Source organism: Massilia phyllostachyos, from assembly GCF_021044825.1.
Classification (GTDB): domain Bacteria; phylum Pseudomonadota; class Gammaproteobacteria; order Burkholderiales; family Burkholderiaceae_D; genus Telluria; species Telluria phyllostachyos.
In genome coordinates this window covers 1-41,210 of sequence record NZ_JAJNOC010000014.1, presented here as the reverse complement: position 1 = coordinate 41,210, position 41,210 = coordinate 1, and the positions used below count along the sequence as shown (strand labels likewise).

Annotated in this window: 29 protein-coding genes and 1 pseudogene; 12 read left to right on the top strand and 18 right to left on the bottom strand. The window is 67.4% G+C overall.

Annotation, left to right across the window (positions count from 1 at the left end; translation table 11 throughout):
* Positions 1 to 211 precede the first annotated feature (211 nt).
* Entirely contained in the window at positions 212 to 988 is a 777-nt protein-coding gene (locus tag LQ564_RS24935; RefSeq protein ID WP_231060823.1) for an SDR family oxidoreductase, read from the bottom strand.
* A 153-nt stretch (positions 989 to 1,141) separates the two neighbouring features.
* Between LQ564_RS24935 and LQ564_RS24930 the strand changes: the two genes are divergently transcribed.
* The 4 genes from LQ564_RS24930 to LQ564_RS24915 all read left to right on the top strand — a co-directional run bounded on the left by LQ564_RS24930 (position 1,142) and on the right by LQ564_RS24915 (position 4,791).
* Positions 1,142 to 2,818 carry an electron transfer flavoprotein-ubiquinone oxidoreductase gene (locus tag LQ564_RS24930; protein WP_231060822.1) on the top strand — a complete coding sequence of 559 codons (1,677 nt, stop codon included), beginning with the start codon at positions 1,142 to 1,144 and terminating at the stop codon, positions 2,816 to 2,818.
* Positions 2,819 to 2,826: 8 nt separating this feature from the next.
* Entirely contained in the window at positions 2,827 to 3,768 is a 942-nt protein-coding gene (locus tag LQ564_RS24925; protein ID WP_231060821.1) for an alpha/beta hydrolase, read from the top strand.
* A gap of 121 nt (positions 3,769 to 3,889) precedes the next feature.
* Positions 3,890 to 4,216, top strand: a complete 327-nt coding sequence (locus tag LQ564_RS24920) for a hypothetical protein (RefSeq protein ID WP_231060820.1) — start codon at positions 3,890 to 3,892, stop codon at positions 4,214 to 4,216.
* 191 nt (positions 4,217 to 4,407) lie between these two features.
* Positions 4,408 to 4,791, top strand: a complete 384-nt coding sequence (locus LQ564_RS24915; protein WP_231060819.1) for a hypothetical protein — start codon at positions 4,408 to 4,410, stop codon at positions 4,789 to 4,791.
* A 69-nt stretch (positions 4,792 to 4,860) separates the two neighbouring features.
* Here LQ564_RS24915 and LQ564_RS24910 read toward each other — a convergent pair whose 3' ends face one another.
* The 3 genes from LQ564_RS24910 to LQ564_RS24900 form a co-directional block, all read right to left on the bottom strand.
* Entirely contained in the window at positions 4,861 to 5,484 is a 624-nt protein-coding gene (locus LQ564_RS24910) for an amino acid ABC transporter permease (protein WP_231060825.1), read from the bottom strand.
* 61 nt (positions 5,485 to 5,545) lie between these two features.
* A complete protein-coding gene (locus LQ564_RS24905; RefSeq protein WP_231060818.1) occupies positions 5,546 to 6,355 on the bottom strand; it encodes a transporter substrate-binding domain-containing protein in 810 nt (269 codons plus the stop codon).
* A 186-nt stretch (positions 6,356 to 6,541) separates the two neighbouring features.
* Positions 6,542 to 6,955 (bottom strand): hypothetical protein, encoded by a 414-nt coding sequence (locus LQ564_RS24900; protein ID WP_231060817.1) that lies wholly within the window; start codon positions 6,953 to 6,955, stop codon positions 6,542 to 6,544.
* Between the two features lie 306 nt (positions 6,956 to 7,261).
* Here LQ564_RS24900 and LQ564_RS24895 point away from each other — a divergent pair, with 306 nt between their 5' ends.
* Positions 7,262 to 9,040: a glycoside hydrolase family 16 protein gene (locus LQ564_RS24895; RefSeq protein ID WP_231060816.1), complete on the top strand. Its 1,779-nt coding sequence runs from the start codon at positions 7,262 to 7,264 to the stop codon at positions 9,038 to 9,040.
* Between the two features lie 69 nt (positions 9,041 to 9,109).
* Here LQ564_RS24895 and LQ564_RS24890 read toward each other — a convergent pair whose 3' ends face one another.
* The 6 genes and pseudogenes from LQ564_RS24890 to LQ564_RS24865 all read right to left on the bottom strand — a co-directional run.
* Complete coding sequence (locus LQ564_RS24890) at positions 9,110 to 9,571, bottom strand: metallophosphoesterase family protein (RefSeq protein WP_231060815.1); 462 nt, start codon at positions 9,569 to 9,571, stop codon at positions 9,110 to 9,112.
* A 5-nt stretch (positions 9,572 to 9,576) separates the two neighbouring features.
* On the bottom strand, positions 9,577 to 9,867 hold the full coding sequence (locus LQ564_RS24885; RefSeq protein ID WP_231060814.1) for a DUF378 domain-containing protein: 291 nt from the start codon (positions 9,865 to 9,867) through the stop codon (positions 9,577 to 9,579).
* Positions 9,868 to 9,978: 111 nt separating this feature from the next.
* A complete protein-coding gene (locus LQ564_RS24880) occupies positions 9,979 to 10,599 on the bottom strand; it encodes a YcbK family protein (RefSeq protein WP_231060813.1) in 621 nt (206 codons plus the stop codon).
* Positions 10,600 to 10,717: 118 nt separating this feature from the next.
* Positions 10,718 to 11,266 (bottom strand): GNAT family N-acetyltransferase, encoded by a 549-nt coding sequence (locus tag LQ564_RS24875; RefSeq protein ID WP_231060812.1) that lies wholly within the window; start codon positions 11,264 to 11,266, stop codon positions 10,718 to 10,720.
* Positions 11,267 to 11,399: 133 nt separating this feature from the next.
* Entirely contained in the window at positions 11,400 to 11,927 is a 528-nt protein-coding gene (locus LQ564_RS24870; RefSeq protein WP_231060811.1) for a helix-turn-helix domain-containing protein, read from the bottom strand.
* 19 nt (positions 11,928 to 11,946) lie between these two features.
* Positions 11,947 to 12,429, bottom strand: a pseudogene (locus LQ564_RS24865) (IS607 family transposase); the annotation flags it as partial.
* A 172-nt stretch (positions 12,430 to 12,601) separates the two neighbouring features.
* Here LQ564_RS24865 and LQ564_RS24860 point away from each other — a divergent pair.
* The gene (locus tag LQ564_RS24860; protein WP_231060809.1) at positions 12,602 to 13,609 is read left to right on the top strand and encodes a sulfate ABC transporter substrate-binding protein; all 1,008 of its coding nucleotides are present in this window, start codon (positions 12,602 to 12,604) and stop codon (positions 13,607 to 13,609) included.
* A gap of 326 nt (positions 13,610 to 13,935) precedes the next feature.
* Entirely contained in the window at positions 13,936 to 14,907 is a 972-nt protein-coding gene (locus tag LQ564_RS24855; RefSeq protein ID WP_231060808.1) for a serine hydrolase, read from the top strand.
* A gap of 77 nt (positions 14,908 to 14,984) precedes the next feature.
* Here the strand turns inward: LQ564_RS24855 and LQ564_RS24850 are convergent, their stop codons facing one another.
* The 5 genes from LQ564_RS24850 to LQ564_RS24830 all read right to left on the bottom strand — a co-directional run bounded on the left by LQ564_RS24850 (position 14,985) and on the right by LQ564_RS24830 (position 28,350).
* Positions 14,985 to 16,082 carry an RDD family protein gene (locus LQ564_RS24850; RefSeq protein WP_231060807.1) on the bottom strand — a complete coding sequence of 366 codons (1,098 nt, stop codon included), beginning with the start codon at positions 16,080 to 16,082 and terminating at the stop codon, positions 14,985 to 14,987.
* 221 nt (positions 16,083 to 16,303) lie between these two features.
* Positions 16,304 to 18,244, bottom strand: a complete 1,941-nt coding sequence (gene recD, locus LQ564_RS24845) for an exodeoxyribonuclease V subunit alpha (RefSeq protein ID WP_231060806.1) — start codon at positions 18,242 to 18,244, stop codon at positions 16,304 to 16,306.
* Positions 18,231 to 21,866 (bottom strand): exodeoxyribonuclease V subunit beta, encoded by a 3,636-nt coding sequence (gene recB / locus LQ564_RS24840; protein ID WP_231060805.1) that lies wholly within the window; start codon positions 21,864 to 21,866, stop codon positions 18,231 to 18,233. The genes recD and recB overlap by 14 nt, the downstream gene beginning before the upstream one ends.
* Positions 21,863 to 25,258: an exodeoxyribonuclease V subunit gamma gene (gene recC, locus LQ564_RS24835; RefSeq protein ID WP_231060804.1), complete on the bottom strand. Its 3,396-nt coding sequence runs from the start codon at positions 25,256 to 25,258 to the stop codon at positions 21,863 to 21,865. Before recC ends, recB begins: the two co-directional genes overlap by 4 nt.
* An 89-nt stretch (positions 25,259 to 25,347) precedes the next feature.
* Positions 25,348 to 28,350 (bottom strand): CHASE domain-containing hybrid sensor histidine kinase/response regulator family protein, encoded by a 3,003-nt coding sequence (locus LQ564_RS24830; protein WP_231060803.1) that lies wholly within the window; start codon positions 28,348 to 28,350, stop codon positions 25,348 to 25,350.
* Between the two features lie 96 nt (positions 28,351 to 28,446).
* Between LQ564_RS24830 and LQ564_RS24825 the strand changes: the two genes are divergently transcribed.
* Both LQ564_RS24825 and LQ564_RS24820 read left to right on the top strand, forming a co-directional pair.
* The gene (locus tag LQ564_RS24825) at positions 28,447 to 30,498 is read left to right on the top strand and encodes a prolyl oligopeptidase family serine peptidase (protein WP_231060802.1); all 2,052 of its coding nucleotides are present in this window, start codon (positions 28,447 to 28,449) and stop codon (positions 30,496 to 30,498) included.
* Positions 30,499 to 30,693: 195 nt separating this feature from the next.
* The gene (locus LQ564_RS24820; RefSeq protein ID WP_231060824.1) at positions 30,694 to 30,903 is read left to right on the top strand and encodes a helix-turn-helix domain-containing protein; all 210 of its coding nucleotides are present in this window, start codon (positions 30,694 to 30,696) and stop codon (positions 30,901 to 30,903) included.
* On the opposite strand, the gene LQ564_RS24815 is transcribed toward LQ564_RS24820, so the two are convergent.
* The gene (locus tag LQ564_RS24815; RefSeq protein WP_231060801.1) at positions 30,878 to 31,612 is read right to left on the bottom strand and encodes a helix-turn-helix transcriptional regulator; all 735 of its coding nucleotides are present in this window, start codon (positions 31,610 to 31,612) and stop codon (positions 30,878 to 30,880) included. The genes LQ564_RS24820 and LQ564_RS24815 overlap by 26 nt on opposite strands.
* Before the next feature lie 362 nt (positions 31,613 to 31,974).
* Here LQ564_RS24815 and LQ564_RS24810 point away from each other — a divergent pair, with 362 nt between their 5' ends.
* Positions 31,975 to 36,876: a response regulator gene (locus LQ564_RS24810; RefSeq protein ID WP_231060800.1), complete on the top strand. Its 4,902-nt coding sequence runs from the start codon at positions 31,975 to 31,977 to the stop codon at positions 36,874 to 36,876.
* Between the two features lie 49 nt (positions 36,877 to 36,925).
* Positions 36,926 to 37,768 carry a protein-glutamate O-methyltransferase CheR gene (locus LQ564_RS24805; protein WP_231060799.1) on the top strand — a complete coding sequence of 281 codons (843 nt, stop codon included), beginning with the start codon at positions 36,926 to 36,928 and terminating at the stop codon, positions 37,766 to 37,768.
* A gap of 108 nt (positions 37,769 to 37,876) precedes the next feature.
* Here the strand turns inward: LQ564_RS24805 and LQ564_RS24800 are convergent, their stop codons facing one another.
* Together LQ564_RS24800 and glpD are read right to left on the bottom strand one after the other, a co-directional pair.
* Positions 37,877 to 38,476 carry a glutathione S-transferase family protein gene (locus LQ564_RS24800; protein WP_231060798.1) on the bottom strand — a complete coding sequence of 200 codons (600 nt, stop codon included), beginning with the start codon at positions 38,474 to 38,476 and terminating at the stop codon, positions 37,877 to 37,879.
* Between the two features lie 65 nt (positions 38,477 to 38,541).
* Positions 38,542 to 40,104, bottom strand: a complete 1,563-nt coding sequence (gene glpD, locus LQ564_RS24795; protein WP_231060797.1) for a glycerol-3-phosphate dehydrogenase — start codon at positions 40,102 to 40,104, stop codon at positions 38,542 to 38,544.
* 137 nt (positions 40,105 to 40,241) lie between these two features.
* On the opposite strand from glpD, the gene LQ564_RS24790 reads away from it, so the two are divergent.
* Entirely contained in the window at positions 40,242 to 40,886 is a 645-nt protein-coding gene (locus LQ564_RS24790; protein ID WP_231060796.1) for a phosphohydrolase, read from the top strand.
* Positions 40,887 to 41,210: the final 324 nt, after the last annotated feature.

Genomic DNA, 41,210 nt, shown 5'->3' with positions numbered 1-41,210 from the left:
AGGGTAATGATCTCGGCGCCGTGCGAACGACCCATCGCCGTGCAACCGATACGCATCTACCCAGCGTCGAATCGTGAACGCAGGGATGCCGACCTCCGCGGACAGCCGGTGATATCCAATCTGTCCAAAGTCGTAGGCGCCAGTGGCGCGTACGACGGTTTTACTGCCAACGAATCTGGAGACGAACGTCTGGGCGCGCAGATGAAGATAACTACTGCGCCGTCATCCCATCATCCGCCGTGATGATCGCCCCATTGATGAAATGCGCCTCCTCCGCCGCCAGCAGCAGCAGGAGCCCGTCCAGGTCCTCCGGCTTGCCCGGGCGTTTGCGCGGCAGCATGTCGATCAGCTTGCGTCCCTGTTCGGTGTCGAAGTAATCCTCGTTCATCTCGGTGGCGATGTAGCCCGGGCAGATGGCGTTGACGTTGATGCCGTACTTGCCCCACTCGACCGCCATCGCCTTGGTCATCTGCACCACGCCGGCCTTGCTCATGCAGTAGACGCCGATCTGCGGCAGCACGCGCAGGCCGGCGACCGAAGCGATGTTGACGATGCGGTGCTGCTTGCGCGGGTCGCCCTTGGCGCGCTGGATCATGCGCTTGGCGGTCTGCTGCGCCACGAAGAATGCGCCGCGCAGGTTGGTGTCCATGATGTAGTTGTAGTCGTCCTCGGTGACGTCCAGCAGGCGCTGGGTGCTCGACACGCCCGAGTTGTTGACCAGGATGTCGATCGGCCCGGCCTCGGTCTCGGCGTGCGCGATCGCCGCCTTGATCGAGCCGAGATCCGTCACGTCCAGGCGCACCACGTGGGCGGCGCCGCCGTCGGCCTCGATCTCGGCGCGCAGTTCCTTCAGGCGCTCGACCCGGCGCGAGGCCAGCACCACCTGGGCGCCGGCGCCGGCCAGCGCCTTGGCGAAGCGCGCCCCGAGGCCGCTCGAGGCGCCGGTGACCATCGCGATCTTTCCTTCGTAATTGACTTCGATACCCACGCTCGGCCCTCCTTCACAGAAGGCACCATCTTACACAAATCATCAGTATTAGATTGCCCCATCTAATAATGTCCGTAAAATGGCGCGCAAAGTTGCAAACGTCGATAAAAACCCGCACACTCGTGCTTAAATTTTTTAACACCCATAAAAGACATGACTGAGCCAACCAATCTCCTCGAACAATACGGACCGCGCGAAGCGATGGAATACGACGTGGTCGTCGTCGGCGGCGGCCCCGCGGGCCTGTCGGCCGCGATCCGCCTGAAGCAGCTGGCGGCCGAAAAAGGACAAGAGGTCTCGGTCTGCGTGCTGGAAAAAGGCGGCGAACTCGGCGCCCACATCCTGTCGGGCGCGGTGATGGACCCGATCGCCCTGAACGAGCTGATCCCCGACTGGAAGGAAAAAGGCGCGCCGCTGAACACCCCGGTGACCGAGGACCAGGTGCTGTTCCTGACCGAGACCAAGGCGATCGCGACGCCGCACTTCATGATCCCGAAGATGCTGACCAACCACGGCAATTACGTGATCTCGCTGGCCAATGTGGTGCGCTGGCTCGGCCAGCAGGCGGAAAGCCTGGGCGTCGAGATCTTCCCGGGCTTCCCGGCCGCCGAGATCCTGTACAACGAGGACGGTTCCGTGAAGGGTGTCGCCACCGGCAATATGGGCGTCAAGCGCGACGGCGAACCGGGCCCGGACTTCCAGCTCGGCATGGAGCTGCACGCCAAATACACCTTCTTCGCCGAGGGTTCGCGCGGCCACCTGGGCCGCCAGCTGATGGCCAAATATGACCTGAACAAGGGCAAGGATCCGCAGACCTACGGCATCGGCATCAAGGAGCTGTGGGAGATCGATCCAAGCAAGCACAAGCCGGGCCTGGTAGTGCACACCGCCGGCTGGCCGCTGGACAACGACACCTACGGCGGCTCCTTCCTCTACCACCTGGAAAATAACCAGGTCGTGGTCGGCTTCGTGGTGGGCCTGGCCTACCAGAACCCCTATCTGTCGCCGTACGAGGAATTCCAGCGCTATAAAACCCACCCGGCGATCCGCCACTACTTCGAGGGCGCCAAGCGCATCTCGTATGGCGCGCGTGCGATCACGGCAGGTGGCCTGCAATCCTTGCCGAAGACGGTGTTCCCGGGCGGTTGCCTGGTGGGCTGCGACGCGGGCTTCCTGAACACCAGCCGCATCAAGGGCAGCCACGGCGCCATCAAGACCGGCATGCTGGCCGCGGAAGCGGCGTTCGCGGCGCTGGGTGAAGGGCGCCAGCACGACGAACTGGTGTCCTACCCGGCCGCCTTCGAGCAATCGTGGCTGAAGGAAGAGCTGCACGTGGCGCGTAACTTCAAGCCGTGGATGAGCAAGGGCCTGTACATCGGCACCATCATGACCGGCATCGACCAGATGATTTTCCGTGGCAAGGCGCCCTGGACCCTGCACCACAAGCACGCCGACCACGAATGTCTGAAGCCGGCCTCGCAGTTCAAGCCGATCGTGTATCCGAAGCCGGACGGCAAGCTGACCTTCGATCGCCTGTCCTCGGTGTTCATCTCGAACACCAACCACAGCGAAGACCAGCCGGTGCACCTGACCCTGAAAAATCCGGCGGTGCCGGTGGAAGTCAACCTGGCCACCTACGCGGGCCCGGAACAGCGCTACTGTCCGGCCGGCGTCTACGAGTACGTGAAGACCGACGAAGGCAAGGACCGCCTGCAGATCAACGCCCAGAACTGCGTGCACTGCAAGACCTGCGACATCAAGGACCCGACCCAGAACATCGTCTGGGTGACGCCGGAAGGCGGCGGCGGTCCGAACTACCCGAACATGTAAGGGTGGCGATGCGCGCATACTTTCTGCTGGCGGTGCTGGGCGCCGCCCAGCCGGCATTCGGCGCCGAAGCCCCGCTCGACCCGGCGCGCGCGCTGGTGCGCAAGCAGGGCTTCGCGATCCAGAAGGACATCACCTACCTGACCGCGAGCGGCAAGGACATCAAGCTCGACGTCTACCGTCCGCCCGGACGCGAGGCGCAGGCGCTGCCGGTGGTGCTGTACATCCACGGCGGCGGCTGGGTCGCGGGGTCGCGCGAGCGCGCCTCGCTGTCCGCGCTGACCTTCCTGCACATGGGCTTCGCGGTGGTGAACGTCAGCTACCGCCTGGCGAATACGGCGCTTGCGCCGGCCGCGGTCGAGGATACGCTGTGCGCGCTGCAGTGGATCGGCCTGAACGCGAAGAAGTACGGACTGGACGCGAGCAAGGTCGTGACCTCGGGCGATTCGGCCGGCGGCCACCTGGCCCTGGCGACCGCGATGATCCCTTCGGATTCGCCCTTCACCAACCAGTGCGCGGCCAACGAGCCGGCCTGGAGCGGCCCGTACGCCAACGCCGCGCCGAAGGTGGGCGCGGTGGTCAACTTCTACGGCATCACCGACGTCGCCGAGATGCTGCAAGGCCCGACCATCCGCTCCTACGCGGTGGCCTGGTTCGGCAGCATGCCGGGCCGCGAAGCGCTGGCGCGCCAGCTTTCGCCCTTGAGCCATGTGCGCCCCGGTGGGCCGCCGGTGTTCACCGTCCACGGCGACGCCGATCCGCTGGTGCCCCACAGCCAGGCGCTGCGCCTGAAGGCGGCGCTGGATGCGGCCGGCGTGAAGAACGTGCTGCACACCATCCCGGGCGGCGGCCACGGCGGCTTCAGCCAGGAGCAGACCCTGGCGTCGCACCGCGCGATCCACGCCTTCCTCGGCAGTCTCGGCCTCGCGCCGGCCCCTGCTTCGAAGCCGTGAGGCGGGAGTTTTACTGCTGACTTTGTACGCACCGTCCTACGGCGGTGCGTCCAACACTCCGATTGATCCCCTGCGCCAGGGCACTATCATGGACCCATCGACACTCTCACAGGAGTACGGCATGGGTGAAAACAAAGGACATGGCATCAAAGGACCGCGTCACGACGACGACGTGGAAGACCTGAACATCAATGCATCCGGCGGCGGCCAGCAGCAGCAACAACAGGGCGGCCTGCAATCGGACCAGCAGCAAGGCAGTCGTCAGTCGGGCCAGGGCCAGCAGCAAGGCAACCAGCAGTCGGGCGGGCAGCGGCAAGGCGGCCAGCATGCGTCCGGCGGCACGCCTCTACTTGACGACCTGGGAAGCCGCCAGGGCGAATCCGCCCAGGACGCTTCGCAGGCCTGGAGCAACGACAACAGCATCGACAAGCAACGCGGCAATCGCTGACGTCTCGCATCGACCTGGAAAAAACCCGCACCGTGACCGGTCTGCAAGACCGTCACGGTGTTTTTACGTGCGCGCCAAGATGTTGCAGGGTATGTGCGCATGGTCCTACTTGCAGGACGCGCCGAGTCCGATTCCGTGCGCCGGCAGCAGGTTTATCATGGTGACTCATACATTCAAGTCAGGAGACGAACATGAATGCGAACCAAGGCAAAGACATGAAGGGCACCCGTCCGGACCAGAACGTGGCCGATCCGAGCAAGGACCTGACCGCAAGCGCGGGCCAGCAGCAAGGCAGCCAGCAGTCGGGCCGACAACAGGGAAGCCAACAGTCGGGCCAGCAGCAGCGCAGCCAGCAACAAGGCAACCTGCAGTCCGGCCAGCAGCAAGGCGGACAGCAATCGGGCCAGCAGCAAGGCAGCCAGCAATCGGGCCTGCAGGGCGACCGCCAGGGCGGCCAGCATGCGTCGGGCGGCACGCCGGCGCTCGACGACCCGGATCAGCGCCAGGGCGAATCGGCCCGCGACGCGTCCCAGGCCTTCAACCAGCAGCAGGACAAGGGCGACCGTAACCGCTAGCCCCCGCGCACCTGCCATGCCGCACCGCGCAGGCCTTCGGGCCTGCCCGGTGCGTTCGTACGTCGGCCGTCAGCGTCCCACGTGGCCGCGGTTCAGGCGCCGCTCGGCGCGCCGCTGCAAGGCTTCGAAGAACAGGCTCAGGGCCCAGTAGATGCAGGCCGCGGCGATGTACAGCGGCAGCGGCTGGAAGGTGGTGGCGATCACCTCCTTCGTCGCCAGCATCAGTTCGGTCAGGGCGATCACCGAGACCAGCGACGTATCCTTGATCAGGCTGATCAGGGTATTGCTCATCGACGGCACCGCGATGCGCAGCGCCTGCGGCATCACGATATGGTGCAGGGTCTGCCAGTAGCCCAGGCCCAGGCTGAAGCTGGCGCGCCACTGCCCGTCGCTGACCGCGCGGATCGCGCCGCGCAGGCTCTCGGACAGGTAGGCGCCGGAATTCAGCGACAGCGCCAGCACGCCCGCCGTGACCGGCGTGAACTCGACACCCACACTCGGCAGGCCGTAGTAGATCACGAAGATCTGCACCAGCAGCGGCGTGCCGCGCATCGCGCTCACGTACAGGCCCGCGGGCCAGCGCACGATGGCCCAGGGCGCGATGCGCATCAGCGCCACCGGCACGCCGATCGCCAGCCCACCGATCATCGCGGCGACCGCGAACAGCAGCGTGTAGCCGGCGCCGGTCAGCATCACCGGCGCGGCCTCCCGCAGCAGCGCGATCAGGTCGGCCACGGTTGCGTGTGGGCGATGATCAAGGCGCGCGGCTGGCGTCGACGCCGAACCACTTGATCGACAGCGCTTTCAGGGTGCCGTCGTTGGCGGCGTCCTGCAGGATCTTGTCGAGCGCCGCCTTGAACTGCGGGCTGCCCTTGCGGAAGGGGATGCCCATGCGCTCGACCGCGCCGACGCGCGCGCCGGGCTTGATCGGCAGCTGCGAATTCTTCAGGAGGTAGGCCACCATCAGGCCATCGTTCAGGGCCGCGTCGATGCGGCCGAAAGCGAGATCCTGCAGGTTTTCCGGCGCCGCCGGATAGCTCTTGACCTCGATCCCCGGCACCGCCTTGGCCTGCTGCTCGAACACGCTGCCCTGCCCCACGCCGACGCGCTTGCCCTTCAGGTCCGCCAGGCTGGCGTAGCTGGCGCGCTCGTTCTTGCGCACGATAAGCTGGGGCTGCGAATAGGTATAGGGGCGCGAGAAATCGAAGGCCTGCGCGCGCCTGGGCGTGATGCCGACCTGGCTGACGATGATGTCGTACTTGCCGCTTGCCAGACCCGCGAGGATGGCGGCCCATTCGGTGGCCACGAACTCCGGACGCATTCCGAGCTTGGTCGCGACGAGCTTCGCGACGTCGACGTCGTAGCCGGTCAGTTGGCCGGTCTTCGGGTCCTTGTAGTTGAAGGGCGGGTAGGTGCCCTCCATCGCGATGCGCAGCACGCCGCGCTTCTTCGCTTCCTGCAGCAGGTCGGCGGCCTGCGCCGGCAGCTGCACGGCCAGCGCGGCAAGCGCAATGCCCGCGCCAAGGACGGCGCGGCGCGCCAGGGTGGTCGGATGCTTGGCCATCGATCCTCGCTGAGTAGCTGGGTGAATGGTCTTTATAACCGAAAACGCAGGCCTGCGGCTAGGGGGTCGATTGTCAAAGGGTGGTCGGCTCCACCCTTCGGCGCGCAAGGCTCGCGGCGTCGACGCCGACCGCGCGTTCGACTCCCCTCCGAACAGGGACGCAGGCTACCCACACCAGGTTTGACTTCAGTAAGCGCCGCGGCGGGCGCGCGCGCCGAAGGGATGGCCGACCACCAGCGTGGTGCTCAGCACCAGGGTCGACAGGCCCAGGATCAGCTGCACCAGGCGGTCGTCCGGCAGCACCCAGACCTGGCCGCGCGGCGGCTCGGCGCCGGTGGCGGCGACGATCAGGGGCGCGATCCAGTCGGCCTCCGGCTCGACGTCGAGCACGACGGCGTCGCCAGTGGTCTGCATGTAGACGTTGCCGCCCTCGGCCAGCGTGAAGCAGATGCCGACGCCGGTCTCGGTCGGTTTCACCAGTTCCTGCAGCGCCCCATTGTGCTCGTCGATCCAGAGCTCGACGTCCTGCGGCGTTTCGAGATGGGTCCAGGGACGGGGGCGGAAGCGCGGCTGCGGCGCGGTATCGGATGGGGAGGTCATGGGGTGCTTCAAAACGTGAGGAGCGCATCTTACGACATTTGACGGCATGTTGGGCGATGCCGGCCCGCCCTGCCCTGCGCATTTGGATCAGGCTGGTGCAATTGCGTTCTGATCTTGATCAAACGCTCCCGCACGATTGCATTTGACGAGCTCGCAAATACGGCATATATTTTCTCTCACGAAATGGAAAGGTTTCCATATACAGTCTCTGCAACATCATTCGAGACCAACGTCCAAGTTGGCAAGCCGTGGAGCGCCGTCCTGGCGCTTCCTATAAAAACACACGGAGTTAGATGAGGAGCCGAAGTGAAACCAACCAACCTTAAGCACGACTTGAAGTGGAAACCTTTCCAGAAAGCGGCTGCGGCCATTCTGCTTGCCTGCAGCGCCACTGCCGGCGCCGGCGTCACCAATCCCGCCATCGGCCAGTTGATCTGGTCCGAGGAATTCAACGGCGCCAGCCTGAACACCGCGGTCTGGACCGCCACCGACGGCAACGGCTGCGCCACCAATTTCTGCGGCTTCGGCAACGCCGAACTGCAGTACTACAGCCCGAACAACCTGTCGATCGTGAACGTGCCCTTCGAATCCGGCACCCGCGCGCTGGCGATCCAGGCGCGCGCCCAGTCGCTGGGCGGGAACTCCTTCACCTCCGGGAAGATCGACACCAAGGGCAAGGTGCAGGTCCAGTACGGCATGATCGAGGTGCGCATGGCCACGCCCAACATCGCCACCGGCCTGTGGCCGGCCGCCTGGATGCTGGGCGTCAGCCCGCAGACCTGGCCGCGCAACGGCGAGATCGACATCATGGAGATGGGTCATAAGGCGTCCGGCCGCACCGCCTCCGGCGCGCCGTCCGCCAACCACTTCGTCGGCGCCAACGTCATCACCTGGCAGCAGGCCGCCTGCGTGCCCGGCAACGAGAGCTGCGCCGCCTCGACCGCCTGGCAGACCAAGAACTGGTACGTGCCCAGCACCTCGCTGGCCAACCGCTTCGTCACCTACCGCCTGTACTGGGACGAGAGCCAGATGCGCTTCACGGTGGTCGACAACGGCGTCGAGCGCAATCTCTACGACGCGCCGCTGGCGGTGAATTCCACCGCCCTGCAGGCGCCCTTCTACCTGCTGCTGAATCTCGCCGTAGGCGGCAACTTCACCGACGCCGCCAATCCGAGCCAGGTGACGGCGCCGCTGCCCGGCACCATGTACGTCGACTACGTGCGCGTCTACCAGATGGACGGCAAGGGCCAGGTCAAGCTCGGCAACCAGACGGTGCCGGAAGTGGCCGGCAAGTTCGGCGTCTTCACCGACACCACCGCCGTCAACAGCAAGCTGGTCGCGGGCAGCAGCTCCGACATCTTCCTGTGGAACGGCGCGTCGAGCGGGGCCGGCAACACCGCGCCGTATGAGGGCGGCAACGTGATCGCCTGGGCCTATACGGCGCCCGGCCAGTGGTTCGGCGGCGGCGTGCAGGCGCGCCAGGCGCGTGACCTGAGCAATTACCGGAACGGCAGCATGAAGTTCCGGATCAAGATCCCGGCCAACGTGTCGTTCAACATCGGCGTCGGCGACACCTACACCAACCAGAACTGGGTCAACTTCCCGGCCAATACCACGACCCACGGCCTGGTGCGCAACGGCCAGTGGGCGCAGGGAAGCATCCCGGTCTCGACCCTGCTCGGGACCAAAGTGGCGGCGCAGTCGCTGCTGGACGTGTTCATGATTTCCAGCGACGCCAACAACCTGCCGGGCTCGACCTTCCAGTTCGCGATCGACGACATCGTCTGGGAGTCGGGCGGCGGCACCACCAACCCGCCGACCAACCCGACCGGGCCGACCTGGGTGACCCAGACCTCGTCCACGACGCTCCAGTTCGGCACCAATACCGGCGGCTGGGCCGACGTGCACTATACGGTCAACAACGGGCCGCAGCAGAACCTGCGGATGCGGCTGGATGGCTCGACCAATACCTACAGCGCGGGCGGCTTGAAGATCGGGGACGTGGTGCGCTACAGCTTTACCTACTGGGATCCTACGCGCAACTTCGCGGTGGATACGGCTTGGCAGAGCTATACCATGAAATAGTTGGGTGGACGGCTTGTGAATTGGTCCACCGGACCAATTCACTTGGTCCACTGGACCAATTCACTCCACCTACTTGTCCTCCAGGGTCACGAGGCTGACGGTGACTTGCCCGCCTTCGATCAGCAACTCGCCGACCGAGACCGGCAAGGTAAATCGGCGCCGCCCCGCACTGCCCGGATTCACATACAGCACCCCATCCCGCTCGCTGCAGGACGGCTTGTGCGAATGCCCCGACACCACCACCCGCACGCCGGCCGCGCGCGGTTCGATCAGCAATTCCTTGAGGTCGTGGATGACGTGGATGGCAACCCCGTCCACCTCGACCGTGACGGCATGCGGCAATCCCTCCGCCCAGGCGCCGCGGTCATTGTTCCCCCGCACGACGGTCAGCGGCGCAAGCGCCTCCAGCGGCCCGAGAATCTCGGGCCCGGTGATGTCGCCGGCATGGATGATATGGTCGCTGCCCCGCAGGAAGTCGAGCGCCTGCGGACGCAGCAACCCGTGCGTGTCGGAGATGAGGCCGACCCGCATCCGGCCTAGCCGCGCTTGCTGCCCGCCATCTTGGCGGTCGTGTAGATCGAGTACAGCGCGGCCAGGCCGACCACGATGTAGGTGATGCGGGTGGCCGGACTGCCCGGGCCGAGGATGGTGGCGACCATGTCGACGTCGAACAGGCCGACCATCGCCCAGTTCAGGCCGCCAATGATCAGGAGCGCCATCGCCAGGTAGTCGAGCGCGGACATCGCCGAGTGCTGGCGGCTGTGTGTGTTGATGCGCCGTTCGCCCGTGGTCCTGCGGTCCATCGTTGGAGCATTCATCGTTGCCATGCTGGCCTCCTTGGGAAAAGTGACATGGAGAACGGGGCGGTGTACCCCGGACTTGACGACTTCATATTAGCCCAAGTGAGAACCCGCGCTCGCACGGCAAGCCGGGAGCGGTCAGCCCTTCCAGGTACGGTTCAGCCCGGTGTCCGCATGGATCCAGCCGCCCTTCGGACCGGCCCGGTAGTAATAACCGACCCCGCCCTGGCGGAAGCTGCGGATCAGGCCGCCCAGCACCTCTTCGCTCAGGTTGGCGATCCGGATGTCGGCCGCCTTGCCGACCATGTGCAGCGATTTGCGCGCGGCTGGCACGCCCTCCTCGACCAGGCGCTTGTTGGAGGCCTCGGTGCGGTAGCCCGACAGGATCTCGAGCGGCTGGTTCATGCCGTAGCGGGCGATGAAGGCCTGGGTGCCCCACAGCACTTCGAACAGTTTCGGATCGATCGGCGCCGATGCGCGGCCGTTGACGTCGCGCAGGATGTGGCACAGTTCCTGGTAGGCCGAATCGATGACTTCGCCGTCCTTCCAGTACAGCACGCGGGCTTTTTCGCCGCTCTGCGGACGGACCACGGACAGGGTGCGCGGCTTGACCCAGAAATCGATGTCGAGCAGCTGGGCGTCGAACAGGTCGGGCGGCGGCGCCATGTCGGTCTGGGCGGCGGCCGGGACGGATGCGCCGAGCGCGCCGAGTGCGCCCAAGGCGGCGCCCCTTTGCAGGAATTCTCTACGTGAAACCATAAGACACTCTTCTAGTTGAGATAGTTACTATAACGTAAGCTTCTCGATCGAAGAAGATGCGCACGCTGTTGTGTTGCGCGACAGTGTCGAGCAAGTGTATCGGGGAATGCCGGCTGGCTCAGCCGTTGCAGTTGCAGAAGCGCTTGCGCGCCGCGCCGCCGGGGCTGCTGGCGCCGACTTCGCAGCTGGCGTCCAGGCTCTTCCACAGCAGATCGCTTTCCATGCCGAAGCAGGATGTGTCCTTGCCGGCGTTCATGAATCCCTGGCGCTCGAAGAAGGCGCTGGCGCTCGGCGGGCTGTGCAGCTGCAGCTTCTTGATGCTCCAGGCGCGCGCCTGCTGTTCGCAGGCATCCAGCAGCGCCCGGCCGACGCCGCCGCGCAGCGCTTCCGGCAGCACATAGCACAGCGCCACTTTGCCGGCCTGGGTCAGCAGGCACAGGCCGAGCAGCGTGCCGTCCGGACTTTGGGCGACGATCGCGTAATTGCTGGACGACGAAAACCAGGTCGCGACATTCGCAGCCGTCTTGTTGCCCAGCCATGCTTCGAGCACGGCCGGCTTGCCGGCGTGGTCGGCCTTGCAGCCGACTTCGATGGAACGGCGCAGCAGCGCGCAGGCGGCGGACGCATCGGCGGGCGTCGCCTGTCGGATTTCAAAACGCGTGGACATCAAGCATCAATCTGGTTCGTTCAATTCGTGCTGGTTCGTTCAATTTCTCTCAGCGCTGAGCCGCCGGCGCATCGCAGGGCCCGACTATACACCGAAACCGCAGGCGCTTGCTGAGCGCGTCCGTGTGCTGCTATCAAAGACGTGAACAAATGTGCTCAGCGTCCTCTTCCTGCCCCGAGCCGTCCTGCTGACCGTACTCGTATCTGACAGGCGTGACTTTCCCGCCTCCCGCCGGCGATATGCCGGCGGCAGTGCCTGACGTCGCCGTCAGACTCGCCACGGGTAGCGCCGTTACCGCCGCGAGGGCGTCGATGGCGAGCCGTTTCAAATTGATCGCTGCATTGACGTCTCGGTCGTGATGCGCACCACACGTGCATTGCCATTCGCGCTCACCGAGTAGCAATGCAGCGTAGCGTTCGCCGCGATGAATTGTGCGCAGCCACGGATTACCTTGTTCGTCGAGCCAGTCTGGATGCGCATACTTGATGGCATTGAACTGCTTTTTCAGCGCCATCGCATTCGGCCGCTGTCCCAGCGCCAGTTGGCGATGCGATTCGGCCAAGCCCCAGTTCCAGACCTTGCGTGTTGTTCCCGCCGCACGGGCGAAGTACGCGCACTGCTCGGGAGTAGCTTCAAGCCTGATGCAATGCGACAGCAGCATCCTTTGCATCCTCGTTCAATGCAGCTTTCAACTTCAGTACCAGCAGCTCACAACCATGCTCGTGCGCCAGGTGTTCAAACCATTCGTAGCCAAAACGCGTCAAGCGATCGCGGTGCGCCAACACCAATATGCGTACCTCGCCCCGGACGATCGCATCGGTCAGTTCGAGCAGGCCACGGCGCTTGAAATCGAGTCCACCGCCGATTTCATCCATATATTCGACATTCGCCAGACCACGGGCTGTGCAGAACTCTTCCAGGATCCTGCGCTGATTCCGCAAATCGGGCTTTTGCGCAGCGCTCGACACTCTGCAGTACGCGATGATTCGGTGTGGTGCCTGGCGCGACTGCAGCCCGATCCTTTCAGAGATCTGCGCTTCGCTGTACAGGCGCAGGCCAGTAGGACGACGTGCAAGTGGAGAAAATGTTCCACAGCGGTCCCAGCGTTGCAGTATCTTGGGCGTGACACCAAGCCTGCGTGCAGCCGCTCCTGTCTTGAGCATGGTGATCTCCCACGCCTGCTTATGTAGATTCAGATACCGGAACTGCCACCAGAGTTCCGCTCCCTCCCCCGCCCAGCCGTACTAAGCATATGACAAAACTGTCGTTCCCAGCTTTGACGAATTTACGGATGATTCAGCTTGTCCAAACAAGTTCAAGAAGAGAGCAAACGACATGACCTCGACCTCCCCGCTGCGCCGCCTGATCCTCGCCCTGGCGCTGGGCGCCGCCCTGCCGCTGTCGGCCAGCGCCGCCGCGCCCGAGTTGCTGAACGTTTCCTACGACGTCGCGCGCGAGCTGTACAAGGACATCAACCCGGCCTTCATCGCGGCGTACAAGCAGCAGACCGGCGAGACGGTGTCCATCAAGCAATCGCACGGCGGCTCCAGCAAGCAGGCGCGCGCCGTCGCCGACGGCCTGGAAGCCTCGGTCGTCACCATGAACCAGGCCAACGACATCGACATGCTGGCCGAGCGTGGTTTGGTGGCAAAGGACTGGGCGAAAAAGTTCCCGAACAATGCTGCACCCTATTACTCGACCATGGTCTACCTGGTGCGCAAGGGCAACCCGAAGAACATCCGTAACTGGGACGACCTGGCGCGTCCGGGCGTGCAGGTGATCATCCCGAATCCGAAGACCGCCGGCAACGGCCGCTACACCTACCTGGCGGCCTGGGGCTCGGTGCTGAAGAAAGGCGGCAACGACGCCCAGGCGCGCGCGCTGGTCGGCCGCATCTTCAAGAACGTGCCGATCCTGGACGCCGGCGGCCGCGCCGCCACCACCACCTTCACCCAGCGCCAGATCGGCGACGTGCTGGTGACCTTCGAAAACGAGGTCAGCATGGTGCGCAAGGAATTCGGCGACAACTTCGAGGTGGTCTATCCGACCGTGTCGATCCTGGCCGAATCGCCGGTCGCCGTGGTCGACAAGGTGGTCGACCGCCGCAAGCAACGCAAGGAAGCGACCGCCTACCTGAACTTCCTGTACACCCCGCTGGGCCAGGAAATCGGCGCCAAGCACTTCCTGCGCGTGCGGTCGGAAGCGGTCATGAAGAAATATGCCGCCAACTACAAGCCGATCCAGCTGTTCACGGTCGATGAACTGTTCGGCGGCTGGAGCAAGGCCCAGGACCGCCACTTCGACGACGGCGGCGAGTTCGACAAGATCTACCAGTCGAAGTAACATCTTCCCAGCCCTGCCTGCGCGCAGGGCTTTTTCTGCTTCCTTGATCCTGTTTCTTCCTTCGTGCAGTATCGGATCGTGCTTGTCGTTCTCGCAGCGGTGTTGGCAGTATGCTGATCATTCTCGTGGACAGCTTGCCAGGGTAGTCGTTATTCTGCATAAAATTCTCGGTTACAAGCCTATTTTTGCCTGTGCGCCATAGACATGCGTCAGGCATGATGCTATCGTTCAAGTCCTGTAGTTGCCCTACAGCTAGATAGTTGACTGCGCACTATGTGTACATACGATGCGCCACTCGCTCAACAACCCTCTTTCCTGACCCGACAATGCTCAAAAAATTGTTTGCCGCCGTTGCGCTGTCCTTTTCGGTTTCCGCATTCGCGGTGCCGTTCGGCTCGCAGTCGGTGCTCGTGGTAGAAGATGACACCGGCAAGATTTTGCTGGAAAAGAATGCCGATCGCGTCGCGCCGATCGCCTCGCTGACCAAGCTGATGACCGCGATGGTCGTGCTGGATGCGAAGCAGGACATGGACGAGCTGATCGAAATCGACCGCAGCGACGTCGACACCGTCAAGCACAGCAGCTCCCGCGTGCCGGTCGGTTCGCTGATCTCGCGCCGCGACGTGCTGCAGCTGGCCCTGATGTCCTCGGACAACCGCGCCGCCGCCGCGCTGGCCCGTACCTATCCGGGCGGTCTCGAGGGCTTCAAGGCGGCGGTGCGCCGCAAGATCGCGGCGCTGGGCATGACCCATACCGTGATCGAAGAGCCGACCGGCCTGAACCCGCATAACCGTTCGACCGCCGGCGACCTGGTCAAGATGGCGAACGCCTCGGCCAAGTATCCGACGATCACCGACATCACGACCCAGTCGAAGGAACTGATCAACATCGACGGCCGCGAAGTCGAATACCGCAATACCAACCGCCTGGTCGGCGCCAAGGGCTGGGACATCGGCCTGTCGAAGACCGGGTACATCCAGGAAGCCGGCCGTTGCCTGATCATGAACATCAAGGCTGGCGGCAAGAACGCGACCATGGTGCTGCTCAATGCCGGCGCCTCCTCGGCCCGCATTCTCGATGCGCTGAACATCCGCCGCTTCATCACCGGCGAAGAAGCGCCGGTGGTGGCGCGTGCCTCGAACCGCGCGCCGCGCTTCAAGGCTTCCTCGAGCCGCGCACGCATCAAGGCGACCGCGAGCGGCCCGCGCATCAAGGCCAGCGCAGGCGGCAAGTCGAAGGTCAAGGCGGTCAAGCCGCGCGCCAAGGCGAAAGTGGTGCCGAAGCGCCGCAAGAAATAATCCGCGTGCGCTCAGAAGCGCAGTGAGTCAGCAGAAGGGGCCGCACGGTCCCTTTTTCTTTGGGTATGCGCCGAACTTCAATCCGAACGGCCCTGGCGCGGCGTGACCGTATCCCACAGGCCCTGTTCCAACGCCTCCACCAGATCGTCGGTGTAGGCGGCGGGCGGCGACTGCATCGCCATGACGCGCCAGGCGTTGCCGTGCACCTCCACCACCCGCAAGCGCACACGCGCCGCGCCCTCCTTTTCCTCGCCCGTCACGACCCACGAGGCTTTGCCGCGGAACTCTTCCAGCTGGCCGCCGGGCAGCGCGGCCTGGTTCGCGAGGCGCTCGGCCAGCGCGCGCGAATACTGGGCGATGGTGGCGTCGCCGTGCGCTTCGCGCGCCAGCAGGACCACGGCATGCTCGGTGTGCTCGGTGAACACGTGCAGCACGGCGCCGTCTTCGTCGGTGAAGGTCTCGTAGCGCCATTGCGGCGGGACCGTTATCTGGCGGCCCGTATCGGGATTGGTCCAGGCATAGGGGGAAGCGGCCAGCACCGCGGCCATCTCGCGGCTGTCCTGGCGGTCCATCGCATCGAGCAGCACCACGACCAGGAACAGGGCGATGAAGGCCAGGGCGAACACGGTCTTGCGGCACCAGCCCACGGGACGCGCGCGTACCAGGAAATAATCGTCGTCGTAGCTGGCCGGCTCGCCCCTGCGCAGGCGCAGGCCCTGGCGCGCCATGGTGAGCAGGGAGACGGCCGGCAGTCCAAACGCGAACCCGGCGCCCCAGACACCCATATTCCTGCCCACGATTTCACGCAGCCCCGGAAAACGCCCGTCGGCCGTCACCACCCGCAGGCCGAGCATGGCCTTGCCCGGCGTATTGCCCGCCACCGCCTGCACGATCGCATCCAGCAGCAGCCCGGCTGGAATGCAAGTGAGGCCGAACAACTTCCAGCCGAATGGCGTCTCGAGCCAGCGCAGGAAACCCGGAGACGTGCGGCAAAGGGTGAACCCAAGAAACGTCGCCACCAGGCCGGTATGCCACCAGACGTCGAAGGTCCGCGCGAACCAGCGCGGCCAGGCCCGCGCCGCCGTCTCGCTGGACAAGCCGAAACGCGCCTTGAGCAGCGCACGGCCGTCGAGGCGGGAAGCGTGAGGCACCGACTTCTGCGCGGGTCGCTCCATGTCGTCTCCGGATTGGCCGGAGCGCAACCGCGGTGCGGCGCCGGCGTCACGTCGGATGTTCGCCTGCCTTCGAAGGCGGCGAATCTCGTTTTCGCAAATGACAGTGAGACCGTGAAGGCGGCGGCCGGGTTCGGCCATGGAAACGCACCCAGCATTGCGTTTTACGCTGGATCAAACTGCCGGCGAGGCGGCAGAACGCAGGCAGCCCTTCCTGCGTTCTGCTATCGCGCGATCATCCCGCGCAAGCCGCTGGTGCGGTGAGTACGCTGGGCGATGGCTTCCGCCAGCACCGCGCCCGCCGGCGACACCAGGGTGAACTGCTCGCTCGCCCGTGTAATGCCGGTATATACCAGCTCGCGCGTGAGGACCGCGCCGCGTTCGCGCGGCAGCGCCAGCACCGTGTGGCGGAATTCCGAGCCCTGCGACTTGTGCACCGTCATGGCGAACGCCGTCTCGACATTGCGCAGGCGGGTGGCGAGCACGCTGCGCACGGTGTCGCCTTCCATGAAGTAGACACGCAGCGCGCCCGGACGGCCCGGGTCCGGCAGGGTCACGCCGATGTCGCCGTTATAGACCGAGGTCGCGTAGTCGTTGCGGGTCACCATCACCGGCCGCCCCACATACCAGTCCCCGCTCGGACGCAGCAGCCCTGCCTGGGCCAGGCGATGCGCGATCGCCTCGTTCAGGCCGGACACGCCCCACTCGCCATCCCTCACCGCGCACAGGATGCGGAAGGATTCGAAGCGCTGCAGCACCTGGCGCACCCATTCTTCACGATTCGTGTTGAATCCCGCCTTCAGGCCCGTATTCAACACGTCCAGATAAGCACCGTAGCCGGATTGCGCCAGTTGCAGCACCTGCTGCTGCTGGGCCTGCTCGATCCAGCGCACGCCCTCCTCGCCGCTCCTGAGCACGGTTTCCGCCCGGGCCGCGTCGCCCGCGTTCACCGCCAGCGCCAGCTGGCCGATCGGACCGCCGAAGCGGCGGCTGTGGCGCAGCATCACGGTCTGCTGGGCCAGCGCGCCGCCGTCGCCCAGGAAGTCGCCCGGAATCTCCTCGCCGCTGGCGGCTTGCACGTAGTCGCGGGTTTGCGCGCTGTAGGCGCCCACCTGGGCGTCGTGGCACAGGTCGCCCAGCACCGCGCCCGCCTCCACCGAGGCAAGCTGATCCTTGTCCCCCAGCAGGATCAAGGTCGCGCCTGGCGGCAGCGCATCGAGCAGCGAAGCCATCATTTCCAGGTGCACCATCGAGGCTTCGTCGACGATCAGGACGTCGACGTCGAGCGGATTGCCGGCGTGGTGGGCAAAGGCGCGGCTGTCCGGACGCGCGCCCAGCAGGCTGTGCAGGGTGCGGGCGGCGCCCATGCGCTGGGTCAGTTCGCGCAGCGGCAGATCCGCGCCGACCCGGTCGGCCAGTTCGCCCAGCGCCTTGTCGATCGACTCTTTCAGGCGCGCGGCCGCCTTGCCGGTGGGGGCGGCCAGGGCGATGCGCTGGCTGCCGGATTCGGGCGCGGTCGCGAACAGCAGCGCCAGCAGGCGCGCCACGGTATAGGTCTTGCCGGTGCCGGGGCCGCCGGTGATGATCGCCACCGAGCCGCGCAGGGCGATGGCGCAGGCCAGCTTCTGCCAGTCCGGGCCCTCCCCTTGCGGCTTGGCGGCGAACAGCACGTCGAGCCAGGCGCGCACCTCCTTTGCATCGACCTCGCGCACCTCGCGCGCGCGCGCGCCGATGGCGTCCGCCACCAGGGTCTCGTCGCGCCAGTAGCGGCGCAGGTAGAGGCGTTCGCCGTCCAGCACCAGCGGCTGGTCGTAGTTGAATGCGTCGCGGTCCCAGACCTGCTCGCAGCCCGCCAGCAGCTGGGCCCAGGCCTTGCCGCTCTTCGGCAGCGGGCCGGCGGCGCGCGCCAGCAGCTTCCACTGGTCTTCGCTCCAGCCCAGCAGCTCGGCCGGGCTGGCGGCCAGGTCGCCCAGCTGCAGGCAGCTGTGGCCGTGGCCTTCGAGTTCCGACAGCAGCGCGGAGGCCAGCACCAACGCAGGCGGCGCCGCGCCCAGCGAGGCGACGAAGCGGGCGAAGGCGCAGGACAGCCGGCGCAGCTCGCCCTCTTCCGCGAGGCGCCCGAGTTCCGCCCACAGGGTCTCGATGTTCGCGTCAAGCCTGGCCATGGCCGTCCTCGTCGAGCAATCCTTCGAGCCCGTCCAGCAGGTCGAAGTTCGGAGACAGCACGCAGCAGCCGCGCGTGTCCTCGTTGGCGATCCCGCGCAGGAACAGGAACAGGGCCCCGCCCAGCTGGCGCCGCGGATCGTAGCCGTCGCCCAGGCGCGCGCGCAACAGGCGGTGCAGGGCCAGCGTGTAGATCGTGGCCTGGATGTCGTAGCGGTGGCCCAGCATGCCCAGCTCCATCGCGGCCCGGGTGTAGGCGGCGTCGCCCGGCCCCAGCGCATTGGTCTTGTAGTCGAGCACCCAATAGCGGCCCTCGTGTTCGAACACCAGGTCGGCGAAGCCCTTGAGCATCCCGTTCAAGACCTTCTCCGGCAGGATCGGGCGCTCCAGGCCGCGCAGGATGTGTTCGCGGCACAGGGCATCGAGCTTCCCGGCGTCGAGGCGTTTGCTGGGGAACCAGAATTCCAGTTCCGGCACCGGGTCGGCCAGAGCGCACAGGGCCGCGCCGATCGGCGGCAGCGGCGTGGTGGCCACCATGTGCAGCCAGGCCAGCGCGTCGTCGAGGCGGTTGCCCCAGCCGGCGCGTTCGATGCGCTGGCCGAGCCGCGCCAGGAACTCCGGCTCGTCGGCCTGGTAAAAGCCGTCCTGCGCCATCCACTCGAGCTGCTCATGCATGAAGTTGCCGGGCACCGAGCCGCGCGGGAAGCGGTGCCAGGGCGTGTCCTCGATGCGCGGCGGCGTGCTCAGTTGCGGGTCTTCTTCCAGCAGCGTCGCTTCCTGCGCCGTCATCGGCGGCGGCGGCGGCGCGATCGCGTGGCGCACGATCGAGGTGAACGAACCGATCGACCAGTTCTTCTCGAAACGCGCCTCGTAGCGCGGCGGCGCCAGCAGGTCGGGACGCACGTCTTCGCGCAGCAGCGGCGTGCGGGCGTCCGGCGCCGACAGGTCGTGCAGCACGATGCCCTCGACATCGCCGCGCAAGGCGTTCAAGCGTTCCGGCAGGCGCTCGGCCTCGATCTTCGCGCCCCCGCCCAGCAGGTAGCCGAGCGCCGAATCGTGCAGCCGGTTCTCGTTCTTGCTGCGGCCGCTGATCGGCGCCGCGCCCAGCCACAGGAAATGGCGGGCGCGCGTCAGCGCCACGTACAGCAGGCGCAGGTCTTCTTCCAGGCGCGCGCGGTCGACCGCCTCCAGCGCCTCGTCGCCCAGCGACAGGTCGAGGCGCCGCGCGCCGTCGTCGTTCACGAATTCGAAGAAGGCGCGGTTGCGCTTGTCCACGCGGCGCGCGGAGACGGCGAACGGCAGGTAGACCAGCGGGTACTCCAGGCCCTTCGACTTGTGCACCGTGACCACCTTCACCAGCTCCGCGTCGCTCTCCAGGCGCAGCACGCGCTCGTCGCCGCCTTCGCCGACACCCTCGATCTCCTCGGCCAGCCAGCGGATCAGCGCCTGCTCGCCCTCGAGCTGGGTGCTGGCTTCCTGCAGCAGCTCGGCCAGGTGCAGCAGGTTGGTGAGCCTGCGCTCGCCGCCCGGCTCGCGCAGCAGGCGCGCCGGCAGGCCGAGTTCGTGGACGAAGCGGCGCAGCATGGCCAGCACGCCCTGGCGCTGCCAGGCGCCGTGCAGGTTCTTGAGCTGCTCGACCCGCGCTTCCCAGGCCGCCTCGTCGCTCGACAGGCTGGCCAGCGCGCCCAGCGGCAGGCCGGCGGTACGGGTGGCGAACGCCGCGCGCGCCAGCACCCCGTCGAGCGGATTGGCGACCGCGTACAGCCAGCGCAGCACGTCGGCCGCCTCTTCGCTATGCACCACCGAATCCTTGTCGGACAGGTAGACGCTGGCCACCTTGCGTTCGACCAGGGCGCGCCGCACCGCGGCGGCTTCCCTACGGTCGCGCACCAGGATCGCGACGTCGGCCGGCATCAGGCGGCGGAAGCGCTCGCCATCCGAGAAACCCACCCGCTCGTCGCCCAGCAGGCCCACGATGTGTTCCGCGCAGTGCTGGGCGAAGAACTCGCGGTACTCTTCCTGGTTCATCGGGCCCGCACAGCACACCGACATCGCCTGTACCGGGCCGTCGGCGCCGACCAGGCGCTCGCGGTGGCCCTTGGCCGCCACCGCCTCGAAGGGCAGCGGATTATCCGGCCCCTTGCGGAAGCGGAAGGCGCCGGCCGGGTAGCCCGCCTCGTCTTCTTCGGCGTGGCGGAACAGCCGGTTCACCGCCTCCACCAGCTGCGCGGTCGAGCGGTAGTTGGTGCCGAGCTGGTAGTGGCGCCCTTCGGTGGCGCGCCGCGCCGCCAGGTAACTGTGGATGTCGGCGCCCCGGAAGCCATAGATCGACTGCTTCGGGTCGCCGATCAGGAACAGGCCGCGCGCCGGGTCGTTGTCCTGCACGCGGTAGAGCAGATCGAAGATGCGGTACTGGTCGGGCGAGGTGTCCTGGAATTCGTCGACCATCGCCACCGGGAACTGCAGCACGATGCGCTGGCGCAGCGCCTCGCCGTTCGGACCTTCCAGCGCGGCCTTCAGGCGGTCGAGCATGTCGGCGAAGCCGAACTGGCGGTTGCGCGCCTTGAGTTCGCGGATGCGGGCGGCGATGTGGTGGGCGGCGTGGCGCAGCAGCGCGTGCGCGAGCGGATCGATGGCGGCCAATGCTTCGCGCAGCGGCTCCGTGGCGTCGAAGCAGCTCGGAACGTCGGCGCTGAAATCCTTGCTGAAGGCGTCCACGATGCCGCCCGGGCACAGGCGCTTCCATGCGGTCTCGTTCAGGTCCGGCAGCACCATCGCCGGGTCCTTGGCCCAGGCGCGCAGCGCCTCGAACCACTTGACCAGCGAATCGGGACGCATCTTGTTCCCGTTGAAGCATTTGGGCTGGCGCTCGCGGTGGCCGGCGATCCAGCGCTCCATCTCGTCGGCGCGTTCGGCCCAGCCGTCCTTGAGGCGCGCCAGTTCCGCGCGCTGGGCCTGCAGCAGGCGCGCGACCAGTCCGCCCAGCGGCTCTTCCTCGCAGGGACCGAGCAGATGGGTGCGCGTCACCAGCTCGCGCACGCCGCTCTTCAGCGCCTCGACGTCGCCCCAGGATTCCAGCACCGCCCCCAGCGCGCTGGCGCCGAGCGGATAGATGTGCTGGCGCCAGTAGTCGTGGGCCGCGTCCTCGAACAGGGCGCGCTCGTCGCTGACCAGCTCTTCGTCGAACAGGCTGCCGGAATCGAAGGCGTGCTCGCGCAGCATGCGCTGGCACCAGGCGTCGATGGTGAAGATCGCCGCCTCGTCCATGGTCTCGGCGGCCAGCACCAGGCGGTGGGCGGCGACGTTGCGTTCGGCCTCGCTCGGGTAGGCCTCCAGCAGCTCTTCCAGATACGGGTCGGTGAGGTCGGCCTGGCCGCGGAAATAGGCCGCCGCCTCGACCAGGCGCTCGCGCACGCGGTTGGCCAGCTCGCGCGTGGCGGCGCGGGTGAAGGTCATCACCAGGATCTCCGCCGGCAGCAGCGGACGCGGGAATGCTGCTTCGCCGCCGTGGCCCAGCACCAGGCGCAGATAGAGGGCGGCGATGGTCCAGGTCTTGCCGGTGCCGGCCGAGGCCTCGATCAGGCGCGTGCCGTGCAGCGGGAAGCGCAAGGGTTCGAGCTTCACTGCGCGCCTCCATCCAGGGGCGCCACCTGCACCCGCGTGTCGATCCAGTCCGCCAGCGGCCCGTAGAGGTCGCGCGCGACATGCGGCCAGTCGCCGGCCGCCACCAGGCTGGAAAAGTCCGGCCACAGGCGCGCCAGGCACAGTTCCGTCACCTCGCCCGAAAGCTCGTAGCCGCCGTCGTAGACCGAGCGCGCATCGGCGTCGGTGGCGCCCTCGCGCAGCAGGGCCAGCGCGGTCTTGCAGGCCACGCCCAGCGGGCGGTCGAGATTCTTGCGCCACAGCGCGGCCAGGTCGTGCAGCATGGCGGCCGCCTCGACCGGCTCGAGCGGCGCCATGGTGAGCACCGCGTCGCGCGCCACCAGGTGGCCGACCACCGGCATGCCGGAGGCACTGGCGGCCAGCTGGCGCAGCCAGGGCTGGAACAGCTTGTCGCCGCGCGGCCGGCCTTCCTTGTCCAGGACTTTCGAGGACACCTGCATCAGCCAGGCGATCTGCGCGCCATCGCTGCGCAGGCGGTCGATCCAGTCGTCCAGCACCAGCCCGTCGTTCAGCGCCAGACTGACCGCGCGCTTGGGCGCCGCATGCGGGAAGCGCGCGCCCAGCGCCAGCCAGGCGCTACGCACCGGCACCAGGCCCTCGACCAGCTCCTGCTGCCACTGGCGGCCCAGCAGACCGATCGGCAGCACGCCTTCGCGCGCCAGGCGCGCGGCGCGCTCGTTCAGGGTGCTGCGCACCGCCTCGATGGCCTCCGGCTGGCCGCTGTCGTCCAGCAGGTGGTCCTCGATGAAGTAGCGTTCCAGCGCGTCGAGCGCGAACGGCTCCTCGTCCTCGCCGACCATGGCGGCGTCGGCGAACACCACGCCCAGGCGGCGGCGGAAGAAGTAGCGCGCCGGCTGGCGCAGGAAGGCGGCCAGCTCGGCGAGCTTGAGCACATAGCCCGGCTCCAGCTCGTAGGGCGGCAGCGCGTCGCCAGGACGTTCACCCTCTTCCAGCCCGTGCGCCGAACGCCATTCGCCGGCATAGGTGAGCAGGCCGCCGCGTTCGAAATAGCGGCGGCTGAAGGGCTGCAGCGCGTGTTCGGTAGTGCGCTCGGACAGGTCGAGGTTCCAGCCGGCCTTCAGGTAGTCGCGCAGCTGGGCCACCAGCACCGAGGCCGGCTGCTCGCTGTTGTCACGCACGTTGCGGCCGACCCAGCTCACGTAGAACTTGTCGCGCGAGGACAGCAGCGCTTCCAGCATCAGGTAGCGGTCGTCGTCGCGGCGCGAGCGGTCGCCGGGGCGCGCCATGCCGGGCAAGGCCAGCAGGTCGAAGTCGGCCTGCTGCGCGCGGCGCGGGAAGTCGCCGTCGTTCATGCCGAGCAGGCAGACCACGCGGAACGGCACGGCGCGCATCGGCATCAGGGTGCAGAAGGTCACGCCGCCGGAGACGAACTGGTGGTTCAGGGTCGGCTGGTCGAGTTCCCCCAGCCAGGCTTCGCGCATCACGGCCAAGGGAACCGGCTCGTCGAATTCCGCGGCATCTACGGTCTCGAGCCAGCATTCCAGCGCCTCGTTCAGCTGGGCCAGCGTGAGGCGGTCGGCTTCGATGTCCGGATGGAAGAAGGCATGCAGCAGCGCGCGCGCCGCCACGCCCCACTCGGCCGGGGTGCGCGGCTTGACGAGTTCCGCGCGCCACTCCAGCAGGGTCTCGATGAACTGGGCCAGCGAGCCGGCCAGCGCCGCATCCAGGCCGCCGACTTCGGCATACGGCTCGATGTCGTTGAAGGTGCCGCCGGCGCCGCTGGCGTAGCCGAGCAGCATGCGGCGCACGCCGAAGATCCAGGCGTTCTGCTCGCCGGCCGAGCCGAGGCCGAGGCCGGCGCGGTGTTCGCGGTCCAGGCCCCAGCGCACGCCCGCGCCTTCGATCCAGCGGCCGAGGATCGGCAGGTCCTCGGCATCGAGGCCGTAGCGCCCGGCCACCGCCGGCACGTCCAGCAGGTCGCGCACCTCGCTCTGGCGGCAGCGCTGCTGCGGCAGGCGCAGCAGCCACTCGAGCGCCACCAGCAGCGGATTGACGCTGCGGTCGCGCACGTCGCCGATTTCAAAGGGAATGTAGCGCGGGTCCGTGCGACGGTGCTGCTCGAACACCGCGTGGATCGCGGCCGAGAAGGTGTCGATGTCCGGCACCATCACCACCACGTCGCGCGGGCGCAGGCTCGGGTCCCGCGCGAACCAGCTCAGGAGCTGGTCGTGCAGCACCTCGACCTCGCGCTGCACGCTGTGGGTGATGTGGAATTCGATCGAGCGGTCGTCGAACGGCGGCACGTGCGGGTGCTCGGACAGGGGCAGAAGGTCGCGGATCGCGGCCTGCACCTGCGAGAGCAGCGAACTGCCCTCCTCGTCGTCGAACAGGTCCACGCGCATGTTCTCGTAGCGCGTGCCTTCGCCACTGTCGAATTCGTCCAGCATGCGCACGAAGTCGCGCCCCTGCCGGCCCCAGCTCGCCAGCAGCGGATGGGTGTGGGCGTGCAGCTCCTCGAGCGGCACGGTGGCCAGGTCGGCGCCGGGACGGGCCGGCTGGCGCCGGCGCGCCGCCTTGAGCAATTCGCGGCCCTCGATGATGTCGCCCCAGTAGAAGCGGCACGGGTTCGGCACCGCGAACAGCACCTGGGTGTGGCGCGACAGCGCGGCGATGGCTTGCAGGGTCTGGTACGGCAGGGTCGACATGCCGAACAGGATCACCCGGCGCGGCAGCTTCGAAGCGGGCTTGCGGCCGGACTCGATCGCGTGCAGGAATTGCTGGTGGATGGTGGCGCGGCCGGTCACGCGGTCTTCCTGCGCCAGGCTGGCGTGGATCTCGCGCCACAGACAGGCTTGCCACTTGAGGTCGGGGCCGAGCGGGACCGGGTCGCCCACCGCGCGGCGCAGCTGGTCGCGGCCGGCTTCCCAGTCTTCCAGCCAGTCGGCGCGGTAGACCTGGTACTGGTCGTAGAGATCGGCCAGGCGCTGGGCCAGCTGCAGGCGGCGCTCGGGGCAGCCGTCGCCGAGGAACTGGGCCAGCGGTTCGTAGTGCGGGTTCTTCAGCAGCGCCGGCAGCAGGCGCATCAGGCGCCAGGTCAGCGGGTCCTTGTCGAAGGGCGCGCGGGTGGGCACGCGGTCGCGGCCCAGCATGCCGCGGTAGGCTTCCCACAGGAAGCGCGCCGGCAGCGCCACCCGGGTGGCGGCGCACACGCCCATGTCCTCGGCCAGGGCGATCTTCAGCCACTCGGCGACCCCGTTCGACTGCACCAGGATGGTCTCCTGCTCGAGCGGCCCCAGCGGGTGGCTGCGGATCCAGTCGAACATGGCGCTGCGCAGCAACTCCATCTGGTTGCCGTGCAAAATTAACAAGCCGGGGGTGATCGGGGAAGACATCGGTATGGTTGGGCTGCTCAGGCGCCAAGGATACTCTTTTTGAGGGGGCAGCGAAAGGGCTGTAGGGTGGACGGGTCCTCCCGACCAGCCTACGATTGATCCTCTACGCGCGCGCCGAGGCGGGCGGTGACTTCGCGCTCGATGCGGGCCAGTTGCGCCCGCAGGCGCGCCGCCAGCGCCCGTGCCTGGGCGGGACGGCCGCCCTGACCCTCCAGGTCTTCGCACACCGCCGCAAACGCCAGTGCCCCGACCGTCCGCGCAGCCGACTTGATGCGGTGCGCCACCGCGGCCGCGCTCGTCACATCGCCGCGGCTGAGGGCGGCATCGATTTCGTCCAGCGCGTCGCGCGTGGTCGAGATGAACATGAAGGCATACTTGCGCATGCGCTCGCGGTCGCCGTCGAAGGTATTTTCCAGCAGCCCCAGGTCGATCGGCCCGGCCCCGGCCAGCGGCGGCGGCGCGACGTCCGGCGCGGGCGCCGTACTGCGGCCGAGGCAGCGCGCGATGGTCGCGGCCAGCAGTTCCGGCACCACCGGCTTGGACAGGAATTCGTTCATGCCCGCCTCCAGGCAGCGCGAGCGGTCGTCGACGCCGGCGTTCGCCGTCATCGCGATCACCAGGGTGTCGGCCAGCGTCGGATCGGCGCGGATGCGGCGGGTCGCCGCCAGGCCGTCCATCACCGGCATCTGCACGTCCATCAGCACGCAGTCGAAGCGGTGGCGCGCCATCTCGTCCAGCGCTTCCTGGCCGTTCCCGGCCACCACCACCGCGGCGCCGGCCTGGGCCAGCAGCTCGCGCCCGACCTGCTGGTTGAAGGGATTGTCCTCGACCAGCAGCACCGCGCAGCCGTCCAGGCGCGGCGCCTGCGGCGAGGGGGCGGCGCCGAGGCCGGTGACGGCGGCGCTGTCTTCCAGGCGCAGGGCGGCGGTGAACCAGAAGGTGCTGCCCCGGCCCGGGCTGCTGTCGACCCCGACCTCGCCGCCCATCAGTTCGGCCAGCTGCTTGCTGATCACCAGTCCCAGGCCGGTGCCGCCGTGGCGCCGCGTGGTCGACTGGTCGGCCTGGTGGAAGGGCGTAAACAGGCCGGCCTGCACCTGCGGGTCGATGCCGATGCCGTTGTCGCGCACCTCGAAGCGCACCAGCAGTTCCGGGCCGAAGGCGCGCGCCAGGCGGGCGCGCAGCACGATGCGGCCGCGTTCGGAGAACTTGATGGCGTTGCCGGCGAAGTTGAGCAGCACCTGTTCCAGGCGCAGCGGATCGCCGCGCACGGGCCGCATCAGTTCCGGCGCGACTTCGACGTCGAAGCCGAGGCCCTTGGCGGCCGCGGTCTGGCCCAGCTGCAGCTCGACGTTGCGCAGCAGGGCGTCGAGCATGAAGCCGACCGCGTCGAGTTCCAGCTTGCCGGCCTCGATCTTGGAAAAGTCGAGGATGTCGTTGATGATGCCCAGCAGGTGCTGGCCGGAGTGGTAGATCTTTTCCAGGTAGCCGCGCTGGGCCGGGTCGGTGCTCGACTGCAGCGCCAGGTGGGTCATGCCGATGATGCTGTTCATCGGGGTGCGGATCTCGTGGCTCATGTTCGACAGAAAGTCGCTCTTGGCCTGGCTGGCGGCGTCGGCGCGCGCCTTCAGTTCGTGCAGGGTCGTGATGTCGCTCGACACGCACAGCACCGCCGGCGGCCCGCCGTCCTGCGGCAGCGGCACCCGCACGCTCCACAGCTGGCGGATGCTGCCGTCGGGCTGCACGTGCTCGATCTGGGTGGCGGTGCGGCGGCCGGTCTCCAGCACTTCGCGGTCGCGCTCCCAGACGATGTCGGCCACTTCGCGCGGCGCCAGGTCGATGTCGCGCCGGCCGGCCGCATAAGCGGCGGGCATCTTGAGCAGGGCCGCGCACTTGGCGTTCACGTAGCGCACGCGCCGCTCGCTGTCCTTCAGGTAGACGTAGGCGTCGAGGTTGTCGAGCACCGAATCGAGCAGCAGGCGCTGGTCGAGCGCCGCGCGGCGCGAGCGCACCAGGTTCAGGAGCAGCGCGAAGGCCAGCAAGGTGCTGCCCAGCCCCGCGCAGAAGGCCAGCAGCGGCAGGAAGCGGTCGTAGCCGACCACCATGTCGGCGCGCGTGGCCGCGAAGTGCGCCTTCCAGCGGGTGCCGGCATAGTCGATCGGCAGCAGGGTCGTGAAGCGCGCGTCGCCGTGCTCCGTTCCACCGCGGACTTCAAGCCCGACCAGCAGCCGGTCGTCGGCCTGCAGGGCGAAGGGACGATCGGCCGGCAGGTCGTGGGCCGGCGCGTTTTCCGTGTACAGGCTGAAGACCACCGGCTGGCCCTGGGCCGGCGCCAGCGCCTGGGCCACCAGCTTCTCGACCGAGAACGCGATGCCGACGCTGCCCAGGTAGCGCGCGCGGCGTTCGGCCACGGTGGCCGGCAGGCCGCCGCCGAGGTAGATCGGCTCGCGCATGCCGAGCACCGTGGCCGGCGCCGGCTGCATGATGCGCACCACCTGGCCGGAGGCGCTGATGCCGCCGCTGTCGCGCGAGCGCTCCAGCACGGCCGCGACGTTGGGCTGGACCGCGATGTCGACGCCGAGCCGTTCGTCCGGCAGGTCGCTCGGCTCGATCCAGGCGATCACCTGGTAATACGGACGGCGGCCGGCGGGCCGGATGTCGAAGCCGGGATAGCCGCCCGGACGCACGCTGCGGTCGGCGCGCACCGCGGCCACGAAGGCGTCGCGCCGCGCATCGGGCACCCAGGCGACGAAGGAGACCGCCTCGATCGCCGGAAACTGGGTCGGCAGGTCGAGCGCCGCGACGTAGCGATGAAAGCGCAGCCGGTCGAGCGGCGCCTCGCCCGCCGTGTGCAGGGCGCTCAGGCCGCGCAACACCCGCGCATAGGAGGCGATGGCGGCGGCGACCCGCTCGCGCGCCACCTGGGCCACGTTGTCGAAGCGGCGCCGCGCATCGTCCTCGACCGCGCCCAGGGCCAGCACGTAGCACAGCGCGCCGGCGCCGATCGACAGCGCCAGGCCACCGAGCCACGGCGCGGCGCGCCTCCAGGGCTGCTGCGGGCCGGCGGGATAGTGATCTAGCGGGCGTGACGGCATGGGGTTCCAGGCGTGCGTGTCGGCGGTGTCGATGTTGCTAGTATAGGGGGTCGCACGCCGCAGTTGTTCACTCAAACTCACATCACGCAGATCCCCATGCAGCCTCCAAGCCACAGCACCCAAGCCGACGACCCTTATCTCTGGCTCGAGGAGGTCGACGGCGACCGCGCGCGCGGCTGGGTGCGCGAACAGAACCTGTCGTCCCAGGGCGAACTCGAAGCCGACCCGGGCTTCCCCGCCCTGCGCACGCGCCTGAAGGGCATCCTCGACTCGACCGACAAGATCCCCTACCCCGGCTGCCACGCCGGCCTGCTCTACAACTTCTGGCGCGACGCCAGCCACGTGCGCGGCATCTGGCGCCGCACCACGCTCGAGGAATACCGCACGGCCGCGCCGCAGTGGGAAACCGTGATCGACCTCGACGCGCTGGCGCGCGAGGAAGACGAGAACTGGGTCTGGGGCGGCGCCGCCTTCCTGGAGCCGGAAGGAGACCGCTGCATGGTGTCGCTGTCGCGCGGCGGCGGCGACGCGCGCGTGCGGCGCGAATTCGACCTCACCGCATGCCGCTTCGTCGAGGATGGCTTCGTGCTGCCGGAAGCGAAGAGCGACGTCGCCTGGATCGACCGCGACACCCTGTTCGTCGGCACCGACTTCGGCCCCGGCTCCATGACCGATTCCGGCTACCCGCGCATCGTCAAGCGCTGGCGCCGCGGCCAGGCCCTGGCCGACGCCGCGACCATCTACGAGGCCCAGGCCGGCGACCTGTCGGCTTCCGCCTGGCGCGACACGACGCCCGGCCACGAGCGCGATTTCGTGCTGCGCCAGATCGGCTTCTACAGCAGCGAACTGTTCCTCCTGCGCGGAGACATGCCGGTGAAGGTGCCCAAGCCGGAAGACGCCAACGCCTTCGCGGTGCGCAGCCAGATCGTCATCGAACTGCGTTCGGACTGGGAAGTCGAGGGGCGTCGCTACCCGCAAGGCGCCCTGCTGGGTTGCGACTTCGATGCCTTCCTCGACGGCGCGCGCGCATTCGAGGTGCTGTTCGAACCGACGCCCACCACCTCGCTCGACGGCCTCACGGTGACGCGCGACACCCTGCTCCTGACGGTGCTGGACAAGGTCAGCAACCGCCTGGCCGAATTGCGCTTCGCCGGCGGCCGCTGGCAGGCGCGCGACGTCGGCCTGCCCGGCTCCCAGGCGATCGAGACCTGGGCGTTCGATGCGATCGGCTCGAACCAGTACTTCCTTACCGTGAACGGTTTCCTGGAACCTGCCACGCTGTACCTGATGGACGCCGGCAGCGACACCCGCCAGGCCCTGAAGTCGCTGCCCGCCTTTTTCGACGCGGCCGGGCTGGTGGTGCGCCAGTTCACCGCGGCCTCAGCGGACGGCACGCGCGTGCCCTACTACGCCGTGATGAAGGACGCTACGCCACTGGACGGCAGCGCACCCACCGTCCTGTACGGCTACGGCGGCTTCGAAGTCTCGCTCAAGCCCTCCTACGGCGCGGTCAGCGGCGCCGCCTGGCTCGAGCGCGGCGGCGTCTACGTGCTGGCCAACATCCGCGGCGGCGGCGAATTCGGGCCGCGCTGGCACCAGGCGGCGCTCAAGGAAAACCGGCAACGGGCATTCGACGACTTCATCGCCGTCGCCGAAGACCTGGTCGCACGCGGCATCACCTCGCCGCGGCGCCTCGGCATCATGGGCGGCAGCAATGGCGGCCTGCTGGTCGGCGCCGTCATGGTCCAGCGCCCGGACCTGTTCGGCGCCGTGGTGTGCCAGGTGCCGCTGCTCGACATGCGCCGCTACCACCGCCTGCTGGCCGGCGCGTCGTGGATGGGCGAATACGGCGACCCCGACGACCCCGCGCAGTGGGAAGCGATCGCACGCTACTCCCCCTACCAGAACGTGCGGCCGCGCGCCGAGGGGCAGGCCTGGCCGCGCGTCCTGTTCACCACCTCGACCCGCGACGACCGCGTGCACCCGGGCCACGCGCGCAAGATGGCGGCGCGCATGCAGGAACATGGCCATGATGTGCTGTACTGGGAAAACACCGAAGGCGGCCACGCCGGCGCCGCCGACAACGCGCAGATCGCGCGCATGTGGGCCCTGACCTGGACCTTCCTGCGCCGCCAGCTCTCGACCTGACCGATTGCGAACCGCATGCGTCGATGTCCTCGCCCGGGGCAGACACTAGCAGACCTGCTAGGTGGCGACCCGGGCATCCAGTGGAATACTTGCATCCTGCATAGCCCTACTGGAAAGGATTCGAATATGGCAAACGACATGGTGTGCGAGGCACTGGCGGCGGAACTGGAAGCCCAGGGCGCGGCGCTGGCGGGAATGGCGCTGTCTCCAAAGGCCCGGCCGCACGAACTGCGGCGCCTGCGCATCGCCAAGCGTGAGAGCCAGGAGAAGTTCTGGAGCCGCTTCGGCGTCACCCAGTCGAGCGGCAGCCGCTTCGAGACCGGCCTGGCGGTGCCGGCCCCGGTCGCCATCCTGCTGCGCCTCTACGTCAACGGCCGTCTCAGCGATGGTGATCTTCAGGCGTGATCAGGCCCAGCGCGATGGCCTTGACCACCGCCTGCTGGCGGGTGTTGACGCCGAACTTCTGGCGCACGTTCGCCAGGTGAAAATTGACGGTCGCCTCGGAGCAGCCGGTGATGCGGGCAACCTCCCATGAGGACTTGCCGGCCATGACCCATTGCAGCACCTCCAGCTCGCGCCGGGTCAGGCGCGGCGCCTCGATCTCCGGCTTGGGCTCGCGAAAGCGCGCCGACGAGGCGAAGGCATAGTCGCGGATCAGGGACAGGCCGGGCAATGCCTCGGCGATGGCGCGCGTCAGTGCGCTGCCGGGCCGCTCGTCGCAGGCGAAACTCATCACCCCGAACTCCCCTTGCGGCCCGTGCACCGGCAGGGTCACGCCGCTGCGGATGCCGTGTGCGCTGGCTTCCTCGTAGAGCGCGTTCGAGGCGCCCTTGCTGAAGGTGGACGGCGCCCAGACGATCGGCAGGGTGCTCGACAGGCAGTGCCCGACCGTCGGGTCGACGTAGGCGAAGCCGTTGGCGTCGTAGCGGCTGCGCCACTCGCTCGAATAATTACTGCGCACGAAGGCGTTCTCGAAGCGCGCATGGCGCGACGCTACCTGCGCGAACAGCACCTGGCCGAAACCCTGGTCGCGCGCCAGCCCGAACAGGCGTTCGCACCAGGTCAGCTCGTTCGGAGCGTCCAGCAAATCCAGCAGCAGCGCGGTGTCGATCATGGCGGTTTTGGTGAAAGGTCGGTGGGACGGCGTCCATGCTAGATGAATCAAACCGTTGAATCCTCACCGATATTCACAACCGGCACGATATTGCTTCCGTGAGAGCGGCAGCGTTGTCGTAACACTACAACAATACCTCCCCAATCGTGCGCTCGTTCCTGCCGACCTGCGCTACCCTCCGCGGGATTGCCATCTGTAATTTTCCTATTTGCAAGACTTTTCCACGGCCGGGCATCTTGACTAGATCTTGTACAAGAGTATCTTTTCATCGTTTGGGATGACACATTCGCCGCCCGGGCGCGTCTTCCCCCCGTTCTAATCTACCCGTATCTCCACCACTTACCGAAACAAGGACCGCGTCGATGAACAACATGACCGACATGGGCGAACAGCTGGACGTCAAACTGCTGCTCACCACCCTGATGGCGCTGAAAAAAGGCGACTTCTCGGTGCGCATGCCCTCGGACTGGACCGGGGTGTCCGGCAAGATCGCCGACACCCTCAACGACATCATCGAGACCAAGCAGAAGATGGTCGAGACGGTCACCGACGTCTCGCGCGTGGTCGGCCGCGAAGGCCACCTGACCCAGCGCGCCGACCTGCCGGGCGTGGTGGGCGGCTGGGCCACCATCATCAGTTCCGTGAACACCCTGATCGACGACCTGGTGCGCCCGACCACCGAGATGGCGCGCGTCATCGGCGCGGTGGCGAAGGGCGACCTGTCGCAGACCATGGCGCTCGAAGTCGACGGCCACCCGCTCAAAGGCCAGTACCTGCGCGCGGCGATGACCGCGAACACCATGGTGGAGCAGCTGTCCTCCTTCTCCTCCGAAGTGACGCGCGTGGCGCGCGAGGTGGGTACGGAAGGTAAGCTCGGCGGCCAGGCGCAGGTGAAGGGCGTCGCGGGCACCTGGAAGGACTTGACCGACTCGGTGAACTCGATGGCGGGTAACCTGACCTCGCAGGTGCGTAACATCGCGGAGGTGACCACCGCGGTGGCGAACGGCGACTTGTCGAAGAAGATCACGGTCGACGTGCGCGGCGAGATCCTCCAGCTGAAGGACACCATCAACGTCATGGTGGACCAGCTGCGCTCCTTCGCCTCCGAGGTGACGCGCGTGGCGCGCGAGGTCGGCACCGAGGGCAAGCTGGGCGGCCAGGCCTATGTGCCGGGCGTGGGCGGCACCTGGAAGGACTTGACCGACAACGTGAACTTCATGGCCTCGAACCTGACAGGCCAGGTGCGTAACATCGCGGCGGTGACGACCGCGGTGGCGAACGGCGACCTGTCCAAGAAGATCACGGTGGACGTGAAGGGCGAGATCCTGGAACTGAAGAACACCATCAACGTGATGGTGGACCAGCTGTCCTCCTTCGCCTCCGAAGTGACCCGTGTGGCGCGCGAGGTGGGTACGGAAGGCAAGCTGGGCGGCCAGGCGCAGGTGAAGGGCGTCGCGGGCACCTGGAAGGACTTGACCGACTCGGTGAACTCGATGGCGGGCAACCTGACGGGCCAGGTGCGTAACATCGCGGACGTGACCACCGCGGTGGCGAACGGCGACTTGTCGAAGAAGATCACGGTCGACGTGAAGGGCGAGATCCTGGAACTGAAGAACACCATCAACGTGATGGTCGACCAGCTGAACTCCTTCGCCTCCGAGGTGACCCGCGTGGCGCGCGAGGTGGGTACCGAAGGTAAGCTGGGCGGCCAGGCGAACGTGCCGGGTGTCGGCGGCACCTGGAAGGACTTGACCGACAACGTGAACTTCATGGCGTCGAACCTGACGGGCCAGGTGCGTAACATCGCGGACGTGACCACCGCGGTGGCGAACGGCGACTTGTCCAAGAAGATCACGGTGGACGTGAAGGGCGAGATTCTCGAGCTGAAGAACACCATCAACGTCATGGTGGACCAGCTGTCTTCCTTCGCCTCCGAAGTGACCCGCGTGGCGCGCGAGGTCGGTACCGAAGGTAAACTCGGCGGCCAGGCTTACGTGCCGGGTGTGGGCGGCACCTGGAAGGACCTGACCGACAACGTGAACTTCATGGCGTCGAACCTGACGGGCCAGGTGCGTAACATCGCGGCGGTGACCACCGCCGTGGCGCGCGGCGACCTGTCCAAGAAGATCACGGTGGACGTGAAGGGCGAAATCCTGGAACTGAAGGACACCATCAACGTGATGGTGGACCAGCTGTCTTCCTTCGCATCCGAGGTGACCCGCGTGGCGCGTGAAGTCGGTACCGAGGGCAAGCTGGGCGGCCAGGCGAACGTGTCCGGCGTCGGCGGCACCTGGAAGGACTTGACGGAAAACGTCAACCAGCTGGCGGCGAACCTGACCAACCAGATGCGCGCGATCGGTGAAGTGGCGACCGCGGTGACCCGTGGTGACTTGTCCCGTTCCATCCAGGTGGAAGCGCGCGGCGAGGTGTCCTACCTGAAGGACAACATCAATGAGATGATCCGCAACCTGAAGGAGACCACGCAGAAGAATGCGCAGCAGGACTGGCTGAAAACGAACTTGGCGCGCTTCACGCGCCTGCTGCAGGGCCAGCGCGACCTGCAGGCCGTGACCAAGCTGATCCTGTCCGAACTGGCGCCGCTGGTCTCGGCCCACCACGGCGTGTTCTACATGATGGACTCGCAGGAGACCGACGCGCGCCTGCGCATGATCGCCTCCTACGGCTACCGTAGCAGCCGCAAGCTGCCGACCTCCTTCCTGCCGGGCGAAGGCCTGGTCGGCCAGTGCGCGCTGGAGAAGACCCGCATCTGGCTGACCGACGTCCCGCGCGACTACATCGTGGTGTCCTCGGGCCTGGGCTCGGCGCCGCCGAACAATATCGTGGTGCTGCCGATCCTGTTCGAGCAGCAGGTCAAGGCCGTCATCGAGATCGCCTCGCTCGACCGCTTCACCGAAACCCACCTGTCCTTCCTCGACCAGCTGATGGAATCGATCGGCGTGGTGCTGAACACGATCGAGGCGAACAGCCGTACCGAGTCGCTCCTGACCCAGTCGCAATCGCTGGCGCAGGAACTGCAGCAGACCAACCAGGAGCTGGCCGAAAAGGCGCGCCTGCTGTCCGAGCAGAACATCGAGGTGGAACGCAAGAACCGCGAGGTGGAGCAGGCCAAGCTGGCGCTGGAAGAAAAGGCGACCCAGCTGGCGCTGTCCTCGAAGTACAAGTCCGAGTTCCTGGCCAATATGTCGCACGAGCTGCGTACGCCGCTGAATTCGCTCCTGATCCTCGCCCAGCAGCTGTCGGATAACCCGGAAGGCAACCTGTCGAGCCGCCAGGTGGAATTCGCGAAGACCATCCACGGCTCGGGTTCCGACCTGCTCACCCTGATCAACGACATCCTGGACCTCTCTAAAATCGAGTCGGGCACCGTCACGCTGGACGTGTCGGAATACCGCTTCTCGAACCTGCGCAACTACGTGGACCGCACCTTCCGCCACATGGCCGAAGCCAAGCACCTCGGCTTCCAGGTCGACCTCGCCGAGAACCTGCCGACCGCCGTGATGACCGACACCACGCGCCTGCAGCAGGTCCTCAAGAACCTGCTGTCGAACGCCTTCAAGTTCACCAGCCACGGCCAGGTGTCCCTGAGCATCAGCCTGGTGGGCAGCGGCTGGACCGCCGACCACCCGAACCTGGTGCATGCCGACGCGGTGCTGGCCTTCTCGGTGCACGATACCGGCGTCGGCATCCCGTCCGACAAGCTGCAGCTGATCTTCGAAGCCTTCCAGCAGGCCGACGGCTCCACCGCCCGCAAATATGGCGGCACGGGCCTGGGCCTGTCGATCTCGCGCGAGCTGGCGCGCCTGCTGGGCGGCGAGATCCGCGTCGAGTCGGTCGTCAACGTCGGTTCGACCTTCACCCTCTACCTGCCGTACAACCGCGCCGGATTCATCAACTACGAGCAGACCCGCCAGCCGCAGCCGGCGCGCCTGGCCCCGCCGCCGGCGCCGAGCCAGGTGGCCTGGCAGCCGGTCGCCCAGGAGCAGATCGACGTCGCCACGCTGGACGCGATCGAATCGTCCTCGCTGGTCGAGTACTCCTCGGTGCTGGACGACCGGGGTCTCGTGACCCCGGGCGACCCGTCGGTCCTGATCGTCGAGGACGACGAGCGCTTCGCCAAGGTGCTGCTCGACTTCGCGCGCGAGAAGAACTTCAAGGCCATCGTCACCCAGCGCGGCGACTCTGCCCTGTCGCTCGCCCGCGACTACCTGCCGTCCGCCATCCTGCTCGACATCGACCTGCCGGACATCGACGGCTTCACGGTGCTCGACCGCCTGAAGCGCGACCCGAATACCCGCCACATCCCGGTGCACGTGATGTCGTCCCTGCGCGAGCGCGAGCGCGCGCTGCGCCAGGGCGCGATCTCGTACATCAACAAGCCGGTCGGGCGCGAGGCGCTGCAGGAAGAATTCAAGCGCATCCAGAAGTTCCTGATGGGCGGCAAACGTTCGCTGCTGGTGGTCGAGGACGACATGGCCCAGCGCGAATCGATCGTGGCCCTGATCGGCAACACCGACATCCACATGGTGACCGCGGAGACCGGCGCCGCCGCGCTGGAAGCGCTGCAGAGCCAGCACTTCGACTGCATGGTGCTGGACCTGACCCTGCCGGACATCTCGGGCTTCGAGCTGATGGATAGAATCACCAAGAACGAGCGCCTGCGCGACCTGCCGATCGTGATCTACACCGCGAAGGAACTCTCGCGCGGCGAAGTCACGAAGCTCAAGCGCTACGCCAAGACCATCGTGATCAAGGACGCCCGCTCGCCGGAGCGTCTGCTGGACGAGACGGCGCTGTTCCTGCACCGTTCGCAGGCCAGCCTGCCCGAGACCCAGCGCCGCATGCTGGAAGAGATCCACGCCCAGGACGGCGGCCTGGCGGGACGCAAGGTGCTGATCGTCGACGACGACCTGCGCAACATCTTCGCCTTGTCGACGCTTCTGGAGCGCCAGCAGATGCAGGTGCTGTTCGCCGAGAACGGCCGCGACGGCATCGAGGTGCTGGAGAAGGACCCGACCATCGAGATCGTCCTGATGGACATCATGATGCCGGAGATGGACGGCTACGACACGATGCGGGCCATCCGCCGCATCCCGAAATTCCGCTCGCTGCCGATCATCACCCTGACCGCGAAAGCGATGAAGGGCGACCGCGACAAGTGCATCGCGGCCGGCGCCTCGGACTACATCACCAAGCCGGTCGACGTGGCGCAGCTGCTGTCGATGATGCGCGTGTGGCTGCACTGATGGGGACCGCGATGTCGATGATCTTGCGCGGTCCGCAGAGGATGACTCCATGACCGAGTGGACGGGGTTCGCCGCCGCACAGGCGACCGAGGAACTGGAAGTGGAGCTGCTGCTGGAAGCGCTGTACCAGCGCTTCGGCATCGATTACCGCGGCTACGGGCGCGAGCGGCTGCGCGAGCGCCTGCTGGCCCAGGTGGCCGAACGCGGCCTGGCCACGCTCACCGGACTGCAGGAGAGCTTGCTGCACCAGGCCGGCGTGGCGCATGGGGTGGTGCGCGCCCTCGGCGTGCCGGCCGCGCCGCTGTTCGACCTGCCCGAGGACACGTGCCGCCTGCGCACGGCGCTGGGCGACTCTCTGCGTCCGACCGCCTTACCCAAGGTCTGGCTGGCGGAACCGGCCGGCGTGGCCGAGGCCTGGACCCTGGCGATCCTGCTGGCCGAGGAAAAGCTGTACGGCCGCACCGAGGTGTTCGCGACCGTGGGCAGCGACGAGCAGCTGGCCGAGATGCGGGCCGCCTCGCTGCCGGTCGCCGAACTGGCCGCGTCGCAGGGACACTACGAGGCCAGCGGCGGCAGCGGACGGCTGGCCGACTATTTCGAAGTGGCGAACGGCGAAGCGCGCCTGCTGCCGCGGCTGCGCGAACGCATCACTTGGGCCCAGTACAGCCTGGTGACGGACGCCTCCTTCAACGAATTCCACGGCATCATCTGCCGCCGCGCCCTGCCCGACTTCGGGCCCGTGCTGCGTCAGCGCGTGCTACGGCTGTTCCGGGACAGCCTGTCGCTGTTCGGGGTGCTGGGGCTGGATCGCGCGCTGGCGGCGACGGATGCGGGGGTCGAGGATTACCAGCTGCTGTTTGAAGATGGCGGCTGGTATAAGCGCATCCGATGACGTTGTAGGGTGGGCGGTCCTCCGCCCACGCGTCCAAACAGCGCATGAACAGCGCGCGCCGCATCCATTCAAGCGGGAGTTGAACGCGTGGGCGCGGGAGCGCCCACCCTACGCAATGCGGTCACGCCACGCCTGCATGTGGGGCATGCCTTCCTGCCCCGGCTTGAATTTCATGAGCCCACGCGCGAATTCCAGCGCGCAGAACGCCGTGATATCGGCAATCGTGAAGCGCTCCCCCGCCACATACGGCTGCTTCGCCAGCTCCCGATCCAGCCAGCGCGCCGTGTCGCGCATCTTCCTGCCCTGGGCTTCACCGAACTCCGGAAACTGCGGCTGCTCCAGCACCGCCAGCCCCGGATGCGTATGGCGCACGCAGTGCGCGATCTCCAGCATCAGGTGCAGCTCCACGCGCCGGTCCGCCATCTCGATGAAGGCGCGCTCGGTGGCGTCGACGCCCATCAGGTTCGGTTCCGGATACAGGGCCTCGAGATAGGTGCAGATCGCGCGCGTCTCGCTCAGCGCGCGGCCGTCGTCGAGCACCAGCACGGGAACGCGCGCCATCGGGTTCAAGGCCAGGAATGCCGGCGTGCGGTGCGCGCCCGCGTTCAGGTCGACCTCGATGGTCTCGATATCGGTGATGCCCTTGGCGGCGATGAACATGGCGACGCGCCGGGGGTTGGGCGCACGCGGGCTGGTGTAGAGGCGCATCGGGTTTCCTGGCTCGTGAACATGGCGATACGCCGTAGTATAGCCGCGCCGCGCACAGGATCGCGTCAGGCCGGCTCGTGCAGCACGGCGCCTGCGGCGGGCAGGCGCTCGGAAGCGATCCAGGCGTCGATCGCGACGGCGCAGCCGGGCGGCAGGTGCAGGCCGAGCTTGCTGCGCCGCCAGAGCACGTCCTGGGCGGTGGCTGCCCACTCGTGGCGCAGCAGGTAGCGCAGCTCGGCGGCGTACAGGCCGGGCACGACTTCTGGCCCCAGGTCCTGCAAGCCGCGCGCGCCATCCAGCAGCACATCGACACGGGTGCCATAGGCGCGGCTCCAGCGCCGGGCCAGGCCGGGCGGCAGCCAGTCGAGGCGGCGCTGCAGGTCCGCCTGCCAGCGCTCGAATTCGAGCACGGCGCGCTTGTCCGGCACGGGGCCGAACAGGTCGCCGCCCGGCAGCACGGCGTGCGCGGTCCAGGCCGGCAACGGGGCGTTGAGGCTGGCGGCGATCCAGTCGACCGCTTCCTCGGCCAGCCGGCGGTAGGTGGTGATCTTGCCGCCGAAGACCGACAGCAGCGGCGCGCCGTCACTGTCGCGGCCCAGCAGGTAGTCGCGCGTGGCCTGGGCCGCGCTGCCGGCGGCGTCTTCGAGCAAGGGACGCACGCCGGAATAGCTCCACACCACGTCCGAGGGCCAGACCTGGCGCCGGAAGTAGCGGTTGGCGAGCGCGCACAGGTAGGAGACTTCGCTGTCGGCGATCGCGACCCCGTCCGGGTCGCCGGTGAAGTCGACGTCGGTGGTGCCGATCAGGGTGAAGTCGCCCTCGTAGGGCATGGCGAACACGATGCGCCCGTCGGGGTGCTGGAAGATGTAGGCGTGCTCGTGCTCGAACAGGCGCGGCACCACGATGTGGCTGCCCTTGACCAGGCGCAGGCGTCGCAGGCTGGCGGCGGAGGCGCCGGCGGCCGTCGCGGCCACATTCCCTGCCCAGGGCCCGGCGGCGTTCACCAGGCAGCGCGTGCGCAGCAGGCGCCGGCCGGCCGCGCCTTCCAGGGTGACGAGCCAGTGGCCGGGATGGCGCTCGACACCAGTGCAGCGCGTGTGCGTATGCACGGCGGCGCCGTGCTCGCGGGCATCGACGGCATTGAGCACCACCAGCCGGGCGTCGTCGACCCAGCCGTCCGAGTACACGAAGCCGCGCGTGAAGGCGGGTTTCAGCGGGCCGCCGGCGCGGTGGCCGGCGAGGTCGACCGCTTCGGAGCCCGGCAGGAATTCGCGCGGGGCCAGGCGGTCGTAGAGGAACAGGCCGGCGCGGATCAGCCAGGCGGGGCGCTGGCCAACGTCGTGCGGCATCACGAAGCGCAGCGGGTGCATGATGTGGGGCGCGCTGCGCAGCAGGATCTCGCGCTCGGCCAGGGCCTTGCGCACCAGCTTGAAGGCGTGGTGCTCGAGGTAGCGCAGGCCGCCGTGAACCAGCTTGCTCGACGCCGAGGACGTGTGGGCGCCGAGGTCGTCCTTCTCGCAGAGGACCACGCGCAGCCCGCGCCCGGCCGCGTCGCGCGCGATGCCCACGCCGTTGATGCCGCCGCCGACCACCAGCACGTCGCAATCGATGCCGCCTTGTTCCGCCATGTTCCGCCTCCACTTCATTTAGCGGCCCGGCCCTGGTTGGCCCGGTCCAGCGATCCAGTGTAGGAGCGCCCCGGCCCTGCCTCTTCGCCTGCATCAATTATGCGAAGATTGCGCGTGCTGGTGTGTAAAATCGCCACATGCACAACACTCCCAGCGCCCATGAGGTGCGCGCCTGGGTCCGCATGCCATCCGGCAAGCGCTTGGACCTGCTCAACCCTACCCCTTTCGACTGGGACGACGCCGACCTCGCGCTCGGCCTGGCCCGCACCTACCGCTGGGGCGGCCATTCGGCCTGGCCGCTGCCCCTGTCGGTGGCCCAGCATTCGATCGCCGTGATGCTGCTGCGGCGCGCCCTGTCGCCGCGTCCCTCGCCGGTACAGGAGCTGCGCGAGTTGCTGCACGACGCCGAGGAAGGGCTGCTCGGCTTCGATGCGGTGTCCGTGATCAAGCCCTTCCTGGGCGAGGGTTTCCGCGCATTGACCGGGCGCCTGGAACAGGTGATCTTCATCCGCTACGGCCTGCCCGCCTGGACCGAGAAGGAACACCGGCTGCACAAGCAGGCCGACCGCCTGGCCGCCGCCACGGAAGCCGTGCACGTGACCGGCTGGACCCGTGAAGAAGTGCGCAGCACGCTCAAGATTCGCGCGCAGGTGCTGGAACGCGATCCGCTGGCCGATCATTACGGCTGCACGCCGTGGGAGCCGTGGGCGCCGGGCGTGGCAGCGGAACGCTTTTTGGTTGAACTCGAACGGCTGAAGCGGGTGGCGGGGCAAGCGGCTTGATGTTCGTCGAGGGTGTGAAAAAACGGCTACGGCAAGGCGCCGAGTCGAAGACAGTACACTCGTACGGCGAGAAGAGGCAACGCAGCCGCAGACGAATTTTTCACACCCTCGTAGGGTGGGCAATCCTTTGCCCACGCGTTCAACTAACGGGAGCGTCGCATCGGCGCGACCGGGAGTTGAACGCGTGGGCGGTCCTCCTGTATGGCACAGGGACATAGGTGACAGTTGTACAGGGACATAGGTAACACTTTTCTTATGATCGGCACACCACCAACAGTTGGAGTGTGCGATGCCTTGGAAGGAGTGTTCCCAGATGACTTCCCG

Excerpts from the sequence above, each read along its gene's own strand:
- LQ564_RS24930 (WP_231060822.1), top strand. The coding sequence starts at position 1,142 with ATGACTGAGCCAACCAATCTCCTCGAACAATACGGACCGCGCGAAGCG.
- LQ564_RS24925 (WP_231060821.1), top strand. The coding sequence starts at position 2,827 with ATGCGCGCATACTTTCTGCTGGCGGTGCTGGGCGCCGCCCAGCCGGCA.
- LQ564_RS24920 (WP_231060820.1), top strand. The coding sequence starts at position 3,890 with ATGGGTGAAAACAAAGGACATGGCATCAAAGGACCGCGTCACGACGAC.
- LQ564_RS24915 (WP_231060819.1), top strand. The coding sequence starts at position 4,408 with ATGAATGCGAACCAAGGCAAAGACATGAAGGGCACCCGTCCGGACCAG.
- LQ564_RS24910 (WP_231060825.1), bottom strand. The coding sequence starts at position 5,484 with ATGCTGACCGGCGCCGGCTACACGCTGCTGTTCGCGGTCGCCGCGATG.
- LQ564_RS24905 (WP_231060818.1), bottom strand. The coding sequence starts at position 6,355 with ATGGCCAAGCATCCGACCACCCTGGCGCGCCGCGCCGTCCTTGGCGCG.
- LQ564_RS24900 (WP_231060817.1), bottom strand. The coding sequence starts at position 6,955 with ATGACCTCCCCATCCGATACCGCGCCGCAGCCGCGCTTCCGCCCCCGT.
- LQ564_RS24890 (WP_231060815.1), bottom strand. The coding sequence starts at position 9,571 with ATGCGGGTCGGCCTCATCTCCGACACGCACGGGTTGCTGCGTCCGCAG.
- LQ564_RS24885 (WP_231060814.1), bottom strand. The coding sequence starts at position 9,867 with ATGGCAACGATGAATGCTCCAACGATGGACCGCAGGACCACGGGCGAA.
- LQ564_RS24880 (WP_231060813.1), bottom strand. The coding sequence starts at position 10,599 with ATGGTTTCACGTAGAGAATTCCTGCAAAGGGGCGCCGCCTTGGGCGCA.
- LQ564_RS24875 (WP_231060812.1), bottom strand. The coding sequence starts at position 11,266 with ATGTCCACGCGTTTTGAAATCCGACAGGCGACGCCCGCCGATGCGTCC.
- LQ564_RS24870 (WP_231060811.1), bottom strand. The coding sequence starts at position 11,927 with ATGCTGCTGTCGCATTGCATCAGGCTTGAAGCTACTCCCGAGCAGTGC.
- LQ564_RS24860 (WP_231060809.1), top strand. The coding sequence starts at position 12,602 with ATGACCTCGACCTCCCCGCTGCGCCGCCTGATCCTCGCCCTGGCGCTG.
- LQ564_RS24855 (WP_231060808.1), top strand. The coding sequence starts at position 13,936 with ATGCTCAAAAAATTGTTTGCCGCCGTTGCGCTGTCCTTTTCGGTTTCC.
- LQ564_RS24850 (WP_231060807.1), bottom strand. The coding sequence starts at position 16,082 with ATGGAGCGACCCGCGCAGAAGTCGGTGCCTCACGCTTCCCGCCTCGAC.
- recD (WP_231060806.1), bottom strand. The coding sequence starts at position 18,244 with ATGGCCAGGCTTGACGCGAACATCGAGACCCTGTGGGCGGAACTCGGG.
- recC (WP_231060804.1), bottom strand. The coding sequence starts at position 25,258 with ATGTCTTCCCCGATCACCCCCGGCTTGTTAATTTTGCACGGCAACCAG.
- LQ564_RS24830 (WP_231060803.1), bottom strand. The coding sequence starts at position 28,350 with ATGCCGTCACGCCCGCTAGATCACTATCCCGCCGGCCCGCAGCAGCCC.
- LQ564_RS24825 (WP_231060802.1), top strand. The coding sequence starts at position 28,447 with ATGCAGCCTCCAAGCCACAGCACCCAAGCCGACGACCCTTATCTCTGG.
- LQ564_RS24820 (WP_231060824.1), top strand. The coding sequence starts at position 30,694 with ATGGCGCTGTCTCCAAAGGCCCGGCCGCACGAACTGCGGCGCCTGCGC.
- LQ564_RS24815 (WP_231060801.1), bottom strand. The coding sequence starts at position 31,612 with ATGATCGACACCGCGCTGCTGCTGGATTTGCTGGACGCTCCGAACGAG.
- LQ564_RS24810 (WP_231060800.1), top strand. The coding sequence starts at position 31,975 with ATGAACAACATGACCGACATGGGCGAACAGCTGGACGTCAAACTGCTG.
- LQ564_RS24805 (WP_231060799.1), top strand. The coding sequence starts at position 36,926 with ATGACCGAGTGGACGGGGTTCGCCGCCGCACAGGCGACCGAGGAACTG.
- LQ564_RS24800 (WP_231060798.1), bottom strand. The coding sequence starts at position 38,476 with ATGCGCCTCTACACCAGCCCGCGTGCGCCCAACCCCCGGCGCGTCGCC.
- glpD (WP_231060797.1), bottom strand. The coding sequence starts at position 40,104 with ATGGCGGAACAAGGCGGCATCGATTGCGACGTGCTGGTGGTCGGCGGC.
- LQ564_RS24790 (WP_231060796.1), top strand. The coding sequence starts at position 40,242 with ATGCACAACACTCCCAGCGCCCATGAGGTGCGCGCCTGGGTCCGCATG.